The organism is Vibrio sp. Evd11 (genome assembly GCF_900382755.1).
Classification (GTDB): domain Bacteria; phylum Pseudomonadota; class Gammaproteobacteria; order Enterobacterales; family Vibrionaceae; genus Vibrio; species Vibrio lentus.
Window position 1 is genome coordinate 1 of the sequence record NZ_OSDX01000034.1, and the last position, 46,705, is coordinate 46,705.

The window sequence follows — 46,705 nt, forward strand, 5'->3', positions numbered from 1 at the left end:
CCCCCTTCTAGGGGGTTATAAAGCAAAACCGCCTTCTAAGAAGGCGGATATTTTTTTCTGGCTGAGCGGGGGAGCTGCAGCCAGTTTAGGTATAGCCTAACTATAAGGCGTTCGTGTTTACCAGAAGATCCAAGCGAACAGCGTCAGTATTAAGATACAAACTAGGTTCAACACCATACCGATTCGCATCATCTCTTTCTGCTTGATGTGGCCAGAAGCAAAGACAATCGCATTCGGCGGTGTCGCAACTGGTAGCATGAAGGCACAAGAAGCGGCAACAGCAATCAGAGCTGACAAGATAACTGGCGACATACCTAGTGCTTCAGCAATGGTTGCGAAGACTGGGACAAGCAGTGCAGCACTGGCTGTGTTACTTGCGAATTCAGTTAGGAATACCACGAACGCTACTACCGCTAGAATCGTTAGCAGAACGCCTGCTGTTTCTAAGAAACCGCTGAGTGAGTGTGCTAGGAATACACTGGTGCCTGTCGCTTTAAGAATGTTACTTAAACAGATACCGCCACCGAATAGGATTAATACGCCCCAATCCGTTGTCTTCTCAACATCTTTCCACTCGACCGCTCTAGAAGCGCCAAGCAGTACAATCGCGCCAATCGCAACCAAGCTATCAAACTTCGAGAAGCCGCCGATCATTGCATTGATTGGCTTACCGAATATCCAAAGCGTTACCGTTAGAAGGAAGATAGACAGTGTGATTTTCTTGCTGTTCGTCCATTCAACAGGAGCGTGGTCTAGCTCGAATTTGTGGTCAAGCTTTGGCTTAGTCATCACATACAGAATAATCATCGCGACTGGCAGTAAGATCATCGTGATCGGCAGGCCAAGCGCCATCCATTCAGTGAAGCTCAAACCAACTTCTGCAGCTGCGATTGCGTTCGGTGGGCTGCCTACCACGGTTGCAATACCACCGATCGATGCACAGTAAGCAATACCTAGTAGTACGAATACGTAGGTGTTGCGGTCTTCACTTTGGTCGACTTTGTTCATGATGCCGAGAACAAGAGGCAGCATCATCGCGGTGGTCGCTGTGTTTGAAATCCACATTGATAATCCAGCACTCACACCAAATAGCATGAATACCGCCACTGACATTTTACCTTTCGCTAGTATCAGCACTTTGTCAGCAATCGCTTTATCTAGCTCTTGCTTGTTGAGCGCGGCGGCTAGGGCAAAACCACCCATAAATAGGAAGATGATTGGGTTCGAAAAGTTAGCCAAAGCAGCGGGCGTGTTAAATACACCGAACAAGACAGCCAATAGGGGAACGAGCAAAGCGGTGATGCTGACGTGGATAGCCTCGGTTAACCATAAGATCGCAACAAACACGAGAATACTTAGGCCAGTGTTCACTTGTGTTTCGAACGGGAGGGTATTGATCAAAAGTGCAAATAACGCGAAATTGCCGATTAATATCATGCTGTTGCGGGTAAACAACCAGTGTTTCAATGTAGTAACAAGTGCCGTCATAAGACGCTCCTTTTGTTTATCCTCGTTTTATTGGTGCACCAACTTCATTGAGTGGTGCTTATTATTTTCGAGGTATCTTGTTTTCAAGTTATACAGTCCTCAAAGTAAAAAGCTTCGAGGTGTATGGCTTGATGTAGGGTCAGACTTTGTTGGGAGAATGTTACTTAAGTTAATAAAGGCGTGTTGGTGTGTTTTTGTGTAACAGTGGGGAAGTGTGAGGCAACAAATTTAAAATGTGTAGATTTCTACACATCGGTATCTGCTGGGTCTGCAATCGGGCTAGGAATCGGGGGTGATTCTTGTTTTGGGTTCGGCTGAATCGGTTCTTTAGGCCCTAAAAATTTGGGTGTCGTGCCCATAATATACAGATCAAGAAACGCTTTAGTTCGTGCAAAAACTTCTCTTAAACGTATTGAGAGGCCTGAGTGATGAGTTGGGCCGGAAACCGCCAAACATTGCGCATGAATATCATAAGAATTTGCGATAAACAGTGCTCTTTCACAGTGAAATTCTTGAGTGATGATCAGGAAGTTATCGGTGTCGAATATCTTCTTAGCACGAACAATGGAATCCAAAGTTCGAAAGCCAGCATAATCCAGATTGATACGCTCGTCGGGGACACCTGCTCTCAATAGGTCGCGTTTCATCGTCCAAGGTTCATTGTAAGAACGATGAGCATTGTCGCCACTCAGTAAGAATTGATTGACCTTCTCACGATCAAAAAGCTCAATTGCGGCCTCAATTCGATATTTATAATAATCGTTGAGCGTTCTGCCCAAATATTTACTGGTGCCAAGCACAACGGCGACTTCGCGTTCAGGGACTTCATCGATTTCGTAGATGATGCGATCTTTAGCCTGCCATGAAACCCAAAAATCGATCGCAATAACTGCAGCGCTGCCCACCAGAAAGACTAGGAAAGAGCCATACAGAAAGCCTTGCAGTTTCTTGCAAGCTTTAGGTAAGTAGTTGCGGAAGATATGAGAATCGAATTTCACTCTCGGTAAGGTCCTTTGTGCATGAGCATAATTTTTTGAGTGCTCGATAATACCAAATAAAAATGAGAAAAATCAGTTAAAAAGACAAGACAGTGTAAAGAAAAAAAGCCCCTGCAGTTGCAGAGGCTGATATAAGAGTCGTTAACGCTCTTTATTCAACGCGCAGTACGCTTTATTGAGAGCGCAGTACGCTTTATTCAAAGTACAGCACGCTTTATTAGAATGCAGTACGCTTGTAACGACGGTAAACCGGCTGCCAGAAGTGCTGGTCAATCGCTTGTTGCAGTGCTTCTTCAGTGATCTCTAGTGCAACACCTTGTTCAATTGCTTTCTTACCAACAGCAAGAGCGATCTTTTTAGACACGGTGTGGATTTCTTCCAATGGTGGAAGTAGAGCGCCTGAACCATTGATGGCTAGTGGAGAACACGTTGCAAGCGCACGGCTTGATTCCATCAGCATTTCATCAGTGATGCGTGAAGCATTCACAGCCAATACACCAAGGCCGATGCCAGGGAAGATGTAGCTGTTGTTACACTGAGCGATTGGGTAAGTGGTGCCGTTATGAGTTACTGGCTCAAACGGGCTACCTGTCGCAACAAGTGCTTGACCATCAGTCCAACGAATAATGTCGTTTGGTGTTGCTTCAACACGGCTTGTTGGGTTTGATAGTGGGAATACGATAGGACGTTCACAGTGAAGGTTCATCTCTTTGATGACTTCTTTGCTAAACAGACCCGGTGCGCCAGATACACCAACCAATACGGTTGGTTTAGCATGACGAACAACGTCTAGTAGAGAGAAACCCGTACCGTCGCTTTCCCAATCTTTGGTGTTCGCATTGGTTTGTACTAGGCGTTGTTGGAAATCAAGTAGGTTTTGCATGCCTTCTTGTAGAAGACCCCAACGGTCGACCATGTAAACTTGTGAACGCGCTTTCTCATCGCTGATACCTTCAGACACCATTTGAGCAATGATGGCTTCAGCAATACCACAACCAGCAGAACCCGCACCTAAGAAGGTAATACGTTGGTCTGAAAGTTTGGTGTTTGCTGCTTTACATGCTGCAAGTAGAGAACCAACCGTTACTGCTGCTGTACCTTGGATATCATCGTTGAAACAACAGATGCGATCTTTGTAGCGCTCAAGCAATGGCATAGCGTTCTTTTGTGCGAAATCTTCGAACTGAACTAGAGCATCTGGCCAACGGCGTTGAACCGCTTGGATGAACTCTTCAACGAATGCATCGTAATCTGCACCTGTGATGCGAGGGTGACGCCAGCCCATGTACATTGGGTCTGCAAGACGTTGAGGGTTGTTGGTACCCACATCAAGCACGATTGGTAGCATGTAAGCTGGGCTGATACCGCCACAAGCTGTGTAAAGTGCTAGCTTACCAATTGGAATACCCATACCACCGATGCCTTGGTCTCCCAAACCAAGAATGCGCTCACCATCCGTAACCACGATAACTTTAACGTTGTGGTTTGTCGCATTATTCAGTAGATCATCGATACGGTCGCGGTTCGGGTATGAGATAAACAGACCACGGCCACGACGGTAAATATTTGAGAAGTTCTCACATGCTGCGCCAACTGTTGGCGTGTAAATGATAGGCATCATTTCAGAAATGTGGTTTTGAACTAAACGATAAAAAAGCGTTTCATTTGTGTCTTGGATGTTACGAAGGTAGATATGCTTATCCATATCACTTTCGAAGTTACAATATTGCTTGTACGCACGTCCTACTTGCTCTTGGATTGTTTCGGTTGTTTCCGGTAACAAGCCTTCAAGGTTAAAAGAGCTACGTTCTTCAGCAGAGAATGCACTGCCTTTGTTTAGAAGAGGTGTACTTAGTAGAGCAGGACCAGCGTAAGGGATATATAGAGGGCGTTTATCGTTGTTCATTGGATGCCTAATATGGGAGAAAGGGTAACTGAAAAATGATAACGGTTTAGTTATTCAATTGTAAATAGTTTCCCTCCGATCTTTGCAAACAAAATGATATTCTTACCCATGTCCCACACTTATCGAATTTGAACGTCATAATTCGTTATACTTTGCTCACACTTTTTGCGATTTTCCCTCTTTATGTCATTACTGCCCATCGATGCTTATCAAAACGTATTCCACGAACAAATCGTTGATTCTCACCTTGTCGTAGAGGCTGAAACCGGATCAGGTAAATCTACGCGCTTACCAATTTGGGCTTCCCAACACGGGCGAGTTCTGGTGGTTGAACCAAGACGTATCGCGTGTACTTCACTGGCTAAATATCTCGCACAGCAATCGGGCGAGAAGCTTGGTAGCAAAGTGGGTTATGCGATCAAGCTTGAGTCGGAATACAACGAGCAAACTAACGTTGTTTTTGTTACTCCCGGAATCGCGTTGCGCTGGCTATCCGAAGATGGGCTTGCTGGCTTTGATGTCATCGTTGTCGATGAATTTCACGAAAGGCGTTGGGATATTGATTTGCTGGTGGCGATTCTGAAACAAAAAGAGAGCCATCGTTTGGTGATCACTTCAGCAACCATTGAGGGTGAACGCCTTGCTCAGTATTTGGATGCGAATCGCATAAGCTGTGAAGGGCGTACTTATCAAGTTGAGATTGAACACCGAGCGAACGAATCGAGAGCATTACCTGACATTCGACATCTAGAGCAGCGCATCGCCGAAGAAGTGAATCATCAATTGCTCGCTTCTTCTGGCGATATGTTGGTTTTTCTGCCAGGTAAAAAAGAGATCGTGCAATGCGAACAAGCCTTGGCGAAGAATCCAGATATCCAAGTGGTTAAATTGCATGCGTCGGTGAGTGATAAAGAGCGAGATCTCGCACTGTCTGGTCGCAATACTGGTAGTTGCGATGATGGCAGCGGTTTGCGAAAGGTCATCCTTGCTACTAACGTGGCAGAAACTTCGTTAACCATTCCTGACATTGGTGTGGTGATAGATTCAGGATTAGAAAGACGCACCGTTCAACGAAACGGTAGAACGACTCTGATGCTTAAATCTATATCACGAGCCAGTGCCAAGCAACGAGCTGGCCGTGCGGGCAGGGTAATGGATGGTGTCTGCGTTCGCTTATACGGAGAACACGCCGCATTAGAGTTAGTGACACCGCCCGAACTGCAACGCGAAGAACTAACAGAACCTATGTTGGCTGCGGCATGTTGTGGCAACTCGATCGAGAGCTTATCTTTTCTTGATCCAATCCCTGAGAAGTCGTTAAACAGTGCGATTAAAACCTTGTTGATGATGGAAGCGATTAATAGCGACCATCAAATCACCGAGCATGGCAAAAAGCTCTACCCGCTGCCGATTGATGCTTTGTATGCCGATATTGTCACGCGAATCAAAACCAAAGCACTTAAAGAAGCCATGGTGGATCTCACGGCTGCGCTGTCCGTTCCTGCTCGCTTATATCAGTTGCCGAATAATGCAGAACATCTTGAAGCGCTGGCTCAACAAGAAAAGGAAGGGTGTGATTTAAACCTTTTAATTCAGATTGTTCGTGGCCGTGATTATCCGAATCTAGAAATCGACCAGCAGGCATTGAATGAAGCGCAAGGACTGGCTAAGCAAATGCGTGAGGTGTTTGAACTTCCTCAATTAGAAGTCGCGTCCCGTTTCCTGCGTATTGAACTGATTGACACCATTATTAAGCTGCATCCTGAGTTAGTCTTTGTGCGCAGACTGAAAAGGAAAGAAGCCTTTGCCAACGGAGTGTTAGAGGTAGTACTCGGCCGTCAGAATCGTTTCCCGGACAATGCACAAGCGATGTTGGTGTTAGACACTCATAGTTTGCCGGGAAGAGGTGTTAAGCAAACACTGACCTTAGCGACGGTCACGGCCCCCATTCCTCTTGAGCTTATCATTGATGCTGAGCTAGGAGAGTGGGAGCAAGGTGAAACGATTGTGAATGATGACGGCGTCTATACTGGGATGGCGTTGGTGTATGCCGGCCGCACGATCACGACCAAGCTCGTGGCAGCGGAAGGGCAACTATCGTTAAAGCCGATCGTCGATCTTGTATCGAATGGGGTTCAACTTCCGGGTTTTGCACAAGCTCGCACTCAACAAATCAAACATTGGCAGCTGTATGTGAAACTCGGTCTCGATGAACAAACCCAATACACACCAGAAATTGAGAACATTAACTTTGAGCTATGGTTAATAAAGCAGCTTGAAGTGTTAGGTGTCACTGATGTGAGCGAATTGGAAATGTTCGACCATGCAGATATTCCATTCGATGGTATCCCGACTTGGCTCTATTCAGAGTTTTCGGAAAAGTACCCGTTTGCATTGAGCCTTGCCGACTTGCAACTCGAAGTCGAATACCTGCCGGCACGCAAGCTGATTTACGTTCATTATCAATCGGGCAGTCGAAAGTTATCGCCAAAACGTTGGGAGCTCCCGACATGGTCTGGCTGGCGTATTCAGTACAAAAAAGCGAGTCGGATAATTGATATCAAATAGATGGATTAGTTTTATCTCTAAAATATTAATCAAATAGGTGCATATATGTTTTTTCAGTACTTATTTTGTTACAAGTTTGATTTTTATATGCCTTTTTAACCAATCAAAAGGTCATAAAAGACTATTCTTCTATATCCTATTGCTATAAAGAAAGAGTTGATAGATATTGAGTATATTGTGTTGTCAAAGTGTCGGGGGACATCATGGATAAACAGACAGAGACGCGTGTAGAGTTTGATTACACAACATTTCTTGGCGCCTCATGCAGTAAAAAATGGACTTTTCTGGAAGCACTAACCACGATTGCGCCAGTATTTAGTACTGTCTGGCGAGATAGCATTAAAGAGCTCGCAAGCCCTGAAGATCGTTTATGGCAGATGGCATTGAAATCGATGTCGACGCGTAAAAGTGATGAGTCAAACATTGTTACCTTACTCAAGCTAGCCAAGCTAGAGGGGATCAATGAACTCAAAGTTGCTATGCCATATTCTCTTGAAGAAGAGCAGATCGAGTACATTGAATCGCGCAGTCATTTGGTGATTGCCGAGAATACTGGAGAAGAGTTTACTATTAAGCTTTAATCTATCAGTATTGCTTAGAGCTTAGAGCTTAGAGCTTAGAGCTTAGAGCTTAGGAGCGAGCTCAAAGAATATTAAAAATCGCACACGAAAAAGGGCCTCAATAATGATGAGGCCCTTTTAGTTTCTGAAATTTGTGTTTACGAGCTTACTCGCTTTCTAGAATGCAATCAGTCAATCAGTCAATCAGTCAATCAGTCGACTAGACCATAGTCAGCACGCAATACATCGATGATTTCTTGCTTAGGGTTGTCGCTCAGTACGATCTCCGCGCCTGTGATTTTCGCTGCGATATCAAGATAAGTACGCGACAGAGACATCAGTGAATCAAGAGGTAACTCATTGTCACGAGCTAAGGCTTCACGTTCTGGCATGCGTTCTTTGTTCAGAAGGATGTCTGCATCAGGGAAGTAGTTAAGCAAGAACTGGCGGAAACCCTCTTTAGAGTTTTCAACGATGTTGCCTTTGTTGTATTCCTGAGCATCCCAAATGCGAGACGAATCTGGAGTACCCACTTCATCCATGTAGATAAGCTTTTCTTTGCCTTGAGCATCGTTGACGTAGCCGAACTCAAATTTCGTATCGACAAAGGTTTGATCGACTTTTGCTAGCGCTTGGCTAATTACGTTGAAGCCTTCTTTTAGAAGTTTCTCGTAATGCGCAATGTCACTTGCTTGAGTAAAGTTGAACGCTGCGAAGTTGTCTTCGATGTTGTTGCGAGTGATGTTCACATCATCCGCTTCTGGAACGCCAGGAATCCCTTTCAAAATCCCTTTTGTAGAAGGCGTGATCAGTAGCTCAGGTAATTTCTTGTCTTTTTCAAGGCCTTCAGGCATCTCGATACCGCAGAATTCACGTTCGCCGTTCGCGTATGCACGCCACATAGAGCCTGTGATGTATTGACGACAAATCGCTTCGATCATGACTGGGCGAGCTTTTTGTACAATCCATACAAATGGATGAGGGATATCAAGAATGTGACTGTCAGCAAGGCCGTTGTCTTTAAACAATTTGAACCAGTGGTTAGAGATAGCATTCAGAGCTGCTCCCTTACCTGGAACACCTTTTAGATTACCTTCACCACGCCAAATACAATCAAACGCAGAGATACGGTCACTGATCACCATGATGGCTAAAGGCGCATCGGGTGCTACATTGTAGCCTTTCTCTTTAATTAGTCGTTGGCTATCTTCTTCAGTTAACCAGTAGACCGAACGAACCTTGCCACTGTGGACAGGTTTATCAGTACGGATTGGTAGGTCATCATTTACGGCAAGAACTTGATCAGCAAGGCTCATTTAGACATTCCTATCTTTTATCAAACGTCATACAGAGAAGTGCGGTGTGCACATGATTAGACGGGCATTATACCCAATCTATTATTTGCTTCCAGATAAAAAGCAAACGATTGCTAAATCTATTGATCAAATAAAAACCCCCGCCTAACTATTCGCTAGAAAATTGGCGAATTGTAGGGCAGGGGAAGGCAGTCTGTTGGGCTGTGTTTTGGGGCTATGCTGTTAAGTTAACTTAAGTTTGTTAGCTAAAAGATTAAGCTACGTTTCTGAGCTAAATTGCTAAGCGGTGTTGGCTTAGTGAATACGCTCTGACGTTTCATCAATGAAGAACACTTCGCATTGAAAGCGTTGGCCTAACGTTCTTAGGTATTGTTGGCTGAATGAGTCGATCGACGTACTCGCAACGATTGCGCTCGCGTTTCCTGAGCGTATTGCTTTCTCGACTGTCTCTACTTCATTCATTTGGTTCGACGCTTTCATATGGATAACGCGCTCGCAGCAAACATTGTGTTGCTTAAGCTGCTTAGCGGATGGTCTTGGCGTTTGAGCAGTAAACAGTAACCACTGATGTTGATTGGACAGCAACGCCATTCTTGCAAACAACGCTTCCTCGTTTGAGTTTTTGCTTTTACGAGAAACTGATGTAAATGCGCAGTGAACTAGCGGGCTAGAGTGTTGGGCTTTAACGTGTGCTTGAATCATTTTGCTGTCCTTATATACATGCTGTATGTGTATACAGTAGTTTTTGTTGCTTATAAGATCAAGCGGTTTTTGCGGGATTATTGGTCGTTTTATTGCGGGCAAGTAAGAGGTTTCAGTTTAAGTTATTGATATTTAGTTGAAAATTAAATTTGACTGGTTTTTCTATTTTGTCTCATAAATTGAAAAAATGTGATTTCTATACAGGTGTATACAGTGGTTTTTGCAGAAAAGCACTGTATACACCTGTATAGAAGATAGAAGATAGAAGATAGAAGATAGAAGATAGAAGATAAGAAGATAAGAAGATAAACCCCAGATACAAAAAAAGCGCCTTAGGCGCTTTCTTATATTTCAACGATGTTACTTATCTCAGTGTTGCTTGGGAGAGTTTTGTTCTCATTTCCATTTCACCAATATTGAACTGGCGAACATCAATGGTTGCAATATCATTGCACTCTTTACATGCATGATGACACTTACCATCTAGGTAGTCGTGCTTTTTTACTAGGCTTGGCTTTTTGCACCAATCACAAACGCCTTCTATTGTGAACATATTTTCTCCTCACCTGTTTAAGTCAGGTGTATTTTCGGCGCAAATTATGACACAAGTAAGACCCATTAGTTAATAGTTTGTTACCCGTTTTTGAGAGGGGGATCGATTGCAACACTAATAAAATCGGTATCTTTGCGATCTTGGAAAATGAATATGTGTAGTTGTTTACGGTTTTGTAACATTTTGTAAAATGGTTTTTAGCGCATTGTTCAAACGTTTCATTTCTTCGTCACATCCATGACCGTCAGGGTGATAGATTTTAGAGAGTTGTTTGTATCGAATCTTAATGCTTTTTTGGTCAGGAATAGATTTGGGTGTGTAGCCAAAGAGAGCACAGGCCACTTGCAAAGCATTCAGACCTTTGTTGTTTTTCTGCTTCTTCAATTCGTTGTAGATGGTTTGAAGCTGACGCTTTTGCTGCTTAATGGTGAAGTCTTTCGCACTAAGCTGTGCTTCCAGTGTCTGTTGCTGCTGATTTAACTCACCAGATTTCAGGCCTTGTCGCTTTCGCGAGATAACCAGAGTCGCGCTGATACTCACTATTGCAATCAAAACGGCCAGCACTGCGCCAATCATATAGTCAGAGCTTGTTAGATTAGAACGTGTTGCTTGCTCTCTAGACGTTAGTGTCGAAGGGAAGGTACTTGGTGGATTTGTATTGGTTTTTGCACTGACGTTGTCATTGAGCTGTTCAATCGAAGAGATTTGCTTGGCACGCTGTTGGTTGAACTGTGCTTCCAGAACGCGATTGTAGCCATCTTCTGCATTAGGATTGTTTTTTAAAGCTGCTTCATACCATAGCTGCGCTGCATCTAACGGTTGCAATAGTTCTTTATCAAGTGAGGATTCATAGATCTTGGCTACTTCTAGAGGCGCTTGCTTGTTACCTTTCAGTGCCGCTTTGATGAACCATTCTAAGGCGAGTTTGTTATCTTGCTCCACGCTCGTCCCCGCCAAGTACCATTCGCCAAGTCTAAATTGCGCATCTGCATTGCCATTATCCGCTGATTGCGAATACCAATAGAATGCGTCATCGATGTTTTTAGGCACGTCAGTACCCAGCTCATACGATTGGGCTAATCGATACTGAGAGGTTGAGTCTAGAGGTTGTAGCGCTTGAGGTTGTGGAGCTAATGAGAGTTCAGCGCTGCTTTCAGCATGAACGAAATGTGGGGCGAACAATTGTATCGTGGAAAAGACTAGGGCTAGAAATAGAGTTCTAAGGAGTGACGATGACCAGAAGTTGGATAAGATAAGCAAAAGATAAGTCTCGTAAAAAAGCCCAGTGCCGATGTATCAGTATGAATACGTTATGTGGCTGAGTGTTAAGTCGTAACGCTTAAAATAAGCCATACGACTGACAAGCAACTATATAGTGGTTAAGTCAATAGATAAAGGTAACTGGGCTTTAATCGTGCTACTTCAGCGGCAAGATTTGAATTTCTACGCGACGGTTACAAGCACGACCTTGAGAGGTGTTGTTGTCACATAGAGGGTAACGCTCGCCGTTTCCACGAGCAATGGCACGGCCTGCAGCGACATCTTGAGAAATCAAGAATGCTCGAACAGATTCAGCGCGACGCTCAGAAAGGATTTGGTTCGATGATTCGCTGCCAGTGCTGTCAGTGTGACCTTCGATCACTAGGCTAGTGTCTGGGTATTCAACTAAGATACGAGCAACACCGCGAAGTGTGTTGTGAATGCTTGATTCTAAAGCGTAAGAGCTTGATTCGAAGCCAATGCCGTTTTCTAGACGAAGTAGAAGCTGGTTCTCACCAACACGCTCTACTTGAACGCCAGAGTTCATTAACTCTTCGCGAAGTGCTGCTTCTTGTCGGTCAAAGTAGTAACCAATACCACCGCCAACAGCTGCACCACCTGCCGCACCAATCAGTGCGCGTTTACCACGATCTTTAGAGTTGTCACCAGTAGCAGCACCAGCAACGGCACCAGCGATTGCACCAATTAGAGCGCCTTGAGTTGCAGAGTTAGTCTCAGATTCGCCAGTTGTAGCGTTTTGGCGTTGAGTTGCCTGACAACCCGTTAAAGCGACAGTAAGCGCTAGGGCTAGTGTGATTTTTTTCAACGTATTTCTCCATCATGTACTTCTGTCAAACATATAAGTAACGAATGACAACAATTAGTCCTGTAAGTCTTAATGATGGTTTTTATCAATACGCTGAAGCAATGTAAAGTGGCACTATGATTTAGTTATCTTTTTAACTGCTTGGGCACCGCCAACTGGACGATTAACAGACAACTTGCGACCTTTCTTCAAACCAACTTCGTAGTCTGCGGTGAGGTTTTTCATCGCTTCTCTTAGTTGTTGTTTGAAGGTTTCACGGTCAATATTTTCAAATTCTTTATCAATATAGTTATTGATTTTGTTGTTTGATTCGTCGTCTGGGGTAATGGTTGGCAACTTTTCAAGCGCACCTTCTACCCAACCAGAAACGTAAGAATTTACGCGACGAGTGACTTCGAGTGAACCTGTCCCTGAACCTGCAAAGCTGTTTCTGAATTGGCCAGTATGCTCGTTCAATTCACGATAAATGATGTCGAAAGCAAAGGCAGCGAAGATCGCGCGGTCAGCTTCGCCAATGAATTCCACACGCTTAAGGCCTTTGTGGTTCAGTAACACGGCTTCTACGCCAAACTTAGTGTTGATACCACGAATAACGCGCAACAGAGTAGAGCTGATGTTTGCTGGCAACAGGTGACTGGATTGAGTTTTCCCCATTTTGATAAATTCAATATCGTCTTTCTCGAGACCATATTTCAGCATCAAGTTATGCGCCATCTTTATTGCATTGGCCGCTTCGTTGACGTTCGCTGAATTTCCAAGCTCAAGACACTTGGCTATTTTCTTTAGGGCTTTTTTCTTATCCATCGACTACTTAATCATTACCGCAAATTTTGAAAAGTCCGACATTTTACATGTTTTGGCAGGTAACAGCAAAGTCAAAAGTCATTTGTTATTACGCGGTGAGCGATTATGAAGGATGGAAGAGACGGCTTTTGGGTAATACAAAAACGCCATCAAGAGTATTGATGGCGTTAGTGACATGATTTTTCAGAATGACTAGAGCTTTAAGGCACTAGATTCCTAGTTCATCGAGTAGATCGGCTGCAGAGTCATTGCCTGAGCTTTGTGCTGGCTTATTCGCTTCCTGCATTTTTTTCTGAGTTGCCTCCAGGATACTGTCTGGACATTCGTCTTCAGCGATCTCAAATTCTTCCAATTGGATGAATTCTGTCTTGTCCATTGCAAGCTCTAGGTAGAAGATGTTGTTATTTGCAGTCGAGAAAGTCACACGGCGAGCTTGTGGGCGATCTAGATTTGTATCAACAGAAAGATTCACTTGTTTATTGAGTGCCAGCATCTTCGGTTGGTTCTGTGTGATGTTGGTTTGCAGTTCTTTACGGATCTTATTGGTGAAATCACCAACTAACTGGTTCATTAGCTCACCTAAGACATCGCCCACTTCATCTGAAGTGTGCAGTACGGCCAACTCATCTTCTGGCATCCCCATGTTACGCATGTAATTAGTGTAGATCTCTAGCGCGGCTTTAGACGTAAAATTGATGACAACAAGACCAGAAAAGCCACCGTCAAATAAGACGAAACAACCAAAGTCTGGCTTCAAACTTGTCTTGTTGATCTTTTGAACCATAGCTGAATAGGACACCTGAGAAGCCGTCGCTGAAGTGAGTACGCTTGAGACTGATTGGCATAGCTTAAGCAGAATATCTTCAGTTGTGACTGTTTTGTTTTTTTTCATTATGATGTGCTCATGGATATGTCTTTAACAAAATGTTATTCAGTATATTGTTACTGAATCAAGACGAAAGTGACTATTTCTCCATTCTTGCATTGAGATTCTGATTTGATCACCTTTTTATATGATCTTAATAGTAGTAAAGTGACGAAATTCAAATAAAATTATTAAAAATCCCAGATAACCCAATGCTGATAGGATCAGCGAAGTAGGGGCAGGAAGCAAATGTTACCAAGACTTCAACTCAATGCTGATGTCGATCCAGTAGTCGTACGCTTTTTAGATGAACTAAAAACAGCGGGCTTTACTGGCGACATTGAATCTCAATATTCTAGCCGTTTGGCTGTGGCGACTGATAACAGTGTCTATCAGCAATTGCCGCAGGCGGTCATCCTTCCTAAAACAAATCAAGACGTTGTGTTGCTCGGTAAAGTGGGCGTTAAATCCGCTTACGAACGCGTGACCTTTTCCCCTCGTGGCGGCGGTACCGGAACCAACGGACAATCCTTAACAAAAGGTGTCGTGGTTGACCTTTCACGACACATGAATAAGGTTCTTGAGATTAACGAGAAAGAGGGCTGGGTAAGAGTTCAGTCTGGCGTCGTTAAAGACCAATTGAATGATGCGGTACGTCCCTACGGTTACTTTTTCTCTCCAGACCTTTCTACTAGTAACCGAGCAACTCTAGGTGGCATGATCAACACCGATGCGTCGGGTCAAGGGTCGTTGAAGTATGGAAAAACGTCTGACCATGTGTTGTCGCTACAAGCGGTGTTCGCGGATGGTTCGTGTCTGGAGTCTGATTTATCACATGGCTTGCCAGTTGAGGGTGAGTTTGCTCACCATGCACTTACGGTTACTGAGGCAGTTTGTCGAGACAAGCGCGCTCAAATTCTTAATAAATTCCCACCATTGAACCGCTTCTTAACAGGTTACGACCTAAAGAACGCAATCAACGAACAAGACGACAGCTTTGATCTGACTCGCGTTCTATGTGGCGCTGAAGGTTCTTTAGCATTCATCACGGAAGCAAAGTTAAACCTAACCAAGATTCCAAAAGCGCGCACACTGGTCAACGTGAAATACAACACGTTCGATTCTGCGCTGCGTAATGCGCCGTTCATGGTAGAAGCGAAAGCGCTGTCTGTAGAAACGGTTGACTCAAGAGTATTGAACCTAGCGAAGCAAGACATTGTTTGGCACACCGTGAGCGATTTGCTGATGGATGTTCCCAATAAAGAGATGCTTGGCATCAACATGGTTGAGTTTGCGGGCCAAGATGAAGCGGAAGTTGAACAACAAGTTCAAGCACTGACGGCACAGCTTGAAAGCATGCTTGAAACCGAAGAAGCCGGTGTGATTGGTTTCCAAGTATGCAGCGATTTGGCGAGCATTGGCCGAATCTACAACATGCGTAAGAAAGCGGTGGGTCTATTAGGTGCAGCGAAAGGCCGAGCTAAGCCGGTCGCTTTTGCTGAAGATACCTGTGTACCACCGGAAAACTTGGCTGACTTCATCTCTGAATTTAGAGTACTACTCGATTCAAAAGAGTTGAACTACGGCATGTTTGGTCACGTTGATGCGGGCGTACTACACGTTCGTCCGGCTTTAGACTTGTGTGATCCGATGCAAGAAGTATTAATGCATGAAGTCTCTGATGAAGTGGTTAAGCTGGTGTCGAAATACGGTGGCTTAATGTGGGGCGAACACGGAAAAGGTTTCCGCTCTGAGTATGGCCCAGACTTCTTCGGTGCAGAACTGTTTACAGAGCTAAGACGAGTTAAAGCAGCGTTCGACCCACACAACAAGATGAACCCAGGTAAGATCTGTACGCCATTGGAAAGTGACGCTGAATTGGTGAAAGTGACCGATACCAAGCGTGGTTTCTACGATCGTCAGATCGACGTACAAGTTCGTGATAGCTTCAAACAAGCTATGGAATGTAATGGTAACGGCTTGTGCTTCAACTACGATACGAGCTCGCCAATGTGTCCTTCGATGAAAGTTACGGCTGACCGTCGTCATTCACCAAAAGGCCGCGCAGGCTTAGTGAGAGAGTGGTTGCGTCAGTTAACGGAACAAGGCGTCGATATTCTCGATTTAGAGCAAGAAGCGCTGAAGGACAATACCCCGGTCAAAACCATGGTGGAACGTGTTCGTAATACAATGAACAAACGCCATGAGTACGATTTCTCTCATGAAGTTCACGAAGCGATGAACGGTTGTCTTGCATGTAAAGCGTGTGCGAGCCAGTGCCCGATTAAAGTTGATGTTCCGAGTTTCCGTTCTCGATTCTTAAACATTTATTACTCACGCTACCAACGCCCTGCAAAAGACTATTTAGTCGCCAACATTGAAACCATGCTGCCGCTGATGGCGAAAGCGCCAAAGGTTGTTAACGCTGCCTTGGGTCAAAAGTGGATTCAAACCGCAACGGCGAAAACGGTCGGTTATGTCGATGCACCACTGATGTCGGTGCCTACGCTAAAAAATCGTCTGGCGAGCAAAGAGCTGCAACTCTTCGATCTTCAATATTTAGAAGGGCTCTCTTCTGACCAGAAGAAACAGCATGTATTGATCGTTCAAGACCCGTTTACCAGCTTCTATGATGCAGAAGTGATTGAAGATTTCGTCACTCTGGCTCAAAAGCTTGGTAAAACTCCGGTATTACTGCCATTTAAACCAAATGGTAAAGCACTGCACATTAAAGGCTTCTTAGGTCGTTTTGCGCGTGAAGCAAAATCAACCGCTGATTTTCTGTCGATGGTGGCGGATATCGGTATCCCTTTAGTGGGTGTCGACCCTGCTCTTGTGCTTTGTTACCGCGATGAATACGTTGAGATCTTGGTTGACAAGCGCGGAGACTTCGATGTACTGACTGTGCATGAATGGTTAATGCCATCGTTGGGTGAGTTTGAAGAGCGCTCTGCAAGTGAAGAAATGTGGTACTTGTTTGCCCACTGTACTGAGAAGACCAAAATGCCGAACGCTGAAAAAGAGTGGGGCGCTATCTTTAAACACTTTGGTGCTGCGTTAACCAGCGTTCCTGTCGGTTGTTGTGGTATGGCAGGTACCTTTGGCCACGAAGTTGATAAGTTGCAAATGTCGAAAGACATATACGGTTTAAGCTGGAAACCTCAAATGCAAGATTTACCGAAAGAGCGTTGCTTAGTGACGGGTTATTCCTGTCGTAGTCAAGTGAAGCGCTTTGAAGGTGAAAAGCTTGCTCACCCATTACAGGCACTAGCCAAAATTATTTAATACATTTAGCCCAGCAATTGCTGGGCTTTTTTCTAAACTAACAAAGGAATGTTAAAAAGGAAAAGTATGAAACCTCTAGAATTAAAAGTCCCACCCGTTGCACTGTTCATTATTGTATTCTCAGCATCTTATTTCAGTGCCCATCAGCTGAATGCAGGAGTGGTGTTATTGCCTTATAAGTTCATCGTCTTGGGGATCGGAATTGCATTGAGTGGTGTGGTTGGATTAGCCGGTATATGGGAGTTTCGAAAACAGAAAACCACTGTTAATCCGATCAAAGTCGAGACCGCTTCTACAGTCGTGGACAGTGGAATCTTTGGCTACACACGAAACCCAATGTATCTAGGGCTATTCATCCTATTGTTTTGTTTTGGCTACTTCTTCCAGAATATCTTCAGTGTGCTACTCAGCTTTGGCTTCGTAATCTACATGAATCAGTTCCAAATTAAGCCAGAAGAACGCGCTCTAGAGCAATTATTCGGTGCGGAATATGTTGATTACAAACAAAAGGTTAGACGTTGGATTTAGTTTTGACTTGAGTGGATTTGTGTAATCAGGAATCGAAATAAAAAAGCCCAGCTTGAGGATATCAAGCTGGGCTTTATTGATCTTATTCTAGAGCTTATTTACATCGAGATGTGTAAATAAGGATGCTGATTAAGCAGCAGCTGCGAACTGAGCTAGAAACATCTCTTTACGTTCGTTGAAGCGGTTTACTAGGTCGTCGACAGAAGCTTGGTCGTATGGCTTAAGACCACTTGCTACCATGCGTTTCACGCCTTTACCGACCACTTCGCCGTCTTCTTTGAAATCAAAGTTCAGTGTCACGATGCCACGCTTGCCTTCAACATCAAAAGTCGCACCTGAGAATTCAACTTCTGGGTGAGACAGGTCTAGACGAGTAAATTCAACTTCCATGCTCTCGTAAATTACAAGAGGGCGTTGGCAGTTGATCATCATTTGTTGTTCTTCCATAAGAGGAACCATGATGTGTGGGAAGTTCATGCCTGAGAACTTAACGTAGTTCGTTACTACGTGTTCGATGAATGCTTGATCGTGGCTCTTTTCACCTTCACAAGACATGTGCAGGTACTCTTTGCCTTTCTCGTCAACCAGTGAGCTTTCTTTCTCACACTTGTTGTCAACGCTAAGCGCAATACCGTTACCCACCATACCTGAAAAATCAAAACGCATTTTTTGGCTGATGCCTTCTTTTTGCAGAAGTACTGCAAACAAAAGATCGCCAGGCACGCAGAAGCGTTTGTTGTCTTCATCGTGAATTGGGTTGAAGTCAGCGGCTACTTTTTTAGCAAAGTGGCTAGCCTGTTCACGAGTGAATTGAAATTGATTGTCTTCAGTAGAAAAGTAAGGTGTCAGAAACATAGTATCGCTATTAGTCATCAAATCTGGGGTGGATTATAGCTAACTAACTTCGTTCTAATGGTCTATCCAGTTAACTTTGCTTATATATCAGTCAATTAGATAAATACGTTGGATGGTATGTGACGATTTTAAGGGAGATATGGCCTTTGGCTCAATGCAACAAGGGCTAATTAATAGCCCTTGTTTATATGATACTTTAATTAGTGTCGACTAAAGTATTTTAAGTACTAGAAACTGCACAAAGTACCTTCTGGCATTAAGTGATTATGAACGGATAATTTGAGTAACAGGTTAGCTTGCTCAATATCTGGAGCAAAATATCTGTCTTTATCGTAGAAACTCACTTTCTCACGCAGAATCTGCTTCGCTTCTTCCACACGAGGAGAAGATAGATTAGGCGCTCGAAAGTCTAGCCCTTGTGCTGCTGCTAAATATTCTACTGCCAATATCCCACGGGTGTTTTCAGCCATGTATCTAAGCCTACGAGCGGCAAAGGTGGCCATTGATACGTGGTCTTCTTGGTTTGCAGAAGTAGGTAGGCTGTCGATTGACGCCGGATGAGCTAAGGTTTTGTTCTCACTTGCCAATGCTGCAGAGGTCACCTGAGCAATCATAAAGCCAGAGTTCACGCCGCCGTTGTCGACTAAGAAAGGCGGTAGTTTGCTTAGCGCGCTATCAATCAGCAGCGCCATTCTACGCTCTGACAAGCTACCGATCTCGGCAATGGCCAATGCAAGGTTATCGGCTGCCATTGCGACAGGTTCTGCGTGGAAGTTACCTCCCGAAATGATGTCGCCATCGTCAGCGAAAACAAGCGGGTTGTCTGATACTGCATTCGCTTCAATCGTTAAAGTTTCTGCTGAATTACGAATCTGCTGTAAACATGCTCCCATCACTTGAGGCTGACAACGCAGTGAGTAAGGGTCTTGAACCTTTTCACAACAAGTGTGTGATTCGCCAATTTCACTCTTTTGATCAAGCATATGGCGGTAAGCAAGTGCTGCATCCATTTGGCCACGATGACCACGAACACGGTGAATACGAGGATCAAACGGACGACGACTACCTAGCGCTGCCTCAACAGACATTGCACCACACACGGTTGCAGACGCGAATAAGTCTTCAGCTGCGAATAGACCTTCTAATGCAAATGCTGTCGATGCTTGTGTGCCGTTTAACAGCGCCAAACCTTCTTTCGGAGCAAGTGTGATTGGTTCCAAGCCAGCGATCTGCATTGCTTCTAGGCCCGTGATGATCTTGCCGTTGTGACGTGCTTGGCCTTCACCTAGCAGTACCGTACTCATGTGGGCGAGGGGAGCAAGATCTCCTGAAGCACCCACAGAGCCTTTCTGTGGAACACATGGGTAAACCTGCGCGTTCACTAGATCGATAAGAGCATTGATGACCTTGAGTCGGATACCTGAATAGCCACGAGACAAGCTGTTAATTTTGAGCACCATCATCAAACGCACAGTTTCATCAGACATGAACTTGCCGATGCCTGCTGCGTGAGAAAGCACGATACTTTTCTGTAGTACTTCTAAATCTTCAGGGGCTATTTTGGTATTCGCTAATAAGCCAAAACCCGTGTTGATGCCATACACGGTACGATCTTCAGCAATCACTTGCTCGACAACGTGCATGCTCGCTTCAATATCAGGAATCGCTGCTGGATCGAGTGATAAGTTCACAGGGCTACGGCTAATCTTACGAAGTTCAGGTAGGCCAAGAAGTCCTGGTTTAAGTAATAAATTCAACATGTTCTCTCCAGACATTAAAGGCGACGAAGTTCTTCGTTTAGCATAGGTAAATCAAGCTTCTGCTCTTTAGCACACTGCTTGGCAATATCGTAACCCGCATCAGCATGACGCATAACGCCAGTAGCCGGATCATTGTGAAGTACACGAGCAATACGTTGTGACGCATCTTCACTGCCGTCACAACAAATCACCATTCCTGAGTGTTGCGAGAAGCCCATGCCAACGCCACCGCCATGGTGTAGAGAAACCCATGTTGCGCCGCCTGCAGTATTTAGCAGAGCGTTCAATAGAGGCCAATCTGATACAGCATCTGATCCATCCATCATGCCTTCTGTTTCGCGGTTCGGGCTCGCCACTGAACCTGAATCTAGGTGGTCACGACCGATAACAACCGGTGCTTTCAGTTCGCCATTCTTCACCATTTCATTGAATGCTTGGCCTAAACGTTCGCGATCTTTCAAGCCGACCCAACAGATACGCGCTGGTAGGCCTTGGAACTGAATACGTTCACGCGCCATATCTAGCCAGTTATGTAGATGTGGGTTGTCTGGAATCAGTTCTTTTACTTTTTGGTCTGTTTTGTATATGTCTTCTGGGTCACCAGATAGGGCAGCCCAACGGAACGGTCCGACGCCCTCGCAAAATAAAGGTCGTATATAGGCTGGAACGAAACCTGGGAAATCAAATGCGTTTTCTACACCTTCTTCCAGTGCCATTTGGCGAATGTTATTACCGTAATCTACGGTTGCAGCACCACGGTACTGAAGATCTAGCATAGCTTGAACTTGAATCGCCATTGATTGCTTAGCGGCTTTCACTACTTTCGCTTCATCAACTAAACGTTCTTGCGCTGCTTTTTCCATCGTCCAACCTTGCGGCAAGTAGCCGTTCAGTGGATCGTGGGCAGAGGTTTGATCGGTCACTACGTCAGGCGTGATATTACGTTCAACTAACTCTGGGAATACATCAGCAGCGTTGCCTAATAAGCCAACAGAGATTGGCGTGTCTGATTCTTTAATCATTGCCATCGCTTCATCGATGCTGGTGGCTTTTTTGTCTACATAACCAGTACGCAAGCGGTAATCGATTCGTGATTCATCACATTCAACCGCGATCATTGAGAAGCCAGCCATCGTTGCAGCGAGAGGTTGAGCACCACCCATACCGCCAAGACCACCCGTTAGAACCCACTTGCCGTTTGCTTCGCCTTGGAAGTGCTTCTTCGCGATAGCGACAAACGTTTCATAAGTACCTTGAACGATGCCTTGAGAGCCAATGTAGATCCAGCTGCCCGCTGTCATTTGGCCGTACATCATCAAGCCTTCTTTATCGAGCTCGTTGAAGTGCTCCCAGTTTGCCCAGTGTGGAACAAGGTTCGAGTTAGCGATCAATACGCGAGGTGCGTTTTTATGAGTCGGGAACACGCCCACAGGTTTACCTGATTGAACAAGCAACGTTTGGTCGTCTTCTAAACGCTCTAATACTTCAACAATTTTGTCATAACATTTCCAATCACGCGCAGCGCGACCAATACCGCCATACACAACCAGTGCATGTGGGTGTTCTGCCACATCAGGGTCTAGGTTGTTCATCAGCATACGCAGTGGTGCTTCTGTTAACCAAGATTTAGCGCGCAAAGTGGTGCCATGAGGTGCGCGAATTTCGCGAGTCGTGTCGAGACGAGGGTCACTGTTGTGGTGTTCCGTCATTTTGGAATTCCTTCTGTTTCACGTTATATCGTTGTAGTTGTAGTTGTAGTTGTAGTTGTAGTTGTAGTTATCGGTATAGCTGGATTAGTCGCTGGCCATTGCACTGGCTATGTCCCAACACAAACGCGCCGCCAATCGAGCCGTTTGGCCATCGATGTCGTAGTCTGGGTTGTATTCCGCAATGTCCGCGATAATGAGTTTTTCACTGTGTTTGAAAATCTGTTCTAGAAAAGGAGCGAGCGCTTCATAGCTCACACCTCTTGCCGCTGGTGCACTTACGCCCGGTGCCGTAGTGGCGGGGAATACGTCTAAGTCGATAGTGAGATAAAGGTAATCACACTCAGCGATGAATCTTTGTAACTTAACCAGTTGAGCGACTTGGTTTATTTGGGTCATGTTGCGGTCGTGTTCATACCAAACACCCAGTTGGTCAGCTTTGTTAAACAGCGCTTTGGTATTGCTGGCTGCACTCACACCAAGGCAAGCGTATTGGAATGGCCATTGATGTTTGTGGCAGTAATCGCTGATCTGGTTAAAAGGCGTGCCTGAACTGGGTTTAACGTCGGCGATGTTGCTTTTAAATTCACGAAGATCAAAGTGAGCATCAAAGTTGACGATTCCTATTTTTGGTTTGTGTACAGGCTGACCTTTATCAAGGCGTTCCGCTTTATGTCGGTGTTCCGTTTTATGTAGATGCTCAGCGAGGCCTTGGAAAGATGCCCAAGCCACTTCATGACCGCCGCCAAGGGTAATCACTTTGTTGGTTGATAAAGCACAGGCAATAACCGAAGCACACTGTTTTTGACTGACTTCAAGTTGACCATCGTTACATTCGATATCGCCAAGATCAGCAATGCGTGTATCACTGTGCCAAGCCATATTCGCCAGCGCTTGGCGAATCAGGTTGGGGGCTTGTTTCGCGCCTACGCGTCCTTTATTTCTTGCAACGCCTGCATCGCTGGCAAAGCCGACCAAAGCGATAGCGCCATCAGTAAGCTCGTTATTTGAATGACTACTTTGCACTTGACTGGTGATGTGGTGGACACGAGTACCTTGCGAACCATCTTCAAGATCATTGCGCCCTGTCCACACAAAGTTATGTACGGTTGTTGCGCTATCTTGAATGCCGTTGGATTTAGATTGAGTCATGACACACCTCGCCATTAACAATGCGTTTATGCAGATGAGGAACACCAACTTGATAGCTCAGATCTGCTGGGTGCTCGATATTCCAGATAGCCAAATCAGCGGCATAACCAATTTCAACTTTACCTTTGGTTTGTGAGTCGCCAATAGCAGCCGCAGCATGACAAGTTACACCGCGTAGCGCTTCTTCAGGCGTTATGCCAAATAGGGTGCAGCTCATGTTCATCATTAGCGTTAAGTCAGCAAAAGGAGAAGTGCCGGGATTTAAGTCGGTCGCTATCGCCATTGGAATGTTGTGTTTGCGAAGTAGGGCAATAGGTGGCTGTTGAGTCTCTTTCAAGAAATAGAAAGCACCGGGTAGCAAGGTGGCAACTGTGCCTGATTCAGCCAGTGCTTTGACTCCGGTTTCATCAAGGTACTCAACATGGTCAACAGAGAGTGCGTCGTATTTTGCCGCAAGCGCACTGCCACCCATATTCGAAAGTTGTTCAGTGTGGCCTTTAATCGCGAGCCCATGTTCTTTGGCTGCTGCAAAGACACGTTCTGTTTGTTCTAGGTTGAAGCCGATAGATTCGCAAAACACGTCAACCGCATCGGCGAGCCCTTGCTCTGCAGCTTTAGGAATGATCTCTTGGCAAACCAGATCGATATAGCTGTCCGGTTGTTCTTTATATTCAGGTGGCACAGCATGGGCAGCAAGGAGAGTGGTGGTGATCTTAATTCGGCGATGATTCTCTAACGCTTTAGCTGCGCGTAACATCTTGAGCTCATCTTCAAGTGTTAAACCATAGCCAGATTTTACTTCGATGCTGGTTATGCCACTTCTTAGCAGGCCATCGAGTCTAGGCAAAGCCATTTCAACCAGTTCGTATTCTTGCGCTGCGCGGGTCGCGGTTACTGTCGCCAGAATGCCGCCACCTTGCTTGGCGATGTCGGTGTAAGACACACCATTCAAACGCTGCTCAAATTCATTGGCACGATTACCTGCAAATACAAGGTGAGTGTGGCAATCAATTAACCCAGGGGTGACTAACTTGTTTTTGCAGTCATAGGTGACGTAATCCAAAGAACCATCAACACTTACTTGCTCTAATTCAGAAGCAAGTGCCTCGTGGTTTGAACAAGAGATGGACACGATCTTACCGTTTTCGATAGCGATATTTTGAGGGGAAGAGGGCTGATAACCATCGGCTCCCGAACTCATGGAGACCACTCGTGCGTTTTTGAGGATCAAATTCATAATCACCTAGATCTTTGCTAAACATTAAATGTATATACAAATAAATAGGCTAAACGCTGACCCGAATCAAGTTGATGTTGCAAAAATGTGATCGGCGATCAGGATGATGTTCTTTAATCTAGAAGTATCTTGGAGCTTAATTTGTACTTAGAGCCAGGATGGTAGAGCAATGCAAAGCTGATGAGCCGTTCTTTGCTCCATGTTCTTCTATTCAAAAGAAGGCAAGGCTCTGATTCAGAAAGCTTTAGTGACGTTCTGATTTGTAAGTCTGGAATAATTGCTTCAACCGTGTGCTCGATAGCACTCAACGGGCAGCTTTTTGAAAGGTATTCGTTGGGTGTCGAGGTTGAAAAGTCTTGTTCTAGGTATTTTGGAGCGGCTTGAGAGTTCACCCAACGCGCTTCCAATTGTATCGGTGTATTGTCAGCCAAGTGGATGATTTCACTATAGAATACTTCGGCGTTAATCATTACACCTAACCGTGTGGCGGTGCTTTCATCAGCCTTAATGCTATCGTGTTTGATAACTTGGCTAGTATACGTTTGGCCACGGTCTTTGATTTCTTGTGCGATGTTGTTGATATCAAGCAAGGGAGATTGCGCTTTTTCGTCGGGCTCACAAACAAAAGTCCCCAGTCTTGGCTTCCTAATGAGCTTGCCTTCAGACACCAGATCTCGAATGGCTTTATTGACCGTCATTCGACTCACATTGAACTGCTCTGTGAGTTCGAGTTCTGTGGTTATCTGGTAACCCACTGGCCAGTGACCACTGGTGATATTGTCGTCTATGAACTGTTTTATCTGAAGGTAGAGCGGCGCTTTCGACATAATGAAACCTTATTTGACTATACAAATAGAGTAACGGAATTTTTCACGATTTCAACATTTCCTCGGGCAATGTGACCTTATTCAACATAGATGGGGCAAATTGCTTGATTCTGTGAGGCAAGTGTCGCAAATTGTCACGCAATAACTATTCGTAAATCAGATAATTAGAAAGGGAAATAATATGTTTAAGAAATTAAAGGCCTCGTTGGGCATCGGTGCAGCAAAGGTTGATACCGTCTTAGATAATATTGAAGTTTTCCAAGGTGGAGAGTTGTCTGGCAATGTTCACATTATTGGTGGCGACGTTGAGCAACAAATCGACCTGATTAACTTGGTTCTCAACACAGAAGTAAAAGTAGAAACGGAAGACAGCACAAGCTACGAAACCTTTTCACTGGGTCGTATTCAAGCCGTAGAGCCTTTCGTTATCCAACCGGGTGAAACCAAACTGGTTCCATTCCGTCTTAAGTTAAATGATGAAACGCCAGTCACCGCGTTGAACGCGCAAATGAATCAGTGTCACGTGTGGGTAGAAACCAACCTAGATATCGGTTTCGCGATTGACCCTAAAGACCGTGACTTCATCTCCGTACACCCATTGCCAACGGTCGCTAAAATTATCCAAGGTGTTGAAGCATCGGGTATGGCAATGGTGAAAGCAGACGTAGAGAAGGGCTTCTTGAAAGGCAACAGCTTTGCTTCACGTTCGGGCTGTTATCAAGAGATTGAATTTCGCAGCGGTGGCTTTATGAATAACAAAGAGATCGAGCTGTCATTCATCGTTGAAGGCTCAATAGTTCACTGCCTAGCAGAAATCGATCGCTCAATGAGCTTCCGTGGCGACCAATACATCTCATTCAGCTTGCCTGCTAACGCGGCCGACTCAGACATTCGCAACGCTGTATCAAGAATCATGAGTGCGTAGGTGGTATTACAAATAGAGTTCAGAGGATTAGGTTGTAAGTCAGACAATCTCACTTATGACCTGATCGGCTATTTTTGTTCTTCTGGATCTAATAAAGTTGAAAAATGATGAAAAAGAGTAAACATAACATTAAACACTTCAATAATGATTGCAGCTGATACAACGATAATAGTGAGCTCAATGGCTGTATAAAACACATCCCTATTAGGAATCAAATCATGGATAGGATAACTAAGTAATGGGATACCAGTTACCCTGAGGTATGGAAGTAGTAAGGATGCAACAAGACACATAATAAGATAAAGAATATCTTTTTTGAGACCCAATAGAAATCCTGTAAATGTCCCTAACTTTACTTTAGTATTTGGTGATGAAGTTGCAGTAAGCAGTACGCTAAAAATTATAGATATACCGGCAGTAATCCCACCAAGAATAGCTCCGAGGATTCCTGGGGTGGCTGATTCTATAAGCACGTATGCTTCTCTGTTATCGGTTGAAAGACCTAAACAGAGAGCAAGTATTACTGTGAGTATAAATATAGCCTTAGTCATTTGATCATAAACTAACTGTCATTTAGAGATGACAGTTTTCCTCGATCTCATGTCTAGTGCATTATTGTCATTTCATATAATTTCGTTACAATGTTCGGCTACTCACAAATGGGGCATCTGTATTTGCTTCTATGTGGGTATCTTTATTATGCATATATCTCCGATCAACATACTTGTTGGTTGAAAAACATATATTAAACATTTTCATGTGTTGCTTGGTGTGCAACACCACTGTAAAGGACAAATAATGCCAATTATTACTCTTCCTGACGGTAGTCAGCGTCAATTTGACAACCCTGTATCAACTCTAGATGTTGCCCTATCAATCGGTCCTGGTCTTGCGAAAGCAACCATTGCTGGTCGTGTAGACGGCGAGCGTGTTGATGCTTGTGATCTTATCGAAAACGATGCAAGCCTAGAAATCATCACAGCTAAAGATGAAGTTGATGGCCTTGAGATCGTTCGTCACTCTTGTGCTCACCTTTTAGGTCACGCGATTAAGCAGCTTTTTCCAGAAGCGAAAATGGCGATCGGTCCTACTATTGATAACGGTTTCTACTACGATATCGACCTTGAGCACTCTCTAACGCAAGAAGATCTAGAAAAGATTGAAAAGCGTATGAAAGAGCTAGCGAAGACCAAGTATCAGGTTGTTAAGAAGAAAGTTAGCTGGCAGGAAGCGCGTGACGCATTCGAAGCTCGCGGCGAGACTTACAAAATCGAAATCTTGGATGAGAACGTTTCTAAAGACGATCGTCCAGGCCTGTACCATCATGAAGAATACATCGATATGTGTCGTGGTCCACACGTTCCACATATGGGCTTCTGCCAACACTTCACACTACTTAACGTAGCGGGTGCTTACTGGCGTGGTAACAGTGACAACAAGATGCTTCAACGTATCTACGGCACTGCATTCCACGACAAGAAAGCGCTTAAGGCTCACCTAGTGCGCCTAGAAGAAGCGGCTAAGCGTGATCACCGTAAAATCGGTAAGCACTTAGATCTATTCCACATGCAGCAAGAAGCACCAGGCATGGTGTTCTGGCATCACAATGGTTGGACTATCTTCCGTGAGCTAGAAGTATTTATTCGTCAGAAGCTGACTGAGTACGATTACCAAGAAGTTAAAGGCCCATTAATGATGGACCGTGTTCTTTGGGAACGCTCTGGTCACTGGGATAAGTACGCTGAAGCGATGTTCACGACTTCTTCAGAGAACCGTGAATACGCGATCAAGCCAATGAACTGTCCTGGTCACGTTCAAATCTTTAACCAAGGTTTGAAATCTTACCGTGATCTACCGTTACGTATGGCTGAGTTCGGCTCATGTCACCGTAACGAGCCGTCTGGCGCACTTCACGGTATTATGCGTGTTCGTGGCTTCACTCAAGATGATGCTCACGTATTCTGTACTGAAGACCAAGTTCAGCAAGAAGTTAAAGCTTGTATTGAAATGGTTTACGATACTTACACAACTTTCGGATTCGAAAACATTGTTGTTAAGCTATCTACTCGTCCAGAACAACGTGTAGGTTCAGACGAAATGTGGGACCGTGCAGAGGCCGATCTTAAGCAAGCGCTTGAGGCGATGGAGATTGCATACGAGATTCAAGAAGGCGAGGGTGCGTTCTACGGACCTAAGATTGAATTTACTTTGCATGATTGTTTGGACCGCGCATGGCAATGTGGTACAGTGCAGCTCGATTTTGCATTACCAGAACGTTTAGGTGCAACTTACGTAGGTGAAGATAACGAGCGTCACACGCCAGTTATGATTCACCGCGCGATTTTAGGTTCACTAGAACGCTTCATCGGTATTCTTATTGAAGAATACGCTGGCTTCTTCCCAACGTGGTTGGCGCCAGAACAAGCAATTGTTATGGGCATTACAGACAAACAGTCTGAATATGTACAAGAAATTGCGAAAAAACTGCAAAAAAGTGGATTTAGAGTCAAAGCAGACTTGAGAAATGAGAAGATTGGCTTTAAAATCCGCGAACATACTTTGAAACGTGTACCGTTCATGCTTGTGTGTGGTGACCAAGAAATGGAAGCCGGCGAAATTGCAGTACGTACACGTAAAGGTAAGGACCTTGGCAAATTTAAAGTGGATGACTTTATTTCATACATCCAAGCCGAGGTTTCAAGCCGTAAGCTCAATCTGGAGGAATAGCTATTAAAGGCGGAAGACGTGGCCAACAACCGGCCAAACAAAACCAGCACCGTTTAAACGGTGACATTCGTGGCGTTCGTGAAGTGCGTCTAACTGGCGCAGACGGCGAAGCTGTTGGTGTAGTAACAATCGCTGAAGCGATGGAAGCTGCAAATGAAGCTGGTATGGATCTTGTAGAGATCAGCCCTAACGCCGAGCCGCCAGTTTGTCGTGTGATGGACTACGGTAAGTTCCTCTTCGAGAAGAGCAAAGCTGCGAAAGAGCAGAAGAAAAAGCAAAAGCAGGTTCAGATCAAGGAAATTAAATTCCGACCTGGAACTGATATTGGAGACTATCAGGTAAAACTACGCAACCTGACTGGTTTCCTTGAAGACGGCAACAAAGTGAAGGTAACAATTCGCTTCCGTGGCCGCGAAATGGCTCACCAAGAAATCGGTGTTGACGTTCTTAATCGTTTGAAAATCGATACTGAAGAATTTGCAGTTGTCGAATCTTTCCCAACGAGAATTGAAGGTCGCCAGATGATCATGGTGTTGGCCCCTAAAAAGAAGTAATTAACGGCTTTACAAGTAATTAAACCTTGCAGCCATAGGCTGTAGGGTTTTATTCGCCCTAATTACTATGTTATTAACAACTCAACAATGCGGAGTTATTCATCATGCCTAAGATGAAAACCAACAAAGGTGCTGCTAAGCGTTTCCAGAAAACTGCTGGTGGTATTAAGTTTAAGCACGCTGGTAAACGTCACATCCTGACTAAGCGTACTACTAAGAACAAGCGTCAGCTTCGTCCGAACTCAATCCTTCCAAAATGTGAAGTGGCTGCAGTTCTACGTATGATGCCATACGCTTAATTCTTTTTAGTTTATAAATTCGTTTAGTTTAGGAGAAGCATAATGCCTCGCGTAAAACGTGGTGTACAAGCTCGTGCACGTCATAAGAAAGTTCTAAAACAAGCTAAAGGTTACTACGGAGCACGTTCACGTGTTTACCGCGTAGCTTTCCAAGCAGTTACCAAAGCTGGTCAATACGCTTACCGTGACCGTCGCAACAAGAAACGTCAATTCCGTCAACTTTGGATTGCACGTATCAATGCGGCATCTCGTCAAAATGGTCTATCTTACAGCCGTTTCATCAATGGCCTTAAGAAAGCATCTATCGAGATCGACCGTAAGATTCTTGCTGACATCGCAGTATTCGACAAAGCAGCATTTGCTGTTCTAGTTGAAAAAGCGAAAGCATCTCTATAATTTAGAGTTAGCTTAAAGGTTTAAGAAAAGGAGAACTTCGGTTCTCCTTTTTTATTGCCTGTAATTTGGCTCTTTAGAGATTCCCTACTCCTTCCTTCGTCAGTCTAGGGAATGACGAGATGAAATTCCGCATCTAATTTTTATTCGCTTGAACACGCATTCTGGTATATAAACATCTACCTAACCTTTAATGTTAAGCGACCGAGATAAATGACCGCACCTACCACTATGACGTTCTTCGAACGTTTTGAAACTGACATCCTTTCTGGCAAAAAGACCATTACTATTCGCGATGAATCTGAACGCGATTACCAGCCGGGCAGTGTTGTGGAAGTATCAACGCTAGAGCAAGGCCGTGTGTTCTGTAACCTTAAGATCATCAGTGTTGAACCAATCCTGTTTGATGACTTAGGTGAATTCCATGCTCAGCAAGAGAACATGACGCTGCAAGTACTCAAAGACGTGATTCAAGATATCTATCCGGGTATCTCTCAGCTGTATGTGGTTTCTTATGAGTTGGTAGCTTAAGCCTGATTGGATTAGATTGATTAGCTAGGGATGGCGATTAATGAGTAATAACCAGCAGACACTGCTTCAGCTTTACTGTCGTGAACAGCAAGAGCAAACGTTACTGTCTAAAAATGACCTTGATAGTGATCTGAGTGAGAGTGCCGATTATTTAAAGTGGTGCGAGAGCAAAAGAAACTTTGTTGAAGAAGATGTCTTAGGGCGGACTTGGGTAAAAAGTTGCCCAGCAGGGTACATTACCGAGGTTCACTTTCATTCTGATGGTAGTCTAACGGAATATCGTTTGTTTGACCGATTTGAAACCCAAGGTCATTGGTTGCTGAAAAGCGGGTTGCTGCAAGTCGAAATCAATAAAGGTGACAATCGTTACCAGTTTGATGTTGTTGCGTGTAAAGACCTCAATATTCATTCGGCAGTGGAGTATAAGAATCAAGAACTCCACTCTTACCTTAAGCTTGTTCAAGTGGAAGCTAGTTAAGTCATCTGTAACAGAAATAAGCCAAACTTGAGCCTGATTGGATTCACTAAATTCCAAAACAAAAAAGCTAACGATAAACGTTAGCTTTTTCATTTCTGGAGAAACTTGATTGAACGCTTAAGCTTGGTAGCTCTTATGCGTGATAGCTTTCGAGTTTCTTATACAACTCTGAATTGATATCGCTTGCAGCGCAAACCGTCAATAGGTCTTCAATAAAGTACTTCAGCGCACGTGCTTCAATTCGGCGAATACCTTGTTGCTGCTCTTCAGTTAGGTAACCGTAGATAGTCGCAGCTCCGAAGTCACCAAAGATCATCTGACCTTGCTCGTTAACTAAAGTGTTGTGTGCGTATAGATCACCATGACAAACCTTATTGGCATGAAGGTGTTCAAACACATCAATCATCTGTTCGGTAATGCTATTGATCTGAGCAATTGAAAGCTTAAAGCCTTTGTTGAATGTATCACGAGTGCAGCTTTCAAGAGTAGGGGGCAAACCTAGGTTGTAATAGTTGCTCGGGATAAGCTCCATCACCAGTGCTAGGTAGTTCTCTTCATCAACTTGAGCGATAGACTTCACTAGGTTGCTATGATGACCAGCTTGAAGGCACGCTTCGAGTTCATCGTGTGGGTAACCGTCGCTTGTTACTTCGCCTTTGAATACTTTAACCGCCACTTCTTGTGGGAATTCAAAGTCACGATTTAACCAGTTAGCATGAGAAATTACCCCAGACGCACCTTGGCCCAGCACTTGATTGAGTGAGTAGCATTGTGAGCTTACGGCAGGCACGCTATCTAAGCTGTTTGGGTGCTTGCAAAACGGGTTACCCGCAAACGCTAACCAAGCCAGTTTTGGTAGCTTGATAAGGAACTCTGGGAATTCAGTCAGTTGGTTTGCAGACAGACGAACCAGTTCAAGGTTTGATAGGTTTTCCATACTTTCTGGTAAAACACGAATCTTGTTACCTGCCAATGCGAGCTTTTGCAGGCGTGGTCTTTCACCTAGTGAGTGAGGGAGAACCTCGATTGCATTGTCTGTCAGGATCAACCAACGTAATTGAGCAGGTAAAGATTGCTCGCTGACGGTTTTAATTTGATTAGATTTGAAGCCAACCATTTCGAGCTTAGGAAGAGTACCTAGAACATCAGGAAGGTGCGTGAACAGGTTATTCGATGCGAAGATAATACGCAGGTTAGTCAGCTGTGATAGCTCGTCTGGTAAGCTTGATAGCTGGTTTCCATAAAGGTCTAGAACCTCTAGAGAATCGGCAAGCTCTAAGATCTCTAATGGAAATTCAGTGAGCTCTGCTGACAGTTTTAAGTGCTTAATCCCTTTAAGTTGCCCTGATTTAAGTTGTTCTAGAGTATGCAAACCTTAGCCTTATGAATAGATGTTCGAGGCGTGTAGTTTACTTGTCTCAATCGAGAAAGGCGAGCACCGGAGCGATGCTCGCTTAACTAAACTAAGTGAACGAATTTACGAAGGTTAAAGTCGTATATGGTTTTGGCTGACGCCGACCTCCTTAACAAAATCAGCATCATGACTCACCAAGATAAATGCGCCTTGGTATTCACGTAAAGCGGACGCCAATATTTGCTTTGAGTCGATGTCTAGGTGGTTGTCCGGTTCATCGAGTAATAGAAGCGGGGTGTCTTGCTTATGGCTAACGATCAACATCGCCAGTTTCATTTTTTCACCACCACTTAAATAAGCCACTTTTCGGTATACAGAGTCTCGTCTGAACCCAACCCCTGCCAACAAGGTTCGAGCGTCACTTTCTGTTAACCCAAAGCTGTGTGTCATCAAACTATCGAACATGGTGTCGTTGGTGTCCAACAGGCCAAAGTGTTGATCCAAGTATACCGTCGCCCCTAAGCGCTTAATGGATCCAATATAGTTCGAGTGTTGGCCATGAATGGCTTTTAACAGTGTCGATTTTCCGCACCCGTTAGCCCCGGTTAGATAGCATCGTTCCCCTTGTGATAGAGAGAAGCTAATAGGAGCACCAGAACCAAAATTCAGGCGACACTCTTCAACGGTTAATAGTGAGTGTTTTTTAGAACTATTCGCTTGTTGTAGGTACAACGCTTGCGGCTTCAGTTGCTCTTGCTGTTCTTTAAGAGATTGAAGCTTATGTTGGTTTTGATCCTTTAAGTTCTTGTGGCTTGTTGCCGATGCGCCTTGGGTTCGCCCTGCTTTATCTTTCATGGCATCCAATAATATCTTGGGTTGGCTACCTGATTTTCGGAGTCGGTTACCTTGAGCCTCACGTTGTTGAGCTTTTTCCTTGTTAATCTGAGCTTGGCGCTCGAGCCGTTTCTTTTCCGATTGATGATGCGTTATCTGCTTGTCCAGTGCTTCACTTTGATTCGACATTTGCGTGAAGTAATCATCGTAATTCCCTTTATAGAAACGCATGCCCAAACTATTGAGGTGATAGATCCCTTCCATGTGTCTCAATAAGCTTCGATCGTGACTGACGACAAGTACTTTTCCTTCAAACAACTGGCACTGTTCTAGTAACCAATTGCGCCCGTCGTTATCCAAATGGTTTGTCGGTTCGTCGAGAATCAGTACGTCGTAGTTTGATACGAATAAGCGATGAAGCTGCAATAGGGATAGCTGCCCGCCGCTCAATGTATGGCACGGCGTGGTCAACCCACTGGTTATTTTCAATGTGGCTAAAAGCTGTTGAGTGCTTTCTTGCAAACCCCAATCGTCACCAACGATATTGAAGTGTTGAAGTTCGCAGCTACCTTGCTCGATGGCTTGCAAGGCATCGAGCTTTTCAGTGACCCCCAGGAAGTCAGCAACGCTGGTTGTGCTATCCAGCAGCCTTGAAGGTAACTGGGAGTAAAAGCCGATCGAGCCTTGTTTGGAAATACTGCCTGTTGTGGGCTGTTTTTGCCCGACCAGTAACGAAAGCAGTAGTGACTTCCCAGCTCCATTTCTTCCAACTAGACCTGTAAGGCGAGTGCTCAAATTAAAGGTGATGTCTTTGAATAACCACTCACCAGTATCGAGCTGGAATGAGAGATTGTTGGCTAATATAGTAGGCATAAAAATACCTCCCTTTACGTGTAAACGAGTAAAAGGGGTGAGGCGCTTTTTCTATATAGAACCCTACACAGAATTCTATGTATAGATCGCCAAAGACGTTACTTAGGTAGCGTACCAATCAAAGATAGGAAATAGAGTGCTGATCTGATTTCTGTCTTTAGGTGCTGATCTTAAAGATGTAGGTTGTCAAAAAACGGATCTTTAAGAGCTTGATTTGTCGCGAAAATAGATGACGAAGTAACGCCCACTAACCCCGAATGTCCAAATGATTTTTATAAAAATAAATCGGATGTCAGGATGTTAGTACTTCATTATGGCGTTATTCTCTTTTGAAGTGATGGTGTGATGTTACTGAAAGAAGGTGCTTAAAGTCAATATGGTGATGTGATTAAAATGTATCCAAATAATTAGAGCGCCTCATGCCTTTATATAGATATAGCCATGAGGCGCTTTAGAGTGTTCTTTGAAAGCAAGAGCTTCAAATAATGTGCAAATTACAGGTTTTGTCCGCCGACAGCTCGCCAACACATGTCAAAGCTATCGCTGATGTACTTGGCTGACTGCTCTAGTGGTAACTCATTCTGCTCAATCAACCAGTTTGCACAAATCAAAAAGTGGCTGTGGATGAAGTGCCTAACAAGGTTGATGTCTAACACCATCAGCTCACCAGTTTCTTGTCCTTTCAAAATGATCTCGTCTAACGATGCGAACATCTTTGAAACAATCACTTCTCGAGTTTGAGTCGTCGGGTCGAAATGAACATTGGTGAAGAACTTCATCGCAACTGGATTTTCTAACGCCCACTCAAGCCCTGTGATCCACATGAACTTAAAGGCTTGGTAGCGATCTTGTTCAGCGATTTCTGTGTGCTGGTCAAGGGTAGAAAATAGCTCTATTTTCAGTTCACGAAACAGTTCATCAATCAGTAGAGATTTGTTCTCGAAGTGATGAAACAGTGTCGCTTTTGCGACGCCTGCTGTTTTCGCTATTTGTCCTGTAGATGTGCCCTCTAGCCCTTGCTGAGAGAAGAGTAGGAGTGCAGCATCTAGGATTTTTTTCCTTTTCGTAATCATCTATTTAGTACTTTGAACAGAATCTTTTTGATTGGGTTGTTGTAAGGAGGATGCATTAACTTGGTGAAGTTAATTTTTCCTCTACTTAGAACAGTTTTGGCATGGCTAAAGGTCTTGAAGCCTTCAATGCCATGATAGTGTCCCATGCCTGAAGGGCCGATGCCACCGAACGGCGCGTCTTCTGCTGCCACATGCACTAGCGAGTCGTTGATACAAACACCGCCAGAATGCGTATTTGATAAGAACTGGTCTTGAGTCTGCTTATCATGACTCATCAGGTACAGAGCAAGTGGACGTTCTCTTGCTGTGATGTAGTTGATCGCTTCTTCAATAGAATCATAAGGAACGATAGGCAGTACGGGGCCAAACAACTCTTCTTGCATTGCGACCATGTCGTCGTTCACTTCGGTGAGAAGGTGCGGCGTCATTCTGTGGTTTACATCGTCTTGCGCTTGTTCGGTGACGGTGTGAACAACTGCGCCTTTAGATTGAGCATCTGCAATCACACCTTTCAAACGATTGTATTGGCGCATATCGATCACAGAGGTTAAGTCTTTGCTCTCAATGCCTGCTTTATACAGCTTTTTGAAGTATTGCTTATAAGCTGTGATGAACGCATCGACTTTTTCTCGTGGCAATAAGATGTAATCGGGTGCTACGCAAATCTGACCAGCGTTTAAGCTTTTTGCAAACAGGATGCGTTCAACGGCGTCAGCCACATCAAAGTCAGGGGCAATAATCGTTGGAGACTTGCCACCCAATTCCAAAGTGACTGGCGTTAAGTTATTGGCTGCTGCTCTCATTACGTGCTTACCCACAGAGGTCGACCCTGTGAATAGAATATGGTCAAACGGGAGCTGGCTAAATTTCGCGGAAACGTCAGCTTCACCTTCGATAATCGCAACTTGATCTTCGTTAAAACCTTCGGCCAACATGGCTTTCAACACTCGGTTGGTCGCAGGAGTAAACTCGGACATCTTGAGCATTGCAGTGTTGCCCGCCGCTAACGCAGTGATGAGAGGACCTAAAGAGAGCATTATAGGAAAGTTCCAAGGAACGATAATGCCTACAACGCCTACCGGTTGATAGTGAACAGTGATCTTCGCTGGTGTTAGCATCAAGCCTGCTTTTCTACGAGATGGCTTCAACCACTTCTTAAGGTTCTTATCACTGTAATTAATTTGGTGAAGAGAAGGGGTGATATCAGCAATCAAGCTGTCGTGTTTTGCGCGATGACCATAATCTTCAGACACCGCATCAATCAATTGCCCTTGATAGCGCATTAACAACGCTTTTAATTTCGAGAGGTCTTTTCTTCTCTGCTCAAGCGTTGGACTAACATGACTGCGGTAGTGATCTTTTTGTCGGTTGAATATTTTATCCATGTCGTTGGTGTTCGACGTGGTTGGTTCAAGGTCTAGATTATGGCTCATAGTATCCCCTAAATTCGAAAGCTGACCGATTGGTTGGTCAGCTGAAATTACAAGAAGATCGAACCGAATACAAGATATGTGCGAGAAAAGTTTAATAATTGAGCGGTTACAACATTGAAGTAAGCGAGTTTTAGTTGGAAGAACGAAGTGTTAATCGGCATGGGATAACAGGATACAAGGTATCGGGATGATAGCGACAGTTCTGGTAGATAAGTGGTTATATTTGCCACAACCCTGACTTAACTTGACCAGATTAGCCAAAAAATTTATGTGTCTTTGGTATTTTATTCACCTGATTTTTTGTTAGAAAGTGCTTTAAATCTAATGCGCTTCAGCCTGTTTTTTGGCCTAAAACCTTGTAATACCTTACCTGTCACTTTAAGTCGGATCGACGATAAAAAAACGTAATCGTAACCACAAATATCAATGGTTGGACTCACTCTTAATAATATCGGTTAATGCAGCCAACAAATCGTTTTCGAACGTTTTTTGTTGGGTTATACCTCGCTATTCCAATGAGGTATCTTCTGTCGATGGCCCTATAGTGTGAGGTCTCTAGAATTGGAAAATTCGGTTAATTTGGAACGCATCCGTGCTGAGTATAATGTAAAGCACTGGAGCCAAGGTTTTTATGGAATTGATGATAACGGCGAGGTGTATGTTTCACCGAGCGAAACGGATCATCAAGTTCCGCTTAGTCAGATCGTAAAACAGTTAGAGCAGCGAAATATTGGTTTGCCTGCTCTTGTGCGTTTTCCTCAAATAGTGCATCAACGTGTGCACAATATCTGTAACGCATTTAACCAAGCGATCGACGAATATCAGTATGACAACCGTTACCTGCTTGTTTACCCGATTAAAGTTAACCAACAGAAAGAAGTGGTTGACGAGATCTTAGCGAGCCAAGCTCAATTAGAGCAAAAGCAGCTAGGCCTAGAGGCGGGCAGCAAGCCTGAACTATTAGCGGTATTGGCACTGGCTCAAAAAGCGAGCTCAGTGATCGTGTGTAACGGTTACAAAGACAGAGAATACATCCGTCTTGCGCTTATTGGCGAAAAGCTAGGTCATAAAGTTTTTATCGTTCTAGAGAAGCTGTCAGAGCTTGATCTTGTTCTTTCTGAAGCGAAAGCACTTGGCGTGAAACCTCGTTTAGGTTTGCGTATTCGTCTTGCCTCTCAAGGCGCAGGAAAATGGCAAGCAAGTGGTGGTGAGAAGTCGAAGTTCGGTTTGTCTGCATCACAAGTGCTTACCGTTATTGAACGCTTGAAAGCAGAAGAGCAGCTTGATGTTCTAGAGCTAGTACACTTCCATCTTGGTTCACAAATGGCCAATATTCGTGATGTACGAAATGGTGTGAGCGAAGCGGCTCGTTTCTACTGTGAACTGCGCGATATCGGTGCTCAATTGAAGTACTTAGATGTTGGTGGTGGTTTGGCGGTTGATTACGACGGTACACGTAGCCAGTCTTCAAACTCAATGAACTACGGCTTGCTTGAGTACGCTCGAAACATTGTGATGACAGTAGGGGATATCTGTAAGCTCTACAATCAGCCACAACCTGTGATCATTTCTGAATCTGGTCGTTCGTTGACTGCGCATCACGCCGTGCTTGTTACTAACGTGATCGGTACAGAAAGCTATTCTCCGGAAGATATGGCTGCGCCTGAAGCTGATGCCCCAATGTTACTAAACAACATGTGGAAGAACTTCTTAGAGCTAGATGCAGGTAATGATGACCGAGCGTTGATTGAGATCTACAACGACACGCAGAGTGATATCGCAGAAGCGCACAATCAATTTGCAACAGGCATGCTGAATCTTCAGCACCGTGCTTGGGCTGAGCAGATGTCTTTGCGTATCAACTACGAACTTAGCTCTCGTATGAGCACTAAGAACCGTTACCACCGTCCTATTTTGGACGAGTTGAGCGAGCGTTTAGCCGACAAGTTCTTCGTGAACTTCTCGTTGTTCCAATCATTGCCAGACGCGTGGGGTATCGATCAGGTGTTCCCTGTGTTGCCACTAAGCGGTTTGGATAATGCGGACGAGCGACGTGCTGTGGTATTGGATATCACCTGTGACTCTGACGGTACGATTGACCAGTATGTTGATGGCCAAGGCATTGAAACAACATTGCCAGTGCCAGCGTGGAACCCAGATGAACCCTACCTGATGGGCTTCTTCCTAGTAGGCGCATACCAAGAAATCTTGGGTGATATGCATAACCTATTTGGCGATACGCACAGTGTCGTGGTGAATGTTGATGAAAGTGGTCAAGCGAATATCGACTACATCAATGAAGGCGATACGGTTGAAGACATGATGCGTTATGTTCACATTGATACAGATCTGATTCGCCAGAACTACAAAGATTTGGTCACGGCGAAAGTACCTGCGCAAGAGCAACAAAGTGTACTTGAAGAGTTAGAGCAAGGCTTGATGGGTTACACCTATCTTGAGGATTTTTAATGAACGATTTATTTACGAAACCAGATTACTCGCTGTACTCCAATGCGATGACGTTTATGCGCCGTCCATTGGTGCAGAACCCAATCGATAACGATGCTGATGTGGTTGTGTTGGGCGCGCCGTTAGATATGGCGACCTCGGGTCGTCCGGGCGCGCGTATGGGACCTGATGCGATTCGTCGTGCATCGGTAAATTTGGCGTGGGAAGGCAAAAAGTTTCCTTGGAACTTCAATGTATTTGAACATACCTCGGTGATTGATGCTGGCGATCTTGTGTTTGATTGCGGTGATGCTGAAGACTTAACTCAGCGTTTAGAAGCAGCCGCTGATGCGATTCTAAACAGTGGTAAAACTTTGTTAGGTTTAGGTGGCGATCACTTTATTACACTGCCTTTGCTAAGAGCATACGGCAAGAAGTACGGTGAAATGGCTCTGATTCACTTCGATGCACATACTGACACGTACAGTCAGGGCAGTCGTTACGATCACGGTACTATGTTCTACCATGCGCCTAATGAAGGTTTAATCTCGCCTGAGCATTCAGTGCAAATTGGTATTCGTACTGAGTACAAACAGGAAGGTCACGGCTTTAATGTCATTAATGCGATGCAAGCGAATGACATGAGCGTTGACGAGATCATTGCTCAAGTGAAAGGTATTGTTGGTGATAAGCCAGTTTACCTAACGTTTGATATCGATTGTCTGGATCCTGCTTTTGCTCCGGGTACAGGTACGCCAGTATGCGGCGGTTTGAACTCAGATAAAGTTTTGAAAATCATCCGTGGATTACAAGGTATCAACATGGTTGGTATGGATGTTGTAGAAGTTTCTCCAGCGTATGACCAAAGCGAAATTACCGCATTGGCTGGCGCGACGATTGCTCTTGAACTGCTTTATGTTTGGACGGCGAATCGCCTCGCTAAATCATAATCTTTTACAGCTAACAGCATAACGCTACATACTGATTTTAAAGCCCACTAAGGTTCAACTTAGTGGGCTTTTTGTTTTTGGTGGTGGAGAAATAGAGTACTCATCGTTGGAAATGAGCAGTTCCTCATTGTTATGAATTAATGCACTATCATGTGTGCATTATGCAAGTCGTTTAATTGATTCTGGATGTAAATACATCATCTTTACTCTGGTTTTTGTCTAAAATGTGGGACTTGCCTCTGCTTTGCTGTTAACGCATATCTCACCTCTATTAATGCCCCACATTCGCTAATGATTTATCAACTTTATTACTGTATATATTTATAAAACGAAGAGGTGTAATTACATTGTGCGTTTATTTGCATATAAATCAGTATCCTACTAACTTTTAACTCAGGTTTTCAAATCCCAGCCAGAATACCTAGATTTGTGAAAAGACGTCTCGTCGCACAGACATGGCATTTTTTATGGGGAAGACTAGGCTTAAGGGTAAGTAAACTATAAAAAAACAGGTGAAATACTTCTCTCTTTTCAAGCCTATTGGGCATAACAATGGATTGCCATTGATGAGAGCTAAGTATGTGTTTAATTAAAACCTGAAATTGCTATTACAAATAATTTTCACAGCTCTAGAGAATAGTGCTTTGTGACAACGGGGGATATATGGATATCGAAGTTTCGCGCCAGGTTGCGGTAGTTGAAGCAACTAGTGGAGATGTCGTCGTAGTTAAGCCTGACGGCAGCGCAAGAAAGATTTCAGTTGGCGATATCATCCGTGAAAATGAGATCGTGATTACGGCCAACAAGTAAGAGCTTGTATTAGGCGTTCAGAATGATTCGATTCCGGTTGGAGAGAATTGTGTTGGCTGTGTTGATGAAACTGCCGCATGGGTAGACGCTCCAATCGCCGGTGAGGTTAATTTTGACTTACAGCAAACAGACGCAGAAACCTTCACCGAAGATGACCTTGCTGCAATTCAAGAAGCCATTTTAGGTGGTGCCGATCCGACTCAAATCTTAGAGGCAACGGCCGCTGGTGGTGGGTTAGGTTCTGCAAATGCTGGCTTTGTGACGATTGATTGTAACTACACCGAAACTCATCCATCGACATTCTTTTAGACCGCTGGTCTAGCAGAACAAACCGTTGATGAAGACAGAGAAGAATTCAGGTCGATCACTCGTTCATCAGGTGGCCAATCAATCAGTGAAGCTCTTACTGAAGGCTCGATATCTGATAATACTTATCCTCAATCTATCACGACGACAGAAACTATCATTGCTGGTAGTTTAGCGCTCGCTCCAGATTCTTTTGCTCCAGAGACTTTATCCCTCGCCTCATTACTCAGTGAGCTAAACAGTGACATAACCTCAAGTGGTCAGCCTGTCACCTTCACTTATGACGCGGCAACCAACTCTATCGTTGGTGTTGAAGGTACCGATACAGTTTTAAGTATCGACATTAATGCCGTCAGTGTTGGAAATAACATTGAGCTTTCTTTAATCACAACGATTTTTCAGCCGATAGATCATGTAGCGTCTGTCGGTGGTGGCCAAGTTTCCTATATTGGAGATCAAATAGATATTACCTTCGATATTCAAGGCGGAGACACCGCTGGAAATCCATTAGCAACACCTATCAACACGCAAGTTACCGTATTTGACGGGGTAGATCCGTCCGCTGAAAGTGTGAATATCAGTAACGTTGAAACGAGCAGTGCAGCAATTGAAGGCACGTTCTCCAATATTGGGAGTGATAACCTTCAATCAGCAGTCTTTGATGCAAGTGCATTAGAGCAGTTTGATGGCGTACTCAGTGATAATCAGAACACGCTGGCAAGACTCTCTGATGATGGTACGACGATCACTCTGGCAATCCAAGGTCGTGGTGAGGTGGTTCTCACTATCTCACTTGATACCGATGGCACCTATAAATTTGAGCAGTTTAATCCGATCGAACAGATCGGCACTGACTCACTCTCTTTTTCGCTGCCGATCACGATTACGGATTTTGACCAAGATGTTGTAACTAATACCATTAACATTGAGATTACTGATGGCGATAGCCCGGTTGTGACTAATGTTGACAGTATTGATATTGATGAAGCAGGTATTGTTGGTGGTTCTCAAGAGGGAACCGCGCCCGTAGCGGGTAGCGGGTAGCGGAAGTATCACTGCCAATATTTTCGAAAGCGACATCATCGATCATTACGAGCTTGAACCTACGGAGTTTAATACTGGGGGTTCTTTAACGTCTAATGGCGAAGCCGTGTTGCTTGAGCTTATTGATGAAACTAACGGTGTAAGAACTTACGAAGGCTATGTTGAAGTCAATGGTTCTAGAATTACGGTCTTTGACGTTAAAGTTGATAGTCCGTCATTGGGGAACTATGAATTCACTCTGTACGAAGAGCTTTCTCACCAAGGTGCTGAAGACGCGTTGTTGACCTTTGCTCTGCCGATTTATGCCGTTGATGCGGATGGAGATCGCTCTGCACTGTCTGGAGGCTCGAACACACCAGAAGCCGCTGAGATTCTCGTCAATGTCACAGATGATGTTGTTGAGTTAGTTGATAAGGTTGAATCTGTCACTGAGCCGACCTTAGCCGGCGATACCGTGGTTTCGTATAACCTATTCAACTTCGAAGGCGCCGATGGTTCGACAATTCAATCCTTCAACTACGACGGTGTTGACTATTCATTAGACCAAAGTTTATTGCCTGATGCTGATCAGATCTTCAGTTTTACTGAGGGTGTCGTCACTATCTCATTAAACGGTGATTTCAGTTTTGAAGTCGCTCGTGATATCGACCACTCAAGCAGTGAAACTATCGTCAAACAGTTTTCATTTTTAGCTGAAGATGGTGATGGAGACACTGATACCTCAACACTTGAGCTGAGTATCACTGACGGCCAAGATCCAATCATTGATTTGGTTCCGCCTGTTACTCTATCTGAAACCAATCTAGCTGATGGATCTTCTCCAAGCGGAAGTGCGGTCAGCGCTACCGAAACGATTACCTTTACCGCTGGTAGTGATGATGTAGCTAAATTCCGTATTGAACCAACCGAATTCAATGTCGGCGGTGCGCTAAAATCAAATGGTTTTGCGGTCGAGATAAAAGAAGACTCTACTAACCCAGGTACTTATATCGGTTTTATTACTGATGGTTCGGGCGCGGAAGTTCCAGTGTTCACGATAGCCTTCTCTACGAGTACGTTGGGTGAATACACCTATACTCTGCTTGAAGCGTTAGATCATGTAGATGGTTTCGATAACAACGATCTGAGCTTTGATCAACTGCCCCAAGCATCAGGACTGTCATTCGACCTGAGTGAGCTGTCGATTTTACCACCGAAAAACTTCAGTGGTACGGCCGAGTTTGGTGTGGAAGTCTTCACTCAAGAATCTTTGTTGGGTGTGCCTACTGCGGCGGCAAACTTGCCAAGCTTCAAACTGCATGTGGTACCTGTTGGTGATGATGTCGATACTAACCCGACCGACTCTGTGACAGGCAATGAAGGCCAAAATATTGATATCGAAATCAATGCGATTATTTTGGACAAAGAATTGTCTGCAACAGGAAGTGGGACGTTTACTGAAAATGCTCCTGAAACACTTCGAGTTGAAGTGGCGGGTGTGCCTCAAGATGCTTCTATTTTCTATCCAGATGGCACGACATTGGCTAGCTACGATCCGGCGACGCAGCTTTGGACACTTGATGTTCCTGCTCAGTCACTCGATAAGATCGTATTTAATTCGGGTGAACACAACAGCGATGCGGGCAATGTGCTTGGCATTAACGGACCATTGCAAATTACGGTTCGCTCGGTGGATACAGACACTGACAACACCGAATACTTAGGTACGCCAACCAGCTTCGATGTTGATTTAGTGATTGATCCTATCAACGATCAACCGACGTTTGTGAATGTGACCAACATTGAAACGCCGGAAGATATTAGCATCGCTATCGACAACTTCAGTATCTACGATGTTGACGCTAACTTTGACAACCCAGATGCGCCGTATGTTCTGATGTTACAAGTGGATCAATCACTGCCGGGAGCGCAAGGCGTGTTTGAGTTTACGAGCTCACCTGACGTGACGTTTGTATTGCAGCCTGATGGTTCGCTTGTGATTACCGGTAAAGAAGCTGACATCAATACCGCGTTGACCAATGGGGTTGTGACATTTAAACTCGATCCAGATCAGAATTACCTCAACCAGACTGGTTTAGTTACGATCAATGCAACGCTCGATGATGGTGGTAATAACGGCTTGATTGACGCGGGTGATCCGAATACAGCTCAAACCAATCAAACTACGTTCACTATTAAGGTGACGGAAGTGAATGACGCTCCGGTGGCTACTGATGTCGATTTAGGCTCGATTGCGGAAGACGGTCAAATCGTGAGTGTTGAAAGTGACTTGATTGCAGCCAGTTCTGATCTAGAAAACCATAATCTCACAGTAACCGGTGTGACTCTTACTCAAGGGCAAGGTCAGCTTACACGCTATGAAAATGCTGGTGGTGCTGATGACGCTGGGATAACTGGACCATTCTGGATATTCACTGCAGCCAATGATTTTAATGGCGATGTGAAGTTCAATTACGACATTATTGATGACGGTACCACCAACGGTGTGGATGATTTCTTAACTGACAATGCTGAAATTAGCCTTGTGGTTACTGAAGTGAACGACGAGCCAGTGGCACCGGATATTGACTTGGGCACCATGCTTGAAGAAGGCCAGCTGATCATCAAAGAGGAAGACCTGATTTCGGCAACCACTGATCCGGAAAACGACACGATTACCGTGAACAGTTTGGTGCTCGATCAAGGTCAGGGTCAATTACAGCGCTTTGAGAACGTGGGCGGTGCTGATGATGCTACGATCACTGGCCCTTACTGGGTATTTACCGCAGCCAATGAATACAGCGGTGATGTTAAGTTCACTTATACCGTTGAGGACGATGGTACAACCAATGGCGCTGATGATTTCTTAACAGATACCGGCGAAATCAGTGTTGTGGTAACGGAAGTGAATGATCAGCCAGTGGCAACGGATATCGACTTAGGTAACATCCTTGAAGAAGGTCAGTTAGGGGGATTTAATTGCTGCAACGAGCGATCCGGAAAACGACACGATTACCGTGACCAATCTGGTGCTCGACGAAGGCCAAGGCCAGTTACAGCGCTTTGAGAACCTAGGTGGTGCTGATGACGCTATGATTACTGGCCCGTACTGGATATTTACGGCGGCTGATGAATACAACGGTAACGTTAAGTTCACCTACACCGTCGAAGATGATGGTACTACCAACGGTGCCAATGATTTCCTAACCGATACTGCGGAGATCACCGCGATTGTCGATGGAGTGAACGATACACCTGTCGTTAATGGTGACAGTGTCACCATGGTTGTTGATGAGGACGCTGGTCAGCTATTGAGTGGTATCAATGTCAGTGACCCTGATTATGTTGATACATTTTCCGATGATCTCATGACCGTCACGCTGACAGTGGATTACGGTACATTGAACGTTTCACTTCCTGCAGTGACTACGGTGATGGTCAACGGCAACAACACTGGTTCGGTTATCTTAGTCGGCACTTTGAGTGACCTAAATGCACTGATTGATACACCAACCAGTCCAAGCGGCATTCCTTTGGTTGGAATTATCGCTGCCTTAACGGACATTACTGAGGAGCTAACGCTGCATATCAGTGATGTGCCTGCTGGTGCTCAAATCACCAGTGATGTCGGTTCTGTGACCGACCTCGGTGGCGGTGTTTGGGTAGCAACGGCGGATGCAATCGAAAGCTTGCAGGCAGTAGGGCTTTCTCAAACTCCGGGTAGCTACACGCTTAAAGTTGAGGCGGTTTCTGAAGAGACTGATAACAACGATACATCAACCTCGGCATCGATTGACCTGAACTTGAACATTGTGTCTAACGCGGTTGATATTAACTTGGCTTCGGAAACTGATGATGTTCAGTTACTGGCTGGTGCTAATGCGACTGACTTAACGGGTGGTTCAGGTAATGATCGACTGGAAGGTGGTATGGGTGATGATACGCTGGTTGGTGGTGACGGCAACGACACACTGATTGGCGGTGGCGGTTCAGATATTCTAACCGGTGGCGATGGTATGGATTCGTTCGTATGGCTTAATATCGAAGATGGCGTTGAAGACACCATTACTGATTTCAGCCTATCTGAAGGTGACCAGATCGACTTGCGCGAAGTATTGCCAGAGCTGAAGAACACATCTCCAGACATGACCGCGTTACTGCAACAGATAGACGCGAAAGTGGAAGGGGATGATATTGAGCTTACGATCAAGTCTGATGGTTTAGGCACTACGGAACAGGTGATTGTGGTTGAAGACCTTGCTCCTCAGTTAACGCTAAGTGGCACCATGCCGTCAGATATTTTGGATGCGTTAGTGCAACAGAATGTCATCACTCACGGTTAAAGCGAACCATTAAACCGTAACGAAAGAGGCCAGCATTGCTGGTAATGCCGATCAGTTAGAACTAAAGTGATCGGTTGAACGATCCTTCAGAGCTGTCAAAATCCAAGTGTATTTAATGCACTTGGATTTTTTTATGGATGTCTCTCAAGCTCTAA

At 44.6% G+C, this 46,705-nt stretch carries 36 protein-coding genes and 1 pseudogene; 16 read left to right on the plus strand and 21 right to left on the minus strand.

Translation table 11 applies throughout. The features are described 5' to 3' along the window. Positions 1-117 precede the first annotated feature (117 nt). The 3 genes from ED652_RS14730 to ED652_RS14740 form a co-directional block, all read right to left on the minus strand. Complete coding sequence (locus tag ED652_RS14730; protein WP_017110916.1) at positions 118-1,488, minus strand: DASS family sodium-coupled anion symporter; 1,371 nt, start codon at positions 1,486-1,488, stop codon at positions 118-120. 245 nt (positions 1,489-1,733) lie between these two features. Then, positions 1,734-2,486 (minus strand): vancomycin high temperature exclusion protein, encoded by a 753-nt coding sequence (locus tag ED652_RS14735; protein ID WP_122055305.1) that lies wholly within the window; start codon positions 2,484-2,486, stop codon positions 1,734-1,736. 217 nt (positions 2,487-2,703) lie between these two features. Next, complete coding sequence (locus tag ED652_RS14740) at positions 2,704-4,392, minus strand: NAD-dependent malic enzyme (protein WP_017106710.1); 1,689 nt, start codon at positions 4,390-4,392, stop codon at positions 2,704-2,706. A gap of 183 nt (positions 4,393-4,575) precedes the next feature. Here ED652_RS14740 and ED652_RS14745 point away from each other — a divergent pair, with 183 nt between their 5' ends. Continuing rightward, complete coding sequence (locus ED652_RS14745) at positions 4,576-6,960, plus strand: helicase-related protein (protein WP_122055306.1); 2,385 nt, start codon at positions 4,576-4,578, stop codon at positions 6,958-6,960. A 203-nt stretch (positions 6,961-7,163) separates the two neighbouring features. After that, entirely contained in the window at positions 7,164-7,541 is a 378-nt protein-coding gene (locus ED652_RS14750) for a hypothetical protein (RefSeq protein WP_009846478.1), read from the plus strand. A gap of 191 nt (positions 7,542-7,732) precedes the next feature. Here ED652_RS14750 and ED652_RS14755 read toward each other — a convergent pair whose 3' ends face one another. From ED652_RS14755 to ED652_RS14785, 7 genes are all read right to left on the minus strand, one after another. Next, the gene (locus ED652_RS14755) at positions 7,733-8,836 is read right to left on the minus strand and encodes a phosphoribosylaminoimidazolesuccinocarboxamide synthase (RefSeq protein WP_122055307.1); all 1,104 of its coding nucleotides are present in this window, start codon (positions 8,834-8,836) and stop codon (positions 7,733-7,735) included. Between the two features lie 294 nt (positions 8,837-9,130). Beyond that, positions 9,131-9,538 carry a SulA-like leucine-rich domain-containing protein gene (locus ED652_RS14760; protein ID WP_017106714.1) on the minus strand — a complete coding sequence of 136 codons (408 nt, stop codon included), beginning with the start codon at positions 9,536-9,538 and terminating at the stop codon, positions 9,131-9,133. 364 nt (positions 9,539-9,902) lie between these two features. Further along, positions 9,903-10,091: a hypothetical protein gene (locus ED652_RS14765; RefSeq protein ID WP_017078672.1), complete on the minus strand. Its 189-nt coding sequence runs from the start codon at positions 10,089-10,091 to the stop codon at positions 9,903-9,905. Between the two features lie 165 nt (positions 10,092-10,256). Then, positions 10,257-11,351, minus strand: coding sequence for a tetratricopeptide repeat protein (locus ED652_RS14770; RefSeq protein WP_122055308.1), 1,095 nt, complete (start codon positions 11,349-11,351; stop codon positions 10,257-10,259). A gap of 157 nt (positions 11,352-11,508) precedes the next feature. Continuing rightward, positions 11,509-12,177: an OmpA family protein gene (locus ED652_RS14775; protein ID WP_065111151.1), complete on the minus strand. Its 669-nt coding sequence runs from the start codon at positions 12,175-12,177 to the stop codon at positions 11,509-11,511. Between the two features lie 114 nt (positions 12,178-12,291). Further along, positions 12,292-12,981: a DUF2786 domain-containing protein gene (locus ED652_RS14780; RefSeq protein WP_029223537.1), complete on the minus strand. Its 690-nt coding sequence runs from the start codon at positions 12,979-12,981 to the stop codon at positions 12,292-12,294. Between the two features lie 208 nt (positions 12,982-13,189). Further along, entirely contained in the window at positions 13,190-13,873 is a 684-nt protein-coding gene (locus ED652_RS14785) for a DUF3334 family protein (RefSeq protein ID WP_004733423.1), read from the minus strand. A gap of 222 nt (positions 13,874-14,095) precedes the next feature. Between ED652_RS14785 and ED652_RS14790 the strand changes: the two genes are divergently transcribed. Together ED652_RS14790 and ED652_RS14795 are read left to right on the plus strand one after the other, a co-directional pair. Continuing rightward, the gene (locus ED652_RS14790) at positions 14,096-17,131 is read left to right on the plus strand and encodes an FAD-binding and (Fe-S)-binding domain-containing protein (RefSeq protein WP_122055309.1); all 3,036 of its coding nucleotides are present in this window, start codon (positions 14,096-14,098) and stop codon (positions 17,129-17,131) included. 66 nt (positions 17,132-17,197) lie between these two features. After that, entirely contained in the window at positions 17,198-17,659 is a 462-nt protein-coding gene (locus ED652_RS14795; protein WP_122055310.1) for an isoprenylcysteine carboxylmethyltransferase family protein, read from the plus strand. Positions 17,660-17,788: 129 nt separating this feature from the next. Here the strand turns inward: ED652_RS14795 and ED652_RS14800 are convergent, their stop codons facing one another. From ED652_RS14800 to hutC, 6 genes are all read right to left on the minus strand, one after another. After that, positions 17,789-18,514 carry a DUF3581 domain-containing protein gene (locus ED652_RS14800; RefSeq protein ID WP_010438254.1) on the minus strand — a complete coding sequence of 242 codons (726 nt, stop codon included), beginning with the start codon at positions 18,512-18,514 and terminating at the stop codon, positions 17,789-17,791. A 227-nt stretch (positions 18,515-18,741) separates the two neighbouring features. Next, positions 18,742-20,274 (minus strand): histidine ammonia-lyase, encoded by a 1,533-nt coding sequence (hutH, locus tag ED652_RS14805; RefSeq protein WP_032501161.1) that lies wholly within the window; start codon positions 20,272-20,274, stop codon positions 18,742-18,744. 14 nt (positions 20,275-20,288) lie between these two features. After that, positions 20,289-21,983 carry a urocanate hydratase gene (hutU, locus tag ED652_RS14810; protein WP_054547392.1) on the minus strand — a complete coding sequence of 565 codons (1,695 nt, stop codon included), beginning with the start codon at positions 21,981-21,983 and terminating at the stop codon, positions 20,289-20,291. Between the two features lie 84 nt (positions 21,984-22,067). Continuing rightward, the gene (gene hutG, locus ED652_RS14815; protein WP_122055311.1) at positions 22,068-23,132 is read right to left on the minus strand and encodes a formimidoylglutamase; all 1,065 of its coding nucleotides are present in this window, start codon (positions 23,130-23,132) and stop codon (positions 22,068-22,070) included. Continuing rightward, the gene (gene hutI, locus ED652_RS14820; RefSeq protein WP_122055312.1) at positions 23,119-24,369 is read right to left on the minus strand and encodes an imidazolonepropionase; all 1,251 of its coding nucleotides are present in this window, start codon (positions 24,367-24,369) and stop codon (positions 23,119-23,121) included. Before hutI ends, hutG begins: the two co-directional genes overlap by 14 nt. A gap of 113 nt (positions 24,370-24,482) precedes the next feature. Then, the gene (gene hutC / locus ED652_RS14825) at positions 24,483-25,196 is read right to left on the minus strand and encodes a histidine utilization repressor (protein ID WP_122055313.1); all 714 of its coding nucleotides are present in this window, start codon (positions 25,194-25,196) and stop codon (positions 24,483-24,485) included. A 181-nt stretch (positions 25,197-25,377) separates the two neighbouring features. Here hutC and ED652_RS14830 point away from each other — a divergent pair, with 181 nt between their 5' ends. Continuing rightward, the gene (locus tag ED652_RS14830) at positions 25,378-26,121 is read left to right on the plus strand and encodes a sporulation protein (RefSeq protein WP_122055314.1); all 744 of its coding nucleotides are present in this window, start codon (positions 25,378-25,380) and stop codon (positions 26,119-26,121) included. A gap of 68 nt (positions 26,122-26,189) precedes the next feature. Here ED652_RS14830 and ED652_RS14835 read toward each other — a convergent pair whose 3' ends face one another. Further along, positions 26,190-26,594 carry a hypothetical protein gene (locus tag ED652_RS14835; protein ID WP_162929947.1) on the minus strand — a complete coding sequence of 135 codons (405 nt, stop codon included), beginning with the start codon at positions 26,592-26,594 and terminating at the stop codon, positions 26,190-26,192. Positions 26,595-26,919: 325 nt separating this feature from the next. On the opposite strand from ED652_RS14835, the gene thrS reads away from it, so the two are divergent. The 6 genes from thrS (at position 26,920) to ED652_RS14865 (ending at position 31,103) form a co-directional block, all read left to right on the plus strand. Beyond that, positions 26,920-28,848, plus strand: coding sequence for a threonine--tRNA ligase (gene thrS / locus ED652_RS14840; RefSeq protein WP_029223062.1), 1,929 nt, complete (start codon positions 26,920-26,922; stop codon positions 28,846-28,848). A 2-nt stretch (positions 28,849-28,850) separates the two neighbouring features. After that, complete coding sequence (gene infC / locus ED652_RS14845; RefSeq protein WP_076646145.1) at positions 28,851-29,402, plus strand: translation initiation factor IF-3; 552 nt, start codon at positions 28,851-28,853, stop codon at positions 29,400-29,402. 104 nt (positions 29,403-29,506) lie between these two features. Beyond that, positions 29,507-29,701, plus strand: a complete 195-nt coding sequence (rpmI, locus tag ED652_RS14850; RefSeq protein ID WP_004733518.1) for a 50S ribosomal protein L35 — start codon at positions 29,507-29,509, stop codon at positions 29,699-29,701. A 42-nt stretch (positions 29,702-29,743) separates the two neighbouring features. Further along, a complete protein-coding gene (gene rplT / locus ED652_RS14855) occupies positions 29,744-30,097 on the plus strand; it encodes a 50S ribosomal protein L20 (protein WP_004733517.1) in 354 nt (117 codons plus the stop codon). A gap of 210 nt (positions 30,098-30,307) precedes the next feature. Beyond that, positions 30,308-30,625 (plus strand): N(4)-acetylcytidine aminohydrolase, encoded by a 318-nt coding sequence (gene yqfB, locus ED652_RS14860; protein ID WP_048663543.1) that lies wholly within the window; start codon positions 30,308-30,310, stop codon positions 30,623-30,625. Between the two features lie 40 nt (positions 30,626-30,665). Next, entirely contained in the window at positions 30,666-31,103 is a 438-nt protein-coding gene (locus ED652_RS14865; RefSeq protein ID WP_122055316.1) for a hypothetical protein, read from the plus strand. 133 nt (positions 31,104-31,236) lie between these two features. Here the strand turns inward: ED652_RS14865 and ED652_RS14870 are convergent, their stop codons facing one another. From ED652_RS14870 to ED652_RS14890, 4 genes are all read right to left on the minus strand, one after another. Beyond that, on the minus strand, positions 31,237-32,475 hold the full coding sequence (locus ED652_RS14870) for a leucine-rich repeat-containing protein kinase family protein (RefSeq protein WP_122055317.1): 1,239 nt from the start codon (positions 32,473-32,475) through the stop codon (positions 31,237-31,239). 114 nt (positions 32,476-32,589) lie between these two features. Next, positions 32,590-34,164 (minus strand): ABC-F family ATP-binding cassette domain-containing protein, encoded by a 1,575-nt coding sequence (locus ED652_RS14875; RefSeq protein WP_122055318.1) that lies wholly within the window; start codon positions 34,162-34,164, stop codon positions 32,590-32,592. Positions 34,165-34,658: 494 nt separating this feature from the next. Then, the gene (locus ED652_RS14885; RefSeq protein ID WP_122055319.1) at positions 34,659-35,237 is read right to left on the minus strand and encodes a TetR/AcrR family transcriptional regulator; all 579 of its coding nucleotides are present in this window, start codon (positions 35,235-35,237) and stop codon (positions 34,659-34,661) included. Beyond that, positions 35,234-36,670 carry a coniferyl aldehyde dehydrogenase gene (locus ED652_RS14890; RefSeq protein WP_122055320.1) on the minus strand — a complete coding sequence of 479 codons (1,437 nt, stop codon included), beginning with the start codon at positions 36,668-36,670 and terminating at the stop codon, positions 35,234-35,236. Before ED652_RS14890 ends, ED652_RS14885 begins: the two co-directional genes overlap by 4 nt. Before the next feature lie 561 nt (positions 36,671-37,231). Between ED652_RS14890 and speA the strand changes: the two genes are divergently transcribed. From speA to ED652_RS24015, 5 genes and pseudogenes are all read left to right on the plus strand, one after another. Further along, the gene (gene speA / locus ED652_RS14895; protein ID WP_122055322.1) at positions 37,232-39,139 is read left to right on the plus strand and encodes an arginine decarboxylase; all 1,908 of its coding nucleotides are present in this window, start codon (positions 37,232-37,234) and stop codon (positions 39,137-39,139) included. After that, a complete protein-coding gene (gene speB, locus ED652_RS14900; protein WP_122055321.1) occupies positions 39,139-40,068 on the plus strand; it encodes an agmatinase in 930 nt (309 codons plus the stop codon). Before speA ends, speB begins: the two co-directional genes overlap by 1 nt. A gap of 663 nt (positions 40,069-40,731) precedes the next feature. Continuing rightward, on the plus strand, positions 40,732-40,878 hold the full coding sequence (locus tag ED652_RS24000; RefSeq protein ID WP_254051704.1) for a hypothetical protein: 147 nt from the start codon (positions 40,732-40,734) through the stop codon (positions 40,876-40,878). Positions 40,879-40,908: 30 nt separating this feature from the next. Further along, positions 40,909-41,187 carry a retention module-containing protein gene (locus ED652_RS24005; RefSeq protein WP_254051706.1) on the plus strand — a complete coding sequence of 93 codons (279 nt, stop codon included), beginning with the start codon at positions 40,909-40,911 and terminating at the stop codon, positions 41,185-41,187. A 618-nt stretch (positions 41,188-41,805) separates the two neighbouring features. Then, positions 41,806-46,550: pseudogene (locus tag ED652_RS24015) on the plus strand (Ig-like domain-containing protein); the annotation flags it as partial. Between the last annotated feature and the right edge of the window lie 155 nt (positions 46,551-46,705).

What these genes read in the sequence shown, in the direction of transcription:
- ED652_RS14750 (WP_009846478.1), top strand. Translation starts at nt 7,164, where the DNA reads ATGGATAAACAGACAGAGACGCGTGTAGAGTTTGATTACACAACATTT.
- ED652_RS14745 (WP_122055306.1), top strand. Translation starts at nt 4,576, where the DNA reads ATGTCATTACTGCCCATCGATGCTTATCAAAACGTATTCCACGAACAA.
- speB (WP_122055321.1), top strand. Translation starts at nt 39,139, where the DNA reads ATGAACGATTTATTTACGAAACCAGATTACTCGCTGTACTCCAATGCG.
- ED652_RS14830 (WP_122055314.1), top strand. Translation starts at nt 25,378, where the DNA reads ATGTTTAAGAAATTAAAGGCCTCGTTGGGCATCGGTGCAGCAAAGGTT.
- ED652_RS14780 (WP_029223537.1), bottom strand. Translation starts at nt 12,981, where the DNA reads ATGGATAAGAAAAAAGCCCTAAAGAAAATAGCCAAGTGTCTTGAGCTT.
- rpmI (WP_004733518.1), top strand. Translation starts at nt 29,507, where the DNA reads ATGCCTAAGATGAAAACCAACAAAGGTGCTGCTAAGCGTTTCCAGAAA.
- ED652_RS14785 (WP_004733423.1), bottom strand. Translation starts at nt 13,873, where the DNA reads ATGAAAAAAAACAAAACAGTCACAACTGAAGATATTCTGCTTAAGCTA.
- ED652_RS14885 (WP_122055319.1), bottom strand. Translation starts at nt 35,237, where the DNA reads ATGATTACGAAAAGGAAAAAAATCCTAGATGCTGCACTCCTACTCTTC.
- hutU (WP_054547392.1), bottom strand. Translation starts at nt 21,983, where the DNA reads ATGACGGAACACCACAACAGTGACCCTCGTCTCGACACGACTCGCGAA.
- yqfB (WP_048663543.1), top strand. Translation starts at nt 30,308, where the DNA reads ATGACCGCACCTACCACTATGACGTTCTTCGAACGTTTTGAAACTGAC.
- ED652_RS14755 (WP_122055307.1), bottom strand. Translation starts at nt 8,836, where the DNA reads ATGAGCCTTGCTGATCAAGTTCTTGCCGTAAATGATGACCTACCAATC.
- ED652_RS14760 (WP_017106714.1), bottom strand. Translation starts at nt 9,538, where the DNA reads ATGATTCAAGCACACGTTAAAGCCCAACACTCTAGCCCGCTAGTTCAC.
- ED652_RS14890 (WP_122055320.1), bottom strand. Translation starts at nt 36,670, where the DNA reads ATGAGCCATAATCTAGACCTTGAACCAACCACGTCGAACACCAACGAC.
- hutH (WP_032501161.1), bottom strand. Translation starts at nt 20,274, where the DNA reads ATGTTGAATTTATTACTTAAACCAGGACTTCTTGGCCTACCTGAACTT.
- ED652_RS14790 (WP_122055309.1), top strand. Translation starts at nt 14,096, where the DNA reads ATGTTACCAAGACTTCAACTCAATGCTGATGTCGATCCAGTAGTCGTA.
- ED652_RS14765 (WP_017078672.1), bottom strand. Translation starts at nt 10,091, where the DNA reads ATGTTCACAATAGAAGGCGTTTGTGATTGGTGCAAAAAGCCAAGCCTA.
- hutG (WP_122055311.1), bottom strand. Translation starts at nt 23,132, where the DNA reads ATGACTCAATCTAAATCCAACGGCATTCAAGATAGCGCAACAACCGTA.
- ED652_RS14865 (WP_122055316.1), top strand. Translation starts at nt 30,666, where the DNA reads ATGAGTAATAACCAGCAGACACTGCTTCAGCTTTACTGTCGTGAACAG.
- ED652_RS14730 (WP_017110916.1), bottom strand. Translation starts at nt 1,488, where the DNA reads ATGACGGCACTTGTTACTACATTGAAACACTGGTTGTTTACCCGCAAC.
- hutC (WP_122055313.1), bottom strand. Translation starts at nt 25,196, where the DNA reads ATGTCGAAAGCGCCGCTCTACCTTCAGATAAAACAGTTCATAGACGAC.
- thrS (WP_029223062.1), top strand. Translation starts at nt 26,920, where the DNA reads ATGCCAATTATTACTCTTCCTGACGGTAGTCAGCGTCAATTTGACAAC.
- rplT (WP_004733517.1), top strand. Translation starts at nt 29,744, where the DNA reads ATGCCTCGCGTAAAACGTGGTGTACAAGCTCGTGCACGTCATAAGAAA.
- hutI (WP_122055312.1), bottom strand. Translation starts at nt 24,369, where the DNA reads ATGAATTTGATCCTCAAAAACGCACGAGTGGTCTCCATGAGTTCGGGA.
- ED652_RS14795 (WP_122055310.1), top strand. Translation starts at nt 17,198, where the DNA reads ATGAAACCTCTAGAATTAAAAGTCCCACCCGTTGCACTGTTCATTATT.
- ED652_RS24000 (WP_254051704.1), top strand. Translation starts at nt 40,732, where the DNA reads ATGGATATCGAAGTTTCGCGCCAGGTTGCGGTAGTTGAAGCAACTAGT.
- ED652_RS14875 (WP_122055318.1), bottom strand. Translation starts at nt 34,164, where the DNA reads ATGCCTACTATATTAGCCAACAATCTCTCATTCCAGCTCGATACTGGT.
- ED652_RS14800 (WP_010438254.1), bottom strand. Translation starts at nt 18,514, where the DNA reads ATGTTTCTGACACCTTACTTTTCTACTGAAGACAATCAATTTCAATTC.
- ED652_RS14740 (WP_017106710.1), bottom strand. Translation starts at nt 4,392, where the DNA reads ATGAACAACGATAAACGCCCTCTATATATCCCTTACGCTGGTCCTGCT.